The organism is Modestobacter sp. VKM Ac-2978 (assembly GCF_026968025.1).
Classification (GTDB): Bacteria; Actinomycetota; Actinomycetes; order Mycobacteriales; family Geodermatophilaceae; genus Modestobacter.
In genome coordinates this window covers 570209-627523 of sequence record NZ_JAPVBP010000001.1, presented here as the reverse complement: position 1 = coordinate 627523, position 57315 = coordinate 570209, and the positions used below count along the sequence as shown (strand labels likewise).

At 74.5% G+C, this 57315-nt stretch carries 52 protein-coding genes (2 of these 52 only partly in view); 25 read left to right on the top strand and 27 right to left on the bottom strand.

Annotation, left to right across the window (positions count from 1 at the left end):
• Window positions 1-280, bottom strand: the beginning of a protein-coding gene (locus O2W53_RS02930; protein WP_269161540.1) for an ABC transporter permease. It extends 719 nt beyond the left edge of the window; the window shows 280 of its 999 coding nt (coding positions 1-280); its start codon is at window positions 278-280; its stop codon lies off the left edge, out of view.
• Window positions 273-1532, bottom strand: a complete 1260-nt coding sequence (locus O2W53_RS02925) for a quaternary amine ABC transporter ATP-binding protein (protein WP_269161539.1) — start codon at window positions 1530-1532, stop codon at window positions 273-275. The genes O2W53_RS02930 and O2W53_RS02925 overlap by 8 nt, the downstream gene beginning before the upstream one ends.
• A gap of 690 nt (window positions 1533-2222) precedes the next feature.
• Here O2W53_RS02925 and O2W53_RS02920 point away from each other — a divergent pair.
• The 3 genes from O2W53_RS02920 to O2W53_RS02910 all read left to right on the top strand — a co-directional run bounded on the left by O2W53_RS02920 (window position 2223) and on the right by O2W53_RS02910 (window position 4921).
• Entirely contained in the window at window positions 2223-2543 is a 321-nt protein-coding gene (locus O2W53_RS02920; RefSeq protein WP_269161538.1) for a GNAT family N-acetyltransferase, read from the top strand.
• Window positions 2544-2600: 57 nt separating this feature from the next.
• Complete coding sequence (locus O2W53_RS02915; protein ID WP_269161537.1) at window positions 2601-3968, top strand: cryptochrome/photolyase family protein; 1368 nt, start codon at window positions 2601-2603, stop codon at window positions 3966-3968.
• Window positions 3969-4111: 143 nt separating this feature from the next.
• Window positions 4112-4921, top strand: a complete 810-nt coding sequence (locus tag O2W53_RS02910) for an Fpg/Nei family DNA glycosylase (protein WP_269161536.1) — start codon at window positions 4112-4114, stop codon at window positions 4919-4921.
• A 41-nt stretch (window positions 4922-4962) separates the two neighbouring features.
• On the opposite strand, the gene O2W53_RS02905 is transcribed toward O2W53_RS02910, so the two are convergent.
• On the bottom strand, window positions 4963-5700 hold the full coding sequence (locus O2W53_RS02905) for an SDR family oxidoreductase (RefSeq protein ID WP_269161535.1): 738 nt from the start codon (window positions 5698-5700) through the stop codon (window positions 4963-4965).
• 76 nt (window positions 5701-5776) lie between these two features.
• Here O2W53_RS02905 and O2W53_RS02900 point away from each other — a divergent pair, with 76 nt between their 5' ends.
• Complete coding sequence (locus O2W53_RS02900; protein WP_269161534.1) at window positions 5777-6754, top strand: AraC family transcriptional regulator; 978 nt, start codon at window positions 5777-5779, stop codon at window positions 6752-6754.
• 47 nt (window positions 6755-6801) lie between these two features.
• Here O2W53_RS02900 and O2W53_RS02895 read toward each other — a convergent pair whose 3' ends face one another.
• Window positions 6802-7110, bottom strand: coding sequence for a putative quinol monooxygenase (locus O2W53_RS02895; protein ID WP_269161533.1), 309 nt, complete (start codon window positions 7108-7110; stop codon window positions 6802-6804).
• 81 nt (window positions 7111-7191) lie between these two features.
• Here O2W53_RS02895 and O2W53_RS02890 point away from each other — a divergent pair, with 81 nt between their 5' ends.
• A complete protein-coding gene (locus O2W53_RS02890; RefSeq protein ID WP_269161532.1) occupies window positions 7192-8589 on the top strand; it encodes an FAD-dependent oxidoreductase in 1398 nt (465 codons plus the stop codon).
• Window positions 8590-8623: 34 nt separating this feature from the next.
• Window positions 8624-9754: an aminotransferase-like domain-containing protein gene (locus O2W53_RS02885; protein WP_269161531.1), complete on the top strand. Its 1131-nt coding sequence runs from the start codon at window positions 8624-8626 to the stop codon at window positions 9752-9754.
• Between the two features lie 52 nt (window positions 9755-9806).
• On the opposite strand, the gene ppc is transcribed toward O2W53_RS02885, so the two are convergent.
• Window positions 9807-12626 carry a phosphoenolpyruvate carboxylase gene (gene ppc / locus O2W53_RS02880; RefSeq protein WP_269161530.1) on the bottom strand — a complete coding sequence of 940 codons (2820 nt, stop codon included), beginning with the start codon at window positions 12624-12626 and terminating at the stop codon, window positions 9807-9809.
• Window positions 12627-12681: 55 nt separating this feature from the next.
• Here ppc and O2W53_RS02875 point away from each other — a divergent pair, with 55 nt between their 5' ends.
• Window positions 12682-13599, top strand: a complete 918-nt coding sequence (locus O2W53_RS02875) for an SMP-30/gluconolactonase/LRE family protein (RefSeq protein ID WP_269161529.1) — start codon at window positions 12682-12684, stop codon at window positions 13597-13599.
• 66 nt (window positions 13600-13665) lie between these two features.
• Here the strand turns inward: O2W53_RS02875 and O2W53_RS02870 are convergent, their stop codons facing one another.
• Together O2W53_RS02870 and O2W53_RS02865 are read right to left on the bottom strand one after the other, a co-directional pair.
• Window positions 13666-14868: an ABC transporter permease gene (locus O2W53_RS02870; protein WP_269161528.1), complete on the bottom strand. Its 1203-nt coding sequence runs from the start codon at window positions 14866-14868 to the stop codon at window positions 13666-13668.
• Complete coding sequence (locus O2W53_RS02865; protein ID WP_269161527.1) at window positions 14865-15773, bottom strand: ABC transporter ATP-binding protein; 909 nt, start codon at window positions 15771-15773, stop codon at window positions 14865-14867. The genes O2W53_RS02870 and O2W53_RS02865 overlap by 4 nt, the downstream gene beginning before the upstream one ends.
• 50 nt (window positions 15774-15823) lie before the next feature.
• Between O2W53_RS02865 and O2W53_RS02860 the strand changes: the two genes are divergently transcribed.
• Window positions 15824-16603 (top strand): UdgX family uracil-DNA binding protein, encoded by a 780-nt coding sequence (locus O2W53_RS02860; RefSeq protein ID WP_269161526.1) that lies wholly within the window; start codon window positions 15824-15826, stop codon window positions 16601-16603.
• A 40-nt stretch (window positions 16604-16643) separates the two neighbouring features.
• Here the strand turns inward: O2W53_RS02860 and O2W53_RS02855 are convergent, their stop codons facing one another.
• From O2W53_RS02855 to pdxH, 3 genes are read right to left on the bottom strand one after another with little or no spacing between them, the layout of a single operon-like run.
• Window positions 16644-17825: a glucose-1-phosphate adenylyltransferase family protein gene (locus tag O2W53_RS02855; RefSeq protein ID WP_269161525.1), complete on the bottom strand. Its 1182-nt coding sequence runs from the start codon at window positions 17823-17825 to the stop codon at window positions 16644-16646.
• A gap of 29 nt (window positions 17826-17854) precedes the next feature.
• Entirely contained in the window at window positions 17855-19267 is a 1413-nt protein-coding gene (locus O2W53_RS02850; RefSeq protein WP_269161524.1) for an MFS transporter, read from the bottom strand.
• Window positions 19264-19911 (bottom strand): pyridoxamine 5'-phosphate oxidase, encoded by a 648-nt coding sequence (pdxH, locus tag O2W53_RS02845; RefSeq protein ID WP_269161523.1) that lies wholly within the window; start codon window positions 19909-19911, stop codon window positions 19264-19266. The genes O2W53_RS02850 and pdxH overlap by 4 nt, the downstream gene beginning before the upstream one ends.
• Before the next feature lie 143 nt (window positions 19912-20054).
• Here pdxH and O2W53_RS02840 point away from each other — a divergent pair, with 143 nt between their 5' ends.
• Together O2W53_RS02840 and serC are read left to right on the top strand one after the other, a co-directional pair.
• A complete protein-coding gene (locus O2W53_RS02840) occupies window positions 20055-21197 on the top strand; it encodes a citrate synthase 2 (protein ID WP_269161522.1) in 1143 nt (380 codons plus the stop codon).
• A 29-nt stretch (window positions 21198-21226) separates the two neighbouring features.
• Complete coding sequence (gene serC / locus O2W53_RS02835) at window positions 21227-22342, top strand: phosphoserine transaminase (protein ID WP_269161521.1); 1116 nt, start codon at window positions 21227-21229, stop codon at window positions 22340-22342.
• Between the two features lie 40 nt (window positions 22343-22382).
• On the opposite strand, the gene O2W53_RS02830 is transcribed toward serC, so the two are convergent.
• The 3 genes from O2W53_RS02830 to O2W53_RS02820 form a co-directional block, all read right to left on the bottom strand.
• Window positions 22383-23843, bottom strand: coding sequence for a circularly permuted type 2 ATP-grasp protein (locus O2W53_RS02830; RefSeq protein WP_269161520.1), 1461 nt, complete (start codon window positions 23841-23843; stop codon window positions 22383-22385).
• Between the two features lie 7 nt (window positions 23844-23850).
• Complete coding sequence (locus O2W53_RS02825; RefSeq protein ID WP_269161519.1) at window positions 23851-25707, bottom strand: S9 family peptidase; 1857 nt, start codon at window positions 25705-25707, stop codon at window positions 23851-23853.
• Between the two features lie 138 nt (window positions 25708-25845).
• Window positions 25846-27630 carry an N-acetylglutaminylglutamine amidotransferase gene (locus O2W53_RS02820; protein WP_269161518.1) on the bottom strand — a complete coding sequence of 595 codons (1785 nt, stop codon included), beginning with the start codon at window positions 27628-27630 and terminating at the stop codon, window positions 25846-25848.
• A gap of 286 nt (window positions 27631-27916) precedes the next feature.
• On the opposite strand from O2W53_RS02820, the gene sepH reads away from it, so the two are divergent.
• From sepH to O2W53_RS02800, 4 genes are all read left to right on the top strand, one after another.
• Complete coding sequence (gene sepH, locus O2W53_RS02815; protein WP_269161517.1) at window positions 27917-28918, top strand: septation protein SepH; 1002 nt, start codon at window positions 27917-27919, stop codon at window positions 28916-28918.
• A 113-nt stretch (window positions 28919-29031) separates the two neighbouring features.
• Window positions 29032-30855 carry an ABC transporter ATP-binding protein gene (locus O2W53_RS02810; RefSeq protein ID WP_269161516.1) on the top strand — a complete coding sequence of 608 codons (1824 nt, stop codon included), beginning with the start codon at window positions 29032-29034 and terminating at the stop codon, window positions 30853-30855.
• Window positions 30852-32720, top strand: a complete 1869-nt coding sequence (locus tag O2W53_RS02805) for an ABC transporter ATP-binding protein (protein WP_269161515.1) — start codon at window positions 30852-30854, stop codon at window positions 32718-32720. Before O2W53_RS02810 ends, O2W53_RS02805 begins: the two co-directional genes overlap by 4 nt.
• 230 nt (window positions 32721-32950) lie before the next feature.
• Window positions 32951-33424, top strand: coding sequence for a general stress protein (locus O2W53_RS02800; RefSeq protein WP_269161514.1), 474 nt, complete (start codon window positions 32951-32953; stop codon window positions 33422-33424).
• A 22-nt stretch (window positions 33425-33446) separates the two neighbouring features.
• Here O2W53_RS02800 and O2W53_RS02795 read toward each other — a convergent pair whose 3' ends face one another.
• A complete protein-coding gene (locus O2W53_RS02795) occupies window positions 33447-33644 on the bottom strand; it encodes a hypothetical protein (protein WP_269161513.1) in 198 nt (65 codons plus the stop codon).
• 53 nt (window positions 33645-33697) lie between these two features.
• Complete coding sequence (locus O2W53_RS02790) at window positions 33698-34507, bottom strand: TrmH family RNA methyltransferase (protein ID WP_269161512.1); 810 nt, start codon at window positions 34505-34507, stop codon at window positions 33698-33700.
• Between the two features lie 62 nt (window positions 34508-34569).
• Here O2W53_RS02790 and O2W53_RS02785 point away from each other — a divergent pair, with 62 nt between their 5' ends.
• From O2W53_RS02785 to O2W53_RS02750, 8 genes are all read left to right on the top strand, one after another.
• The gene (locus O2W53_RS02785) at window positions 34570-35544 is read left to right on the top strand and encodes an NAD(P)/FAD-dependent oxidoreductase (protein WP_269161511.1); all 975 of its coding nucleotides are present in this window, start codon (window positions 34570-34572) and stop codon (window positions 35542-35544) included.
• Window positions 35545-35705: 161 nt separating this feature from the next.
• The gene (locus O2W53_RS02780) at window positions 35706-37784 is read left to right on the top strand and encodes a putative bifunctional diguanylate cyclase/phosphodiesterase (protein ID WP_269161510.1); all 2079 of its coding nucleotides are present in this window, start codon (window positions 35706-35708) and stop codon (window positions 37782-37784) included.
• A gap of 87 nt (window positions 37785-37871) precedes the next feature.
• Entirely contained in the window at window positions 37872-38582 is a 711-nt protein-coding gene (locus O2W53_RS02775; protein WP_269161509.1) for an ABC transporter ATP-binding protein, read from the top strand.
• Window positions 38579-39346: an ABC transporter permease gene (locus O2W53_RS02770; RefSeq protein ID WP_269161508.1), complete on the top strand. Its 768-nt coding sequence runs from the start codon at window positions 38579-38581 to the stop codon at window positions 39344-39346. Before O2W53_RS02775 ends, O2W53_RS02770 begins: the two co-directional genes overlap by 4 nt.
• Before the next feature lie 74 nt (window positions 39347-39420).
• Window positions 39421-39990 (top strand): TetR/AcrR family transcriptional regulator, encoded by a 570-nt coding sequence (locus tag O2W53_RS02765; protein ID WP_269161507.1) that lies wholly within the window; start codon window positions 39421-39423, stop codon window positions 39988-39990.
• 12 nt (window positions 39991-40002) lie between these two features.
• The gene (locus tag O2W53_RS02760; protein WP_269161506.1) at window positions 40003-40746 is read left to right on the top strand and encodes an ABC transporter ATP-binding protein; all 744 of its coding nucleotides are present in this window, start codon (window positions 40003-40005) and stop codon (window positions 40744-40746) included.
• Entirely contained in the window at window positions 40743-41429 is a 687-nt protein-coding gene (locus O2W53_RS02755; protein ID WP_269161505.1) for an ABC transporter ATP-binding protein, read from the top strand. The genes O2W53_RS02760 and O2W53_RS02755 overlap by 4 nt, the downstream gene beginning before the upstream one ends.
• Entirely contained in the window at window positions 41426-44113 is a 2688-nt protein-coding gene (locus tag O2W53_RS02750; protein WP_269161504.1) for an FtsX-like permease family protein, read from the top strand. Before O2W53_RS02755 ends, O2W53_RS02750 begins: the two co-directional genes overlap by 4 nt.
• Before the next feature lies 1 nt (window position 44114).
• Here the strand turns inward: O2W53_RS02750 and O2W53_RS02745 are convergent, their stop codons facing one another.
• The 6 genes from O2W53_RS02745 to O2W53_RS02720 all read right to left on the bottom strand — a co-directional run bounded on the left by O2W53_RS02745 (window position 44115) and on the right by O2W53_RS02720 (window position 49639).
• Window positions 44115-44939 carry a thioesterase family protein gene (locus O2W53_RS02745; RefSeq protein ID WP_269161503.1) on the bottom strand — a complete coding sequence of 275 codons (825 nt, stop codon included), beginning with the start codon at window positions 44937-44939 and terminating at the stop codon, window positions 44115-44117.
• 43 nt (window positions 44940-44982) lie between these two features.
• Window positions 44983-45525 (bottom strand): RNA 2',3'-cyclic phosphodiesterase, encoded by a 543-nt coding sequence (gene thpR / locus O2W53_RS02740; RefSeq protein WP_269161699.1) that lies wholly within the window; start codon window positions 45523-45525, stop codon window positions 44983-44985.
• A gap of 35 nt (window positions 45526-45560) precedes the next feature.
• Window positions 45561-46109 (bottom strand): hypothetical protein, encoded by a 549-nt coding sequence (locus O2W53_RS02735; protein ID WP_269161502.1) that lies wholly within the window; start codon window positions 46107-46109, stop codon window positions 45561-45563.
• 102 nt (window positions 46110-46211) lie between these two features.
• Window positions 46212-47591, bottom strand: a complete 1380-nt coding sequence (locus tag O2W53_RS02730) for an MFS transporter (RefSeq protein WP_269161501.1) — start codon at window positions 47589-47591, stop codon at window positions 46212-46214.
• Window positions 47588-48022 (bottom strand): MarR family winged helix-turn-helix transcriptional regulator, encoded by a 435-nt coding sequence (locus O2W53_RS02725; RefSeq protein WP_269161500.1) that lies wholly within the window; start codon window positions 48020-48022, stop codon window positions 47588-47590. The genes O2W53_RS02730 and O2W53_RS02725 overlap by 4 nt, the downstream gene beginning before the upstream one ends.
• Before the next feature lie 57 nt (window positions 48023-48079).
• A complete protein-coding gene (locus O2W53_RS02720) occupies window positions 48080-49639 on the bottom strand; it encodes an NCS2 family permease (protein ID WP_269161499.1) in 1560 nt (519 codons plus the stop codon).
• Between the two features lie 165 nt (window positions 49640-49804).
• On the opposite strand from O2W53_RS02720, the gene O2W53_RS02715 reads away from it, so the two are divergent.
• Window positions 49805-50014 (top strand): DUF2530 domain-containing protein, encoded by a 210-nt coding sequence (locus O2W53_RS02715; protein ID WP_269161498.1) that lies wholly within the window; start codon window positions 49805-49807, stop codon window positions 50012-50014.
• Between the two features lie 79 nt (window positions 50015-50093).
• Here the strand turns inward: O2W53_RS02715 and O2W53_RS02710 are convergent, their stop codons facing one another.
• Window positions 50094-50915, bottom strand: coding sequence for a DUF3027 domain-containing protein (locus O2W53_RS02710; RefSeq protein WP_269161497.1), 822 nt, complete (start codon window positions 50913-50915; stop codon window positions 50094-50096).
• 256 nt (window positions 50916-51171) lie between these two features.
• Here O2W53_RS02710 and O2W53_RS02705 point away from each other — a divergent pair, with 256 nt between their 5' ends.
• Window positions 51172-51678, top strand: a complete 507-nt coding sequence (locus tag O2W53_RS02705) for a DUF2771 family protein (RefSeq protein WP_269161496.1) — start codon at window positions 51172-51174, stop codon at window positions 51676-51678.
• A 61-nt stretch (window positions 51679-51739) separates the two neighbouring features.
• Here O2W53_RS02705 and O2W53_RS23865 read toward each other — a convergent pair whose 3' ends face one another.
• The 5 genes from O2W53_RS23865 to O2W53_RS02680 form a co-directional block, all read right to left on the bottom strand.
• Window positions 51740-52123, bottom strand: coding sequence for a cold-shock protein (locus tag O2W53_RS23865; protein ID WP_442929266.1), 384 nt, complete (start codon window positions 52121-52123; stop codon window positions 51740-51742).
• Between the two features lie 142 nt (window positions 52124-52265).
• Window positions 52266-53921: an AMP-binding protein gene (locus O2W53_RS02695; RefSeq protein ID WP_269161495.1), complete on the bottom strand. Its 1656-nt coding sequence runs from the start codon at window positions 53919-53921 to the stop codon at window positions 52266-52268.
• Complete coding sequence (locus tag O2W53_RS02690; protein ID WP_036334673.1) at window positions 53918-54139, bottom strand: hypothetical protein; 222 nt, start codon at window positions 54137-54139, stop codon at window positions 53918-53920. The genes O2W53_RS02695 and O2W53_RS02690 overlap by 4 nt, the downstream gene beginning before the upstream one ends.
• Before the next feature lie 116 nt (window positions 54140-54255).
• Window positions 54256-54774 carry a hypothetical protein gene (locus O2W53_RS02685; protein WP_269161494.1) on the bottom strand — a complete coding sequence of 173 codons (519 nt, stop codon included), beginning with the start codon at window positions 54772-54774 and terminating at the stop codon, window positions 54256-54258.
• A gap of 39 nt (window positions 54775-54813) precedes the next feature.
• Entirely contained in the window at window positions 54814-55647 is an 834-nt protein-coding gene (locus O2W53_RS02680) for a hypothetical protein (RefSeq protein ID WP_269161493.1), read from the bottom strand.
• Window positions 55648-55741: 94 nt separating this feature from the next.
• Here O2W53_RS02680 and O2W53_RS02675 point away from each other — a divergent pair, with 94 nt between their 5' ends.
• Window positions 55742-57315, top strand: the 5' portion of a protein-coding gene (locus O2W53_RS02675) for a helicase C-terminal domain-containing protein (RefSeq protein WP_269161492.1). 685 nt of this gene lie beyond the right edge of the window; 1574 of the gene's 2259 nt are visible here — the first part of the coding sequence; the start codon lies at window positions 55742-55744; its stop codon lies beyond the right edge, outside the window.

Here is a 57315-nt window from a genome sequence, read left to right as displayed (position 1 = left end):
TGCTGATCAGCAGCAGCAGCCCCAGCAAGGAGACGACGGCGAAGCGCACCGACCGCACCACGCCGCCGAGCACGGCCAGCAGCACGGCGAACAGGACCGGCGGGGGGAACAGCAGCGCGTCGCGCAGCCCCTCCACCCCGGCCTCGGTGCCAGCGCTGATCACGTCGAAGACCGGGGAGAAGTTGTCGGTGACCCAGTCGAAGCCGGTGTCGATCCAGTCGCCCACCGGGATCTGCGGCAGGGCGCCGTCCTCGGCGGCCCGGAGCACGGTCTCAGCCACGGACGGCCTCCTTCGTCGTCACGGCGGTCGCGCCCACCGGGTCGGCCGGTGCCGGCGAGATGGACGGGGCGGGGCGCGGCACGCCCCCCAGTGCGGCCAGGACCGCGCCTCGGGGCACCACCCCGAGCAGCCGGCCGGCGTCGTCCACGACGGTCACCGGCACCTCGTCCTGGGCGGCGGGGGCGAGCAGCTCGCTCAGCGTCGTCGTCGCCCGGACGTCGACCGGGGGCAGCAGGGCGAGGCCGGCCAGCGACGGCGCCCCCGCCGCGACGGCGGCCCGGACGGCGTCCTCGGTGGCCACGCCGGCCACCCGGCCGTCGCCGTCCCCGACGAGCACGGAACCGGAGCGGTGGTCCTGCATCGCCTGCAACACCTGTGCGGGCGCAGCCGTCGGGGAGACCAGGGTGGGTGCCTCGACCATCACGTGCCGGGCGGTGAACACCCGCCCACGGTCGACGTCGGCGAGGAACTGGCGGACGTAGTCGTCGGCCGGGGTCTCGAGGATCTGGTCGGGCGTGCCGATCTGCACGACGCGGCCGTCGCGCATGATCGCGATCCGGTCACCGAGGCGCATGGCCTCGTTGAGGTCGTGGGTGATGAAGATGATCGTCTTGCCCAGCGAGGCTTGCAGCTCCAGCAGCTGGTCCTGCATCTCGCGGCGGATCAGCGGGTCCAGCGCGCTGAACGCCTCGTCCATCAGCAGCAGGTCGGTGTCGGCGGCGAGGGCGCGGGCCAGGCCGACGCGTTGCTTCATGCCGCCGGAAAGCTGCCCGGGCCTCTGGTCGGCCCACTGGTCCAGGCCGACGAGCGCGAGGGCCTCCTGCGCCTTGGCCCGGCGGGTGGCGCGGTCGACGCCGCGCACCTCGAGGGCGTAGGCGGCGTTGTCCAGCACGCTGCGGTGCGGGAAGAGCGCGAAGTGCTGGAACACCATGCTCATCTGCTCCTGCCGGAGCCGGCGCAGCGCCTTGTCGTCCAGCGCGGTCAGCTCGGCCTCACCCACGTGCACGGTGCCGGCAGTGACCTCCAGCAGCCCGTTGAGCATCCGCAGCAGCGTCGACTTGCCCGAGCCGGACAGCCCCATGACCACGAAGATCTCGCCCGGCTCGACGGTGAAGCTGACGTCGATGACGGCCGGGGTGGCGCCTCGGTCCCGCACCTCTGCGACAGAGGCGCCGTCCCGGAGCCGGTCGACCGCCTCGGCGGTGCGCCGGCCGAAGACCTTGAACAACCCCTCGGCGTGTACTGCGGGCACGGGCAACCTCTCGTCGGCGGACACGGCCCCGGGCCGGGCGGCACGACGAGCGCGGGCACGCCGCTCCGAGGAGCAGCCTCACCGGCCGTGTCGTCCCACCGGGCGCACCGCCCCTGGGGCGGGCGCCACGGGGCGCGGGTGCGGCTCGCCGTCCACGACGCCAGGGGCGTCGGCGCGCACTCTGCAGTGCGCCGGGCGGCGAGCCGGGGTGGGGGCAGGCGGACCCGCTCCCATCTCAGAACAGGACGCTAACAGTGAATTGGGCGGCGGAATGGCGCATTCAGTCGATCGTGCAATTCCGTTATGGGGTCGTGACGCGCCCGGGGTGTCGAAGAGCACAGAGACAATTCCGCGAACCGACGGAGATCCGCGTCCTGATGGACGTGTCACCGCGCTGGGCTGCGGGTATGTCCGTGTGACCGGGCATGCAGAGCCCGCCCCCAGTGAAGTGCAGGAATGTCATGAGATCGTCATGAGATCTCCATGCAGCAGTCTGATCGGGCCAATTCGGAAGCGGCTGGCCACGGGCAGTCACCAAGACGGCGACCGAGGCGGAGCCGCACCAGGGAACGACCTGGGCCCCCGACTCGTCGGGAGAGATGCGGGCGGCACGGTGTCGCAACCGTTACCTTGTCTCGGCACGCACGAGCCCCGGCAACGGCGCCGAGGCGCGGAAGGTGGAGAGCACAGATGGAGATCACGGTCGTCGACGTCCCCGAGCGGGGCCGCTTCGAGATCCGGGACGGCGAGCGCGTCGTCGGCCTGGCCAGCTACCACGTCGACCAGGGCGTGATGACCCTGCCGCACACCGAGATCGACCCGACGATGGGCGGTCGGGGTCTGGGCACCCAGCTGGTGGCCACCGTCCTCACCGCCGCGCGCGAGCGGGGCCTGCACGTGCTCCCCTACTGCTCGTTCATCCGCAAGTACCTGGTCGACCACCCCGAGCAGCTCGACCTCGTCGCCGAGGCCGACCGACCCACCTTCGGCCTGGCGCCCGCCCACAGCTGAGCCACCCAGCCGCTGATCACCCAGCGGCAGCGGTCGGGGCTTCCTAGGCTCGGTCGGGTGCCCACCGCGCTGCTCTGGTTCCGCCGCGACCTGCGTCTGGACGACCACCCGGCCCTGCTCGCCGCCGTCGACGCCGCCGGGCCCCAGGGCAGCGTCGTCCCCGTCTTCGTCTTCGACGACCGGCTCTACGGCCCCTCGGGCGAGCCGCGCCGGCGGTTCCTGCTCGACTGCCTCGCCGAGCTCGACACCGCCACCGGCGGCGCCCTCGTCACGCGCACCGGCGACCCGGCCGCCGTCCTCCCCCGGCTGGTGGCAGAGCTGGGCGCGGTGAGCGTGCACGTCACCGCCGACGCCGGCCCGTACGGACGGCGCCGGGACCAGGCGGTCGAGCGGGCGCTGGGCGACGTCCCACTGGTGCGCACCGGCTCGCCGTACGCGGTCGCCCCCGGGCGGGTGGTCAAGCGGGACGGCACGCCGTTCCAGGTGTTCACCCCGTTCGCCCGCGCCTGGCGGGAGCACGGCTGGCACTCCCCCGCCGTCCGCCCGGACCAGGTCCCGTGGCAGCGCGACGTCCGCTCCGACGACCGCCCACCGCGACCGGCCCTGGACGACGTCCAGCTGCCCGCCGCCGGCGAGGCCGCGGCCCTGGAGGCCTGGCACCGGTTCCGCGACGAACGGCTGCTCGGCTACGACGAGGGGCGCGACCGCCCGGCGACCAACGGGACGAGCCGGTTGTCGGCCTACCTGAAGTACGGCTGCATCCACCCGCGCACGCTGCTCGCCGACCTGGCCGCCGAGGAGGGCTCGGAGTCGGTGCGGCGCTACACCGACGAGCTCGCCTGGCGCGACTTCTACGCCGACGTCCTGTGGCACCGGCCCGACTCCGCCCGCGAGTACCTCAAGCCCGAACTCCAGGGCATGGGCTACGACTCCGGCCCGGACGCCGAGGAGCTGGTGCGCGCCTGGGAGACCGGCCGCACCGGCTTCCCGATCGTCGACGCCGGGATGCGGCAGCTGCTCGGTGAGGCCTACGTGCACAACCGGGTGCGGATGATCGTCGCCTCCTTCCTGGTCAAGGACCTGCACCAGGAGTGGACCCACGGAGCGCGGTACTTCATGCAGCACCTCGTCGACGGCGACCTGGCCAGCAACAACCACGGCTGGCAGTGGGTGGCCGGAACCGGCACCGACGCCTCGCCGTACTACCGGGTGTTCAACCCGATCACCCAGGGCAAGAAGTTCGACCCGGACGGCAGCTACGTGAAGCGCTGGGTGCCCGAGCTGCGCGACCTCGACCCGAAGCACGTGCACGAGCCGTGGACGGCGCCCGGCGGCGGCCCGGCCGGCTACCCGGAGCCGATCGTCGACCACGCCCACGAACGCCAGGTGTCCCTGGACCGCTACGCCGCCCTCCGCGCCCGCTGAGGAAGGACCCGCCTGCCCCCCACTGCTCGCGAGCTCGCAGCGGGCCCCTGCAGGCGGGCCGGGACAAGCAGTGTCGGCTGGGTCACGGGGCCCGTCGTGGCGGACGACGCCGGCGCGGGTGAAGCTGGACGGCGTGATCGTCGGTGCCTGAGGGCCACACCCTGTTCCGGTTGGCCCGCGAGCAGCAGGCCGCGTTCGCCGGCCGCGAGGTGCACGTGACCAGCCCACAGGGCCGCTTCGCCGGGCAGGCCGAGCTGCTCGACGGCCGGGTGCTCGACGAGGTCACCTCCTACGGCAAGCACCTGTTCGCCTTCTTCGGCCCGGACGTCGTCCACGTCCACCTGGGCCTCTACGGCAAGTTCACCGCCGGCACCGGGCTGCCACCCGCGCCCCGGGGCGCGCTGCGGATGCGCTGGGAGGGCCCGGGCGAGGACGGCGAGGGCGTGTGGACCGACCTGCGCGGCGCCACCGCCTGCGACCTGATCACCGACGGCGAGGTGCAGCTGATCCTCGACCGGCTGGGCCCGGACCCGCTGCGCCGGCGGTCGGACCCGGCCAAGGCGTTCGCCCGCATCTCCCGCAGCCGGACCACCATCGGCCAACTGCTCATGGACCAGGCCGTGCTCGCCGGCGTCGGGAACGTCTACCGGGCGGAGGTCCTGTTCCGGCAGCGGCTGAGCCCATTCCGGCTGGGCCGGGACGTCGACGCCGAGCTCTGGGACCGGTTGTGGGCCGACCTGGTGCCGCTGATGAAGGCCGGGGTCAAGGCCGGGCGGATCGTCACCACCGAGCGCGCCGACCGCGAGCGCCGGCGCGGCCCGGCGCTCCGGGACGACGCGCACTACGTCTACCGGCGCGCCGGGCTGCCCTGCCGGATCTGCGGCACCGAGGTGCGCACCGAGGTCATGGTCGGCCGCAACCTCTTCTGGTGCCCCACCTGCCAGGCGGTGTGAACGGGCGGGTCCGCCGACGTGACGTCGACCGGTCCACTCCGCTAGGCCTGAGCAGTGGGGCGGACGACGATCTCGTTGACGTCCACGTCGTCGGGCTGCTCGATGGCGTAGGCGATGGCCCGGGCGATGGCCGCCGGCGGGATCGCGATCGCGTCGCGCCGGGCGAGCAGCTGCTCGCGGATCTCGAGGTCCCGCATCGCGGCCGCGAAGTCGGTGTCCACGAAACCGGGTGACACGGTCGAGACCCGCAGCGCACCACCGGCCTCCTGCCGCAGCGCCTCGGAGAAGGTTCGGACGGCGTTCTTCGTCGCGGCGTAGACGGCCTGGGCCGGGGTGATCTGGAGCCCGGACGTCGACACCACGGTCACGAACTGCCCGTGGCCCTGCCGACGGAAGACCGGCAGCGCCGCCGCGACACCGAAGAGCATGCCCTTGAGGTTGACGTCGACCATCTCCTCCCAGCCGTCGACGTCGAGGTCGTCCAGCAGCGCGACGTGCGCGACACCCGCATTGGCGACGAGAACGTCCAGCCGGCCCCACCGCTCCTCGGCCGCCGCGACCAGCGCGGTGAGGTCAGCACGCCTGCGCACGTCGGTCGGAACGTGCACGACCTCGCCGCCGGCCCGGGTGATCCGGCCGGCCACCTCGGCGAGGCGGTCGGCCCGCCGCGCGCCGAGCGCGACCCGGGCGCCGCGCTCGGCGAGCAGCAACGCGGTCGCCTCCCCGATCCCGCTGCTGGCGCCGGTGATGGCCACGACCTTGCCGTCGATCCCTGTCATGCCAACGACGCTAGGGCCGCTCGGTCGACGCATCCATGACAGATCAGCCCTTCTTCTTTCCCGATACTCTCGATGGATGGACCCGCTGTCCCGCGTCATCGAGTTGCTCACCGTGCAGAGCGCGGTGTCGTCCCGGCTCGAGGCCGGCGGCACGTGGGCGCTGTCGTTCCCCGGCGTCAGGCACGTGAAGTTCGGCGCCGTGCACCGTGGCGAGGCCTGGTTGCGGGTCGGGCCGGACGGCGTCGAGCAGCACCTCGTCGCCGGCGACTGCTTCGTGCTCACCACCGGCACGGGCTACGCGGTGGCCTCCGCGCCTGGGCTGGAGCCGGTCGACGGGCTCCCCGTTTTCGGCGAGGCGGTCGACGGCCGAGCGCGGGTCGGGACCGGCGAGGACGTCGTGCTGACCGGCGGGCGCTTCGTGTTCGACGACCGCAGCGCCCGGTTGCTCCTCGACGTCCTGCCGCCCCTGGTGGTCGTGGCGGGCGACGGCGAGCACGCGGCACCGCTGCGCGCTGCCCTGGACCTCTTCGCCCACGAGACCGCGGGCCGGCGGCTCGGGGCGTCACTGCTCACCGAGCTGCTCGGCCAGGTGGTCTTCGTCGAGGCCCTGCGCGCCGCGGCGGACGCCGAGGACGGCCGCGTGCACGGCTGGCTGGCCGCCCTCGCCGACGACCGGATCGGCACGGTGCTCCGGCTCATGCACGAGGACCCGGCCCGGCGGTGGACGGTGCCGGAGCTGGCCAGGACGGCGACGATGTCCCGCTCGGCCTTCGCCGTCCGCTTCCGCACGCTGGTCGGCGCTCCCCCACTGGACCACCTGCTGCGGCTCCGCATGCACGCCGCCGGCAGGGACCTGCAGCGCGGGACGGCCACCGTGTCCGCGGTGGGCGCCGCCTGGGGCTATGGCTCCGACGCCGCCTTCTCCAACGCGTTCAAGCGGGTCATGGGCACCTCGCCGAGCGCGTGGCGCGCCCAGGGCACCCCCGGGCCTGCGCTGCTGGACGTGACCGATGCAGCCCGGCACACGGACGCCGTTCGCACGCTCAGGACGTGACGCGCCGGCACCCCTCCGCCGGGGGTGCCGGCCAGCTGCCACGCGGCCTAGAGGGCGCCCTTGGCGTCGTCGCCGGCGGGCACCGCCTGCAGCAGCCGGACGCCGATCGGCTCGGTCAGGTCGTCTTTGACGCTCTCGGTGAGCTGGTTGAACGTCTCGCCCGCCCCGTGGGCCTTGACGTCGTCCTGGGTGGCCCAGCGCTCGATCATCACGAAGCCGTAGCCGTCCTCGTGCAGCGCGTAGAGCTCGCAGCCGGACTCCTCGTGCACCTTCGGGATCGCCGCGGTGAACGCCTCCCGGACGGCGTCGGCCCGGCCGGGCTTGGGCGAGATGGTGGCGACGATCGTGATGGACACGCAGATCTCCTCAGCGGTGACCGGGCACGGCTGCCCGGGTTCACCCTGGCGCCTACCCGCCAACGGGACGACGATGCGGGCGTGGCCGAACCAGCGGTGCCCAACCCATCGGTGCCCGGACGACCGCTGCGCGTCGCGGTGGTGGGGGCAGGCCCGGCCGGCATCTACGCCGCCGACGCGCTCGCCGGGCAGGACGACGTCCCGGTCGCCGTCGACCTGATCGACCGGCTGCCCACCCCGTTCGGCCTGGTGCGGCACGGCATCGCCCCGGACCACCTGAAGATGCGGGCGCTGCGCGAGACGCTGCACCACACCCTGGACCACGAGCGGGTGCGCTTCGTCGGCAACGTGGAGATCGGCACCGACCTGTCGCTGGCGGACCTGCGCGCCCACGTCGACGCCGTCGTCTACACCTACGGCGCGGCCGGTGACCGCGCGCTGGGCATCCCCGGCGAGGAGCTGCCCGGCAGCCTGGCCGCCACCGACGTCGTCGCCTGGTACTGCGGGCACCCCGACGCCGACCGGGCGCGGGTCGAGGAGCTGGTGGCGCGGGCCCGGGACGTCGTGGTGGTCGGCGTGGGCAACGTGGCCCTCGACGTGGCCCGGGTGCTGGCTCGCTCCCCCGCCGAGCTGCACCCCACCGACATGCCGCACCACGTGCTCGACACCCTGGCCGCCGCACCGGTCGAGCGGATCACCGTGCTCGGCCGCCGCGGCCCGGCCCAGGCCAGCTTCACCACCCAGGAACTGCGCGAGCTGGGCCACCTGGCCGCGGCGACGGTGCTCGTCGACCCGGCCGACCTCACCGATGCCGGGGACGCCGCCCTGGCCGCGGAGGACCGGCACGTCGCCCGCAACCTCGCCGCACTCGCCGACTACGCCGGCCACCAGACCGTGGACGGCACGGTCAGCGTGCGGCTGCGCTTCCACGCCCGCCCGGTGCGGCTGCTCGGCACCGACCGGGTCATCGGGGTGGAGGTGGAGCGCACCCGGGTCGACGCGGACGGCCGGGCGGTGGGCACCGGCGAGCTCGACGTCGTCGCGGCCGACCTGGTGGTGCGCTCGGTCGGCTACCGCGGGCACGCGCTGCCTGGCCTGCCGCTGGACGGCGGCACGGTGCCGCACGACGCCGGCCGGGTGGTCCGGGACGGCGAGGTCAGCCGTGGCGAGTACGTGGCCGGGTGGATCAAACGCGGGCCGACCGGCGTCGTCGGCACCAACAAGCACGACGCCCGGGAGACCGTCGCCTCGATGCTGGCCGACGTCGCATCCGGGGTGCTGTGGCCCGGTGGGGACGACGACTGGGTCGACACCCTGCTCGCCCGGGGCGGGCACCCGGTGCTGCTGGCCGACTGGCGGGCGATCGACGCCGCCGAGATCGCCCTGGGCGCGGTGCACGGCCGGGCCCGCACCACGCTGCACGACCGGCAGCAGCTGCTGGACGCCGTCCGGGCCGCCGCGGCGGCGCAGGAGGGCTGAGCCGGGGGTGGCGCGGTACGGCAGACTCGGTCGCGTGACCGGCTCAGCACAGACCTCGCCCGCCACCACGATGATCTCCTTCGCCCGCGGCGCCCCGTCGACCGACATCGTCGACGTCGAGGGCCTCAAGCAGGCCGCCGTCGCCGCGTTCGACTCCGACCCGGCCGGGATGACCGGCTACGGGACGGCGGTCGGCTACGTGCCGCTGCGGAAGTGGATCGCCGAGAAGCACGGCGTCCCGGTCGAGCACGTGCTGGTGACCAACGGCTCGATGCAGGCCGACGCCTTCCTCTTCGACGAGCTGGCCACGCCGGGCGCCGCGGTGGTGACCGAACGGCCCACCTACGACCGCACCCTGCTCGGGCTGCGCAACCGCGGCGCCGACGTGCACCTGGTGACGCTGGAGGAGGACGGCATCTCCGTCGACGAGCTCGCCGCGCTGCTGGACGGTGGGCTGCGGCCGACGCTGGCGCACGTCATCCCCAACTTCCAGAACCCGGCCGGCTACACGCTCTCGCTGGCCAAGCGCGAGCGGCTGTTGGAGCTGGCCCGCGAGCACGACTTCGTGCTGTTCGAGGACGACCCGTACGTCGACATCCGGTTCAGCGGGGAGCCGCTGCCGCGGATGCTGGAGCTGGACGGGGGCGCGGCCAGCGAGCACGTCGTCTACGCCTCGTCGTTCTCCAAGACGGTCTGCCCGGGCATCCGCGTGGGCTACCTGGTCGGGCCGCCGGTGCTGATCAAGAAGATCCAGGTCCGGGCCACGAACACCTACATCGCGCCGAACATGGTCGCCCAGGGCACGGTGTACGCCTACCTGCAGGGCGAGCGGTTCCCGGCCGCGCTGGAGCGGGTGAAGTCGGCGCTGGCCGAGCGGGTCGGGCTGCTGGACGACGCGCTGCGCGAGCACCTGCCGCAGGCGACCTTCCGCCGTCCCGAGGGCGGGTACTTCCTGTGGGTGTCGCTGCCCGAGGGCGAGGGCCACGACGTCGCACGGATCACCGCCGAGGCCGCCGCCCGCGGGGTGGCGATCGTGCCCGGCACCGACTTCCTGCTCGAGGGCGGGCACAACAGCTTCCGGCTCGCCTACTCGGCGGTGCAGCCCGGCGACGTCGACGAGGGCGTGCGCCGGCTGGCCGCCGCCATCGAGGCCGCCCGCTCCTGAGCACTGTGCGCTGACGGCGGGTTCCGGAGATGGAACCCGCCGTCAGCGCACATCAGCCGGAGTTGCGCAGGGCGGTGGCGACGCCGTTGACCGACAGCTGGATGCACCGGCGCACCAGCTCGTCGTCGTCCCCCTCCCGGCGACGGCGCAGCATCTCCACCTGCAGGTGGTGCAGCGGCTCCAGGTAGGGGAACCGGTTGCGGATCGACCGGGCCAGGGACGGGTTGTCGGCCAGCAGCTCCGCGTCGCCGGTGACCGCCAGCAGCATCCGCACCGTCCGCTCGTGCTCGGCGGTGATCTGGCTGAACACCCGGTCGCGCAGCTCCGCGTCGGGCACCAGCTCGGCGTAGCGGGCGGCCAGCTCCAGGTCGGTCTTGGCCAGCACCATGCCCATGTTGGACAGCACGGTGCGGAAGAACGGCCACCGCGCGTGCAGGTCCTGCAGCTGGGCCAGCCGGCCGGGGTCCCCGTCGACCCATGACTCCAGGGCCGTCCCGGTGCCGTACCAGCCGGGCAGCATGATCCGGGCCTGCGACCAGCTGAACACCCACGGGATCGCCCGCAGGTCCGCGATCTTGTCGCCGGCCTTGCGGGACGGCGGCCGGCTGCCGATGTTCAGCTCGGCCAGCTCCCGGATCGGGGTCGCGGCGCGGAACCACTCGACGAAGCCGGGCGTCTCGTGCACCAGCGCCCGGTAGGCGCCCTGCGCCCGGGCCGCCAGGTCGTCGAGCAGCGTGTAGGCGTCCTCCGCGTCGGTGCCCAGCCCCTCGATGTCCAGCAGCGTCGACTCCAGGGTGGCCGCGACCAGCGCCTCCAGGTTCCGGCGGGCCAGGTCGGGTGAGGCGTACTTGGCCGCGATCACCTCGCCCTGCTCGGTGATCCGCAGCGCCCCGGCGACCGAGCCGGGCGGCTGGGCCCGGATCGCCTCGTAGCTGGGGCCGCCGCCCCGGCCGACGGTGCCGCCGCGACCGTGGAACAGCCGCAGCCGGATGCCGTTGGCGCGGGCGACCTCGACCAGCGCCAGCTCGGCCCGGTACAGCGCCCAGTTGGCGGCCAGGTAGCCGCCGTCCTTGTTGCTGTCGCTGTAGCCGAGCATCACCTCCTGGGCGTCGCCGCGGTTGGCCACCAGCGCCCGGTACAGCGGCTGGTCCAGCATCGCGCCCAGGATCGTGCCGGCGGCCTGGAGGTCGCCGATCGTCTCGAACAGCGGGGAGATGCCCACGGAGCAGGTGGGACCGACCCCACCGTCCGGAGTCAGGGCGCCCGGGTCGAGCAGCCCGACCTCCTTGAGCAGGACGGCGACCTCCAGCACGTCGCTGACCGACTCGCACATGCTGATCACGTAGTTCGGGATCGCCCGCGGGCCGAGCAGCGCCACCTGCTCGGCGGCCGCCACCAGCAGGTCCAGCTCACCGCGGGCCAGCTCGGAGAGCGCGGCGCCGGGGCGCACCAGCGGCCGGCGCAGCTGCAGCTCGCCGGTGAGCAGCTCGACCCGGGCCGCCTCGTCGAGTGCGGCGTAGTCGTCGCACACCCCGGCCCAGGCCAGCAGCTCGCCCAGCACCTCTTCGTGCACCGCGGAGTTCTGCCGCATGTCCAGCCCGCACAGGTGGAAGCCGAAGACCTCCACCGCGTCGCGCAGCCGGGCCAGTCGGTCGTCGGCCAGCGCACCCGCCCCGTGGCTGCGCAGCGAGGCGTCGACCGTCGCCAGGTCGGCGATCAGCTCCTCGGGCAGCTCGTAGGGCGGCAGCTCGACGTCCGGCTCCTCCCCCGGCACCGAGCCCAGGACCCGCCGCGCGGTCGCGGCCAGCCGTCGGTACACCCCGCGCAGCGCCCGCCGGTAGGGCTCGTCGCCGCGGAACGGGGAGTCGTCGCCGGAGGCCTCGGCCAGCGCGTAGACCTCGTCGGTGGGCGTCACCAGCCGGTCGGACATCGACAGCTCGTCGGCCAGGCAGATCAGCTCGGCGAGGTGGTGGCGCAGCGCCGTCTCGGCCTGCCGGGTGGTCGCCCGGCGGACGGCGTCGGCGGTGACGAACGGGTTGCCGTCCCGGTCCCCGCCGATCCAGGAACCCGGCTGCAGCATCGGGGTGGCCAGCAGGTCGGCGTCCGGCCAGCGCTCACGCAGGGCCTGGCGGAGCTCGGTGTTGATCGCCGGGACGACCTCGAACAGCGACAGGTCGTAGTACCGCAGCGCCTCGTCGATCTCGTCGGCCAGCCGCAGCCGGGACAGCCGGAGCAGCGCCGTCTGCCAGAGGGTGAGCACCTCGCGGGACAGGTGCGCCGACCAGGCCCGCGCGTCGATCCCGTACGGCCCGGCGTTGTCGCGCTGCCGGATCAGGTCGGTGACCTGCTGCTGCACCTGGGAGATCGTGCGGCGGCGCACCTCGGTCGGGTGCGCGGTGACCACCGGGACGACGAGCGCACCGGCCAGTTCCCGGGCCACCGTGTCGCCGTCCAGGCCGGCCTCGTCCAGCAGGTCCAGCGACGCCGCCAGGCTCCCCTTCTGCGGGGGTGAGCCCTCCCGCCGGTGGTGCCGGCGGCGGCGCTCGTGGTGCACGTCCTCGGCGATGTTGGCCAGCAGCGAGAAGTGGCTGAACGCCCGGACGACGTGGTTGGCCTCGTGCAGGTCGAGCTGGGCCAGCCGGTCGGCGAGCTCGGAGCGGCCCACCTCGGAGCGTCGGATCCGGAAGGCCTCGACCCGGGTGGCCTCGACCAGCTCCAGGACTTCGGCGCCGGCCTGCTCGCCGATCACCTCCCCGAGCACTCGGCCCAGCAGTCGGATGTCGGCCCGCAAGGGCTCGTCGGTGCGGTCGTCCGGGTCGGTGGGACCCCCGGAGGGGCGCAGGTCGGCAACGTCGACGGTGGCTTCGGACACGGGGGCAGTATCCGCAACCGGTGTGACGGCCGGGTGTCCCGGGGAGGATGGGCGGGTGATCCGACTGCAGGCGACACCGACCAGCCCCGTCCCGGCCGAGCACGGAGAGGGCCCCGTCTTCGACGCCGCCACGCAGGAACTGCTCTGGGTGGACATCACCGCGGGGCTGGTCCGGCGCGGCACGATCGCCGGGGACGACGTCGTCCCGGTGGCCTCGCACCGCGGCGGTGACACGGTGGGGTTCGTCGCCCCGGCGGCCGCCGGCGGCTGGCTGCTGGGCGCCGGGGGCGGCATCACCCGGCTGACCGCCGAGGGTGACGCGCAGGTGCTGATCGAGCTCACCGGGGAGGGCGGCTCGGAGTCCGCGGGCGGCACCCGGATGAACGACGGCGCCTGCGACCGGGCCGGCCGGTTCTTCGCCGGGACGATGGCCTTCGACGAGCGACCCGGCGCCGGCAGCCTCTACCGGCTCGACCTCGACGGCACGGTCAGCACCGTGCTCGACGGCCTCACCATCTCCAACGGGCTGGGCTGGTCACCCGACGACCGCACCGTGTACCTCTCCGACTCCGGCGCGAAGACGGTGTGGGCGTCCGAGTACGACCTGGACACCGGCACCTTCGGCGAGCGCCGGGTGCTGCTGGACTTCAGCGACGACCCCGACGGCGTCGCCGACGGCCTCACCGTCGATGACGAGGGCTGCCTCTGGACGGCGCTGTGGGGCGGCGCCCAGGTACGACGGTGGTCCCCCGACGGCGAGCTGCTCGCGGTCGTCGAAGTCGCCGCCCAGAACACCACCAGCTGCGCGTTCGTCGGCGACCTGCTGGTGATCAGCACGTCGGTGCACGGCATGGACGACGCCGCCCGGGCCGCCCAGCCGGACGCCGGCCGGCTGTTCACCGTGCGCCCCGGGGTCAGTGGCCCGCCGGCGAACCCCTACCGCGGCCCCCTCGGCGCACTCCGCCAGCGCTGACCGCCGTCGTCCCCGGGCACTGCCCCAGCGGTGATCAGGTGACCTGATCACCGCTGGGGAGCGGCGTCAGGCCTTCTCGGCGGCCAGGGCCTCGCGCAGCTTGAGCCGGCCGCCGGTGCGCAGCAGCGCCCCGGAGTAGATCCGCCCACCGATCCGGACGATGACGGCGATCGCCAGGACCATCAGCAGGACGGCGAGCCCGACCTCCCACCACGCGGCCTCGCCGGCGGCCTGCCGCACCGGCATCACCATCGGCGACAGCCCCGGCACGTAGGAGGTGACCGTGGCCAGCGTGCTGCCCGGGTCCTGAGCCGCCTGCACGGCCACGATGAACCCGACCACGAGCAGGATGGTCGTCGGCGTCAGCACGCTGCCCAGGTCCTCCTGCCGGCTGACCAGCGAGGCGGCCACCGCGAACACCGCCGCGTAGAACGCGTAGCCGATCACGAACCAGGCGAGCACGTTCAGCACGGTGCCGATCAGCTGCCCCGGCAGGTCGATGACGTCGAAGGCCAGCGCCCCGGCCACCCCGACCACGGCGATCACCGCGGTCTGCAGCAGCCCGAGGGCACCCAGGCCGATGATCTTCCCGGCCAGCAGCTGCCACGGGCGCATCGTGGCCAGCAGCAGCTCGACCACCCGGCTGGACTTCTCCTCGACCACGCCCTGGGCGACGAACTGCCCGAACAGGATGAAGAGGAAGTACAGCAGGCCCACCCCGAGCAGCGCGACGATCGTGGCCTGCGTGCGGTCCTCCTCGTCCGACTCCAGGGCGACGACGTCGACCGCGGGGGCGGGCTCGAGCTGCACCCCGGCCTCGGTGAGCTGGTCGGCCACCGAGAGGGCGGCCAGTGCGCTCTGCACGAGGTCCTCGGTAATCCCGCCCGCGGACTGCACCAGGAGCTCGGGCCGGCTGCCCGTCGGGTCGAGCAGGGCGGCGTCGACGTCCTCCTCCGCGACGGCGGTGCGGGCGGCGGCCTCGTCGGCCAGCTCGACCACCGTCACCTCGGTGCCCAGCGCCTCGCCCTGCTGCTGCAGGACCTGCTCGACGGTCCGGTCGCCGCCGACCAGGCCGATCCGGCTGGTCGACTCCCCGCCGCCGAGGAGCACCTGGAACAGCATCAGGCCGATGATCAGGACGATCAGCACCGCGGAGCTGACCAGGAAGCCCTTGTCCCGGATCCGGGTGGAGATCTCCCGGCCGGCCACGAGCCGGACGAGCTGGGCCGGGCTGTGCGGCTTGATGTCGGTGGATGCAGGCGCGGTCATGCCGCCACCTCCCGGGTGTCGGTGACGGCGTGCCGGAAGAGCTCGACCAGGGTCGGTTCGCGCCAGGCGAAGTGGGCGACCCGGCCCGTGGCCAGGGCGGCGGCCAGCACCTGCTGGTCGTCGGCGCCCGGGGCCAGCTCCAGCACGGTGTCGCCGCGCTGCTCGGAGACCACTCGCACGCCGGGGACGGCGGCGGCCCAGCCGTTCGGCGCGTCCGGGGCGACGACGCGCAGCTGCCGGCCGGTGGCCGCGGAGCGCAGCTCGTCGACCGTGCCGCTGGCGACGATCTTGCCGCGGGCGAGGATGCCGACCGCGTCGCAGAGCCGCTCCACCAGGTCCAGCTGGTGGCTGGAGAAGACGACGGGCACGCCGCGCCGGCACTGCTCGAGCAGCGCCTCGGCCAGCGAGTCGACGCCCACCGGGTCCAGCCCGGAGAAGGGCTCGTCGAGGATCAGCACGTCGGGCTCGCTGACCAGGGCGGCGGCCAGCTGCACGCGCTGCTGGTTGCCCAGCGACAGCTTCTCCACCCGGTCGTTGCGCCGCTCCCCCAGCCCGAGCCGCTCGGCCCAGTGCTCGGCGGCGCGGCCGGCGGCCCGGGCGTCCAGGCCGTGCAGCCGGGCGAAGTAGGCCAGCTGCTCGCCGACCTTCATCTTCGGGTAGAGGCCGCGTTCCTCGGGCATGTAGCCGATCCGGCGGCGGACGACCTCGTCGACCGGCCGCCCCGTCCAGCGCACCTCCCCGGCATCGGCGCGCGCGAGGCCCATGGCGATCCGCATGGTGGTGGTCTTCCCCGCCCCGTTCGATCCGCAGAAGCCGAACATCTGGCCCGGGGCCACGGTGAAGCTCACCCCCTCGAGCACCTGGTTGCTGTCGTAGGCCTTGTACAGGCCGTCGAACTCGAGCACTGCTCCTCCGGTGTCCGTCGTGTGCGTGCAGCCCTTGCCATCCGCAACGAGTGGAGCCTGTCGCATCACTTTCCAACCCGTCAAGTGAACAGCGCGGTGCATCCTCCGTTCGTGCTGCGCCGGCGCCCTCGGTCCGGTGGGATCGGGGCATGACGGAGAACCAGCCAGCGCAGGTGCCCAGCGGCGTGGGCCTGGCCGGGCTGCGGGAGGCGGCGGCCGGCTGCCGGGCGTGCGAGCTCGGCGAGCCGGCCACCCAGACCGTCTTCGGCGAGGGCCCGGAGACCGCCCGGATCGTCTTCGTCGGTGAGCAGCCCGGCGACCAGGAGGACCGCGCCGGCGAGCCGTTCGTCGGCCCCGCCGGGAAGCTGCTGGACCGGGCGCTGACCGACGCGGCCATCGACCGGCGCGACGCCTACGTGACGAACGCGGTGAAGCACTTCCGGTTCACGCCCACGCCGAAGCGGCGGATCCACCAGTCCCCTGGGGCGGAGCACCTGCAGGCCTGCCGCCCGTGGCTGGAGGCGGAGTTCGCCGTCCTCCAGCCGGAAGTGGTGGTCTGCCTGGGCGCGGTGGCGGCCAAGGCGCTGATCTCGCCGTCGTTCCGGATCACCCGCGAGCGGGGGCAGCTGCTGCCGTGGACGCCGCCGGGCGCCCGCGCCGCGGAGGCGTCGCTGCCCGACGCCGACCAGGACGAGGACGCCCCGCACCAGACGTGGGTGCTCGCCACGGCACACCCCTCCGCCGTGCTCCGGACGCCGGACGAGGCCCGGGCCGCCGCCTACGACGCCCTCGTGGCCGACCTCCGGGTCGTCGCCCACGCCCTCGCCTGACACCCGGGAGGGGCCAAGATCGCGCGTTTGGCCCCGCGGGTCAGTCGTCCTCGGGTTCGGGGTGGCGGGCCCCGGCGGAGAGCTCGGTCCCGGCCTCGACCGTCGCCCGGCGGCCGACCAGGGTGATCGCGCCGTCCCCACCGACGGTGGCCCGCTCCCCCACCGTCACCCCGTCGTCCAGGACGGTGCGGGTGACGGTGGCCCCGGCGCGCACCCGGGAGCCGGGCAGCAGCACCGAGTCGATGACGGTCGCCCCCGGCTCGACGATCACCCCCGGCGACAGCACCGAGCCGCGCACCTCCCCGGCCACCCGGGTGCCCCCGGACACCAGGCTGTCCTCGACCACCGCCCCGCTCAGCAGGCGGGCCGCGCTGTGCCGGCCGCCGCGGGTGTGGATCGGCCAGCTCGGCTCGTCCAGGTCGATCGGTGGCTCCTCGCAGCGGAACTCGCGGTGCGCCTCCCAGTAGGACTCGACGGTGCCCACGTCCCGCCAGTAGCCGTTCAGCGGGTACGCCCGGGCCAGCCCGTCCTTCGTCTGCGCCGGCAGCAGGTGGGTGCCCAGGTCCTCCAGGCCGTCCTCGCCGACCTGGTCGCTGATCGCCTCGAGCCGGTCCAGGGTCTCGTCCGGGGAGAAGACGAAGACCTCGTTGGTGGCCGTCGTCGTCGCGGGCTCGTCGGGCTTGTAGGCGTAGTCGGTGACCTTGCCGTCGTCCCCGGCCTGGACGATGCCGTAGCGGCTGGCGTCGTCCGGCTCGACCTCGGTGGTGACCATGGTGACCTCGGCCCCAGAGCCCAGGTGGGCCTCGACGACGTCGCGGTAGTCGAGCTTGTAGACCGCGTCGGAGCTGACCACCACGAGCGCGTCGGCGCCGAAGTCCCGGATGAGCTGGGACTGCCGCCAGAGCCCGTCGGCGGTGCCCATGGTGAAGCCGCCCCGCTCACTGCCCTGGAACGGCGGCAGCATCATCAGCCCGCCGGTGGTGCGGTCCAGGTCCCACGGGCGGCCGTTGGCCAGGTGCTCGTTCACCGACTGCGGCTGGTACTGCTCGGACACCCAGACGTCGGGGAGCTGGGAGTGCTCGCAGTTGGACAGCGGGAAGTCGATGAGCCGGTAGACCCCGGCGAACGGGACGGCGGGCTTGGCCCGGGTCTCCGTCAGCAGTTCGAGGCGGCTGCCCTTGCCACCGGCGAGGACGAGGACGAGGACCCGCGGGAGTGCCATGACCGCCCACGTACCCGGGCGCGGGCGGCTCACCCCTCGGGCGGTGCGGCGTGCTCCTCGGCCAGCTGGCGGCGGGCGTCGCGAGCCACCTCGTCGGCCCGGGACGCCCGGAACAGCCAGAACGACGGCACCGCGACGGCGACCACGGCCATCGCCACCACGATCACCACGCCACCGGAGACCATCGCCGCGGTGACGCCGACGCTGCTGGCCATCAGGCCGGCGCGCAGGTCGCCCAGCCGTGGCCCGCCGGCGACGACCACGATGAACACGCCCTGCATCCGGCCGCGCATCTCGTCCGGCGCCGCCGTCTGCAGCATCGCCGAACGGAGCACCGCGCTGACCATGTCGCCGGCGCCCGCGACGGCGAGGCAGAGCACCGCCAGCCACAGCGTCGAGGCCAGCCCGAAGCCGATGATCGCCACGCCCCACACCGCGATGGCGGCCAGCACGACGGCGCCCTGCCGGTCGACCCGGCTCACCCACCCCGAGGTCAGGCCCATCAGCAGCGAGCCGATCGACACCCCGGCGAACAACCAGCCCAGGCTGTTGGCATCACCCCGGTAGACCGTCTGGGACAGCTCGGGGAAGACCGCCTGCGGCCAGGCGAAGAGCATCGCGATGAGGTCGACGACGAAGGTCATCAGCAGCAGCGGCTGGGTGCGCAGGAAGGCGAAGCCCTCCCCCACCCCGCGCACCGCCGAGCCGAGCCGCACCCGCCCGGAGGCACCCTCCGGTGGCAGCGGGGGCAGCCCACGCAGCAGCAGGACAGCGGCGACGAAGCCGAGGGCGTCGATCGTGTAGACGATCGAGAGGTCGCCCAGGCCGATGAGCAGTCCGGCCAGCAGCGGCCCGACGACCACGCCCGCCTGGCGCACCGTCATCGCCAGCGCGTTGGCCGCCGCGACCTGCTCCCGCCCCACCAGCGCCGGGATCACCGCGCTGCGGGCGGGCTGGTTGACCGCGGCGAACCCGGAGACGGCGGCGGCCAGCACCCAGAGCACGCTGATGTGCCCGTCCCCGGGCAGCAGCGCCTGGACGGCCAGCAGCGCGCTGGTGACCGCCGCACCCGTCGAGCTGATCAGCATCAGCAGGCGGCGGTCCATGGCATCGGCGATCGCGCCGCCGAGCAGGCCGAAGACGACCAGCGGCACCAGCGCGACGACCGAGGTGAGCCCGACCATCAGGGAGGAGCCGGTCAGCTCGTAGACCTGGTACGGGACGGCGACCAGCGTCATCTGCTGGCCGAGCATCGTCACCGCGACACCGCCGAAGACCCGGCGGAAGGCGCGGTTGCGCAGCGGCGTGGTGTCCAGCGCCCAGCCGCGCCGGCGGGTCACCGGCTGCGGCTGCTCGACCGGCAGACCCCCCTCGACCGGATCGACCGGCTCCACGCCACCAAAATGGCCATTTTGGTGGTCGGGGTGGTTCGGGTCCTTCACGGGGCCAGGCGCTGCACGACCCAGCCGCCGCCTTCCTCGTCATCGCGCACGAACAGCAGCCGGTCGTGCAGGCGGTCATGGCCGCCCTGCCAGAACTCCACCCGCTCGGGCAGCACCCGGTAGCCGCCCCAGTTCTCCGGGCGCGGCAGCTGCCCGGGCGGGGTCTGGGCGTCCAGCTCGGCCACCCGGGTGCGCAGCAGCTCCCGGGACTCGACCACCGTCGACTGGATCGAGGCGGCCGCGGCAAGCTGCGAGCCGCGGGGCCGCGGGTCCCAGAGCAGGTCCGACGCGGTCGGCCCGATCCGCTCGACGGCACCGGAGACCCGGACCTGCCGCTGCTGGGCGTGCCAGGGGAAGACCAGCGCCGCCCGGGGGTTGACGGCCAGCTGGGCGGCCTTGGCCGAGGCGTAGTTGGTGCCGAAGACGAACCCGTCGACGTCGTAGCCCTTCATCAGCACGACGCGGGCATCGGGTGCGCCGTCGGCGTCCGCGGTGGCCACCACCATGGCGTTGGGCTCGGGCAGCTCGGCGGCGACGGCGTCGGCGAACCAGCGGTCGAACTGCTCCACCCAGGTGGCCGCGAGGCCCTCCTCCCCGAAGCCGCTGTCGTCGTAGTCCCTGCGCATGCGGATCAGGTCGGCCACCGGCTCATGCTGCCACCGTTGCAGTGCGCACCGCCCGCTGGCCGGGAGCCGGGGTGCACCCCGGGGTCGCCCAGCCCCTAAGTTGAGGCTCGTCGTGCGCTGACCAGCGTCCGTCCCCACCCGCGCGCAGAGGAGCATGCGAGATGGCCGACGACTTCGTACCGGGCCTGGAGGGCGTCATCGCCTTCGAGACCACCATCGCGGAGCCGGACAAGGACGGTGGGGCGCTGCGTTACCGCGGCGTCGACATCGAGGACCTGGTCGGCAAGGTCACCTTCGGCAACGTCTGGGCGCTGCTGGTCGACGGGAAGTTCGGCCCCGGCCTGCCCCCGGCCGAGCCGTTCCCCATCCCGGTGCACACCGGTGACGTCCGGGTCGACGTGCAGGCCGCGCTGGCGATGCTGACCCCGATCTGGGGCTACCGCCCGCTGCTGGACATCTCCGCCGAGGAGGCCCGCGACGAGCTGGCCCGAGCCGCGGTCATGGCGCTGTCCTACGTGGCCCAGTCGGCGCGGGGCATCGGCATCCCGGCCGTGCCGCAGAAGCGGATCGACGAGGCCTCCAGCATCGTCGAGCGGTTCATGGTCCGCTGGCGCGGCGAGCCCGACCCGCGGCACGTCGCCGCCGTCGACGCCTACTGGACCTCGGCCGCCGAGCACGGCATGAACGCCTCGACCTTCACCGCCCGGGTCATCGCCTCCACCGGCGCCGACGTCGCCGCCTCGCTGTCCGGCGCGATCGGGGCGATGTCCGGCCCGCTGCACGGCGGCGCCCCCTCCCGGGTGCTGCACATGCTGGACGGCGTCGAGGCCTCCGGCGACGCGGTGAAGTACGTGAAGGACCTGCTCGACAAGGGCGACCGACTGATGGGCTTCGGGCACCGCGTCTACCGCGCCGAGGACCCCCGTGCCCGGGTGCTGCGCCGGGCCGCCGAGGAGCTGGGCGCGCCCCGCTTCGAGGCCGCCCTGGCCCTGGAGAAGGCCGCCCTCGCCGAGCTGCGCGAGCGCCGTCCGGACCGCCCGATCGAGACCAACGTCGAGTTCTGGGCCGCGATCGTGCTGGACTTCGCCGAGGTGCCCAGCCACATGTTCACCTCGATGTTCAGCTGCGCCCGCACCGCCGGCTGGTGCGCGCACATCCTGGAGCAGAAGAACACCGGGCGGCTGGTGCGCCCGTCGGCGCGCTACGTCGGGCCCGACCCGCGCAAGCCCGAGGACGTCGAGGGCTGGGACACCATCCAGACCAAGTCGATAGGCGAGCCCGCCCCCGCCCCCGCCCCCGCCTGACGAAGCACCATCCGAGAGGCAGACCGCACATGAGCATCACCATCCCCACCGACCTGCTCCCCCGGGACGGCCGCTTCGGGTGCGGCCCCTCCAAGGTCCGCCCGGAGGCGCTGCGCGCCCTGGCGACCGACGGGGCCGGGCTGATGGGCACCTCGCACCGGCAGGCGCCGGTGAAGGGCCTGGTCAAGCGGGTCCGGGAGGGCCTGTCCCAGCTCTTCGACCTGCCCGACGGCTACGAGGTGGTGCTCGGCAACGGCGGGACGACGGCGTTCTGGGACGCCGCGACCATCGGCCTCATCCGCCGGCGCAGCGCGCACGGCAGCTACGGCGAGTTCTCCGCGAAGTTCGCCTCCGGGGTCGCCGAGGCACCGTTCCTCGACGCCCCGGTGATCGCCAAGGCCGCGCCCGGCTCGCTGGCGCTGCCGACGGCCGAGGCCGGGGTCGACGCCTACTGCTGGGCGCACAACGAGACCTCGACGGGGGTCATGGCGCCGGTCACCCGCCCGTCGGGCATCGACGCCGACGCCCTGGTGCTCATCGACGCGACGTCCGGTGCCGGCGGGCTGCCGGTCGACGTCGCGCATACCGACGTCTACTACTTCGCCCCGCAGAAGTCCTTCGCCAGCGACGGCGGCCTGTGGATCGCGCTGATGTCGGCCGCGGCGCTGGAGCGGGTGGCCGAGATCAAGGCCTCCGACCGCTGGGTCCCCGGCTTCCTGGACCTGTCGATCGCCGTCGACAACTCCGGCAAGGACCAGACCTACAACACCCCGGCCGTCGCCACGCTCTTCCTGTTGGCCGACCAGATCGACTGGATGCTGGGCCTGGGTGGGCTGTCCGGTGCGGTGGCGCGGAGCGAGGAGTCGGCGAGCCGGCTCTACGGGTGGGCGGAGAAGACCTCCTACACCTCGCCGTTCGTCGCCGACCCCGAGCACCGCTCGCTCGTCGTGGGCACGGTCGACTTCGACGAGTCGGTCGACGCCGCGCTGGTCGCGAAGACGCTGCGCGCGCACGGCGTCGTCGATGTCGAGCCGTACCGCAAGCTGGGCCGCAACCAGCTGCGGGTCGGCATGTTCCCGGCGGTCGACCCCGACGACGTGAGCGCACTGACCGCCTGCATCGACCACGTCGTCGGCCAGCTGTAACGGACCCGCCCCGAGCCCGCGGGGGCCAGGGGCGGGTCCGTCAGGGCAGCAGCCAGGTGTCCTTGCTGCCGTCCAGCACGCCAGAGCCCTCGGCCAGCTCCACCCGGGTCCACGGTGCGGGCAGTGCCCGGGTGGTGGCGCCGGCGACGGTGGACACCCGCAGCCCGGCGACGCGGGGCGCCAGCGAGCCGTCGACGACGGTGGGCACCGTGGAGACCTCGAGCGGTTCCTGGGCGATGAAGCGGTGCGGGGTGGCCGCCACCTCGGCGTGCAGCTCGGCCAGCTCGGCCGCCGAGCAACGCGGACCGACCACCACCCCGCGACCGCCGTACCCGTCGACCGGCGTCACGACCAGCTCGTGCAGCCGGTCGCGCACCTCGGCGAGCTCGGCGGCGTCGGCGAGCAGCCAGGTGCGCACGGTGTCCAGCACCGGCTCCTCACCGAGGTAGAACCGGATCAGCTCCGGCACGTACCGGTAGGTGGCCTCGCCGTCGGCCACGCCGTTGCCCGGCACGTTGGCCAGCGCCAGCTCCCCGGCCCGCACCGCGGCACCGAGCAGCACGTCCAGTGCCGCCCCGCTCGGCGTCAGGTGCGCGGCCAGCCCGGCCTCGTCCAGCCGGAGGTGGAGGACGTCGACCCGCAGCCGCTGCCCGTCCACCTGCACCGCCACTCCCCCGCCGCGGGTCGGCCAGAGGGTGTCCGGCGTGGCGATCGGGACGTCCATCGCCGCGGCCAGCTGCCGGTGCTCGAACCAGCTGGTGCTGCGCGGCCCCTCCGACAGCAGGGCCAGCTGCGGCGTCCCGGTGCACGCCGACGGTGCGGCCTCGGCCAGCGCCGCCCGCAGCAGGGGCACCGCCTCGCCCGGGTCGGCGAGCCCGGCGGCCTCGGCCGCGGCGTGCAGCTCCGGCAGCGCCGCCCGGCTGCTGGACCGGTCACTGAGGGCGTAGCCGATGCCCGTCGGCGTCCGCAGGTCGTCCGAGACCGCCACCCAGCCCCCCGGACCGTGCCGCAGGTCCAGACCCGCGACGGTGGCCCGCTGCTGACCGGGCACGGCCAGGCCGGCGGCCGACGCGCGGAGCCCCGGGCTGGCGGCGACGACCCACGCCGGCACGATGCCGGCGCGGACCACCTCCGGGTGCCGGTCGGGGTCGGTGCGCCGCCGTCCGGCCGGGCGGTAGACGTCGGCGAGGAAGGCGTTCAGCGCCCGGTGCCGCTGTTCGGCGCCGCGCGCGACGTGCGCCCAGTCGGCGGCCGGGACGACGCGGGGCACCGGGCAGAGCGGGAGCGGCCGCTCGTGCAACCGGCCGTCGACGTAGCTGCCGGCCACCACCCCGCGCGACCGGCGTTCCCGGTCGATCGCGTCCACGACCGCGCCGATCCCGTCGGCACCGAGGTCGTCCAGCGCCTGCAGCACCGGGCGGTAGGCCGACCGCCGCACACCCGTCGCCTCGTCGTCCGCCGAGCCCGGGTAGCGCGCGAAGACGCCGGAGGCGTCGGTCATCGCGGGGTCACAGCCAGCGATCGAACCACTCTGCGACCCGCTCCGACAGGTGCAGCACGTTCTCCCGTCCCACGATCGTGTGACCCTCGCCCCGCAGGAGGAGCAGCTCGGCCGGCGCACCGAGCGCGGTCAGCTCCTGGTGGGCCTGGATCGACTCCAGCACCGGCACGTTGGTGTCCCGGTCGCCGTGGGTGAGCAGCACCGGGGACCGGAGCCGGTCCAGCACGGTCATCGGGGAGATCGCGGCCAGCATGTCCCGGTCGGTCACCGGGTCGCCGTACTCGGTGACCGAGGCCGCCGCCATCCACGGCTCGGTGCCCGCGAAGAAGGTGCGCAGGTCGCTCATCCCGGCCAGCGTGGCACCGGCGGCGAACAGGTCCGGCCAGCGGGTGAGCGCCACCAGCGTCAGGTAGCCGCCGTAGGACCAGCCGTGCGACCCGACCCGACCCGGCAGCGCGATCCCCTCGGCCACCAGGTGCTCGACCGTGGCGACGACGTCGGTGAACGACGCCTCCCGGGCAGCGAGGTCGTCGGCGGCCATGAACGCCCGGCCCTGCCCGCCCGAACCGCGCACGTTCGGCGCGAAGACGGTCAGCCCGACCGCGACCAGCGCCTGCGCCACCGGGTGGTAGTCCGGGCGTTCCTGCCCCTCCGGGCCGCCGTGGAAGCTCACCACCGTGCGGTTGGGGCCGGCCACCCCCGGCGGCGTGTACAGCCAGCCGTCCAGCTCGGTGCCGTCGGCGGCCGGGTAGCGCAGCCGGACCGGCGTGACCAGCAGGCGCGGGTCTGGGTGGCGGGGCGTGCTGGGCAGCGGCAGCGGCTCCCCATCGACGTCCAGCGGGACCGACCACAGCGAGCGGGGGGACGTGGGGCCGGTCAGCTCGGCCAGCAGCGTGCCGCCGTCGGCCGCCAGCGACCAGCCGGGCATGACCGGCTGCGGCAGCGGCACGGTGCGCAGCAGACCGCCCGCGGCCAGGTCCCGCAGCTCCAGCTCGGTGACCCCGTCGGCGTTCCAGACGCACAGCACCGTGCCGTCGGCGCGCACGGCGTAGGAGTCCAGGTCGGCGTCGGGCCGGGCGATGAGCACCTGGGCCGGGCCCGGCTGCCGACCGGCGTCCAGTGGGACCCGGACCAGCGCGGTGCGGTCGCTGCGCGGCAGCCCGGGCCGGGCCGGGAGCGCAGCGCGGAGGAAGACCGCCGAGCCGTCCGGGGCGAACCGGCCGTCCTCGGAGGCACCGCCCCCCGGGGCGTCGAGCGGGATGACCCGCTGCTGGGCGCCGGTGGCGACGTCGACCAGCACGATGTGCCGGTGCCCGCGCGGACCCCGCCGGGCCAGCACCGTCCGCTCGTCGGCGGAGACGGCGGTGACGGCGAGGAAGCCGCCGGTGGCCAGGGTGCGGTGGGCGCCACTGACCACGTCGACCAGGACGACGTCGGCGCCCGGGCCGTCCCCGGGGGCGATCGAGCAGACGTAGTGGCCACCTGCGGTCCACCCGCCGGCGAAGACGGTGGCCCGCGGGTCCTCCCCGGCCACCAGGTGCCGCTCGGTGCCGTCGGGCCGGACCGCCCACAGCTGCGCGCAGATCGAGCCGCCGGGGCTCACCAGGTAGGCCAGCCACCCGCCGTCCGGCGACCACGCGACCGAGACGACCTCCTCCTCGGCACCGGAGAGCACCGCCGGTGGGGTCTGCTGGTCCAGCGCGGCGACCTCCAGCCGGGGGACGCCGGAGCGGTCGCTCACGTAGGCCACCCGGTCCCCCGTCGGCGCCAGGCTCGGGCACCAGGCCCCCGGGGCGCCGGCGATCTCGGCGACGGCGAGGCGCACCTCGGTGGACAGCCCGGTCTTGCGCAGGACGTCGGTCACGGCACACCTCCTCGGTCGGGGATCGGTCGGACGGCGCGACGGGTGCCACACCGCAGCACGCCGTCCGTCGGCCCCGAGTGGAGCAGACGGACGGCGTGGTGCTGTTCCTCGCCGCGCCGTGAGCGCGGCCACGTCAGGTCAGCGGATGCCGTGCCGCTGCAGCCACAGCTCGAGCAGCCCGACCTGCCACAGCTGGTTGGCGCCCAGGGTGGTGCGGTGGCTGTTCGGGTCGGCGAGCAGCCGTTCCACGTAGTCGGTGCGGAACAGGCCGCGTTCCCGGGCCTCCGGTGCGTGCAGCGCGGCGCGCACCGTCTCCAGGTAGTCGCCGTGCAGGTCGGTGATCGCCGGCACCGGGAAGTAGCCCTTCGGCCGGTCGATCACGTCGGCGGGGATGACCTTTCGGGCGGCGTCCTTGAGCACGCCCTTGCCGCCGTGGGCGAGCTTGAGCTCCGGCGGGACGGCGGCGGCCAGCTCCACGAACTCGTGGTCCAGGAACGGCACCCGGGCCTCCAGGCCCCAGGCCATCGTCATGTTGTCCACGCGCTTGACCGGGTCGTCGACCAGCATGATCGTCGAGTCCAGCCGCAGCGCCTTGTCCAGCGTCGTCTCCGCGCCGGGCCGGGCGAAGTGCTCGGCGATCAGCGCCCGGCTGACGTCGTCGGTCACCATCCAGCGGTCGGCGAGCTGGGTGGCCAGCTCGGCGTGCGACCGGTCGACGAAGTGCCGCGCGTAGGCGTCGACGGCCTGCTCGGCCGGGACGCCGTCCAGCGGCGGGTACCAGTCGTAGCCGGCCATCACCTCGTCGGCGCCCTGGCCGCTCTGCACCACCTTGACGTGCTGGCTGACCTGCTGGGAGAGCAGGTAGAAGGCGACCGCGTCGTGGCTGACCTGCGGCTCGCTCATCGCGGCCACCGCGCCGTCGAGGCCGGCGTGCACGTCGGCGCTGGGCACCATCAGCCGGTGGTGGTCGGTCGCGAAGGTCTCCGCGACGACGTCGGAGTAGACGAACTCGTCGCCGGAGCGCTCGCCGACGGCCTCGAAGCCGATCGAGAACGTGGCCAGGCCCTTCTGCCCCTCCTCGGCCAGCAGCCCGACGACGAGGCTGGAGTCGATGCCCCCGGACAGCAGCACGCCCACCGGGACGTCGGCGACCATCCGCCGGCGCACCGCCACGCGCAGCGACTCCAGCACCCGCTCCTGCCACTCGACGGCGGACAGGCCGGCGAACTCGGAGCGCCGCTCGTGCACCGGGCGCCAGTACTCCCAGTCGGACTCCCGGCCGTCGGGCTCGTAGGTGCGCACCGTGGCCGGCGGCAGCTTGCCCACCCCGGCCAGGATCGTGCGCGGCGCCGGGACGACGGCGTGGAAGGACATGTAGTGGTGCAGCGCGACCGGGTCGATGCTGGTGTCCACGCCGCCGGCGCGCACCAGCGCGGGCAGCGAGGAGGCGAAGCGCACCCGGCCCGGGCCACGGCTGAGGTAGAGGGGCTTGATGCCGAAGCGGTCGCGGGCCAGCACCACCCGGCCGGAGTCCCGCTCGACGACGGCGAAGGCGAACATGCCCAGGAACCGCTCGACGCAGGCCGCGCCCCAGCGGTGGTAGGCCTTGAGCACCACCTCGGTGTCGGAGGTGGAGAAGAAGCGGTACCCGGCGCCCTGCAGCTCGGCGCGCAGCTCCTTGTAGTTGTAGATGATCCCGTTGAAGACCATCGTCAGCCCGAGCTCCGCGTCCACCATCGGCTGCGCGCCCGCGTCGGTCAGGTCGATGATCTTCAGCCGCCGGTGCCCGAGCGCCACCGGCCCGGCCTGCCAGCCGCCCGAGCCGTCGGGCCCCCGTCGCTGCAGCTGGTCGCACATGGCGCTGACCGCCGCCATGTCGGCGACGCCGCCGTCGAACCGGACCTCACCCGAGATGCCGCACACGTGCGCCCCTCCCCTGTTCCTGTGGTGCGGCGCCGCGCTGCGCCGGCTCGCTGTCCCGCCGTCCCCTCGACACGTGGCCGAGCGGGTCCGGGGCTGCCGAGGTGTCCATTCTGGTCGTCGCGGCGGGCTGCGGCGACCGGGCCTCCCGGTGAGCGCGAGGAGGTCTCGGGGGCCGTTGTCGAGCCGACGCGCCGTACCGGGCGTGTCGGCGGCGCGGGCCCGAGGGTCCGCCGTTAGCGTTGCGTCGGTCTGCGAACCGCGCCGAACCGTCCTGGAGGTCGCTCCCATGCGCTCACTGCGCCTCGTGGCGCTCTCCGAGGACGGCACGCACCTGGTGCTCGCCGCGGACGGGCCCGACTCGACCGACGGCGAGCGCTTCGAGCTGCCCGTGGACGACCGGCTGCGGCAGCTGCTGCGGGCCGGCGCCCCGGCCCAGCCCCCGGCCGAGGTGGCCCACGACCTGCCCCCGCGGGTCATCCAGGCCCGGATCCGGGCCGGCGAGACCCCCGAGCAGGTGGCGCACGCCTCCGGCACCCGGGTCGAGCGGATCATGCGCTTCGCCCACCCGGTGCTGCAGGAGCGCGGCCGGGTCGCCGAGCAGGCCCGCGGCGCGCGGGTACGGCTGTCCGAGGGGACGCCCAGCGTGCCCCTGGAGCAGTTCATGTCCGAGCGGCTGCGGCTGCTCGGCGCCGACCTGGAGACCGTCGGCTGGGACGCGCACCGCGCCGAGGACGGCACCTGGCAGGTGCGCGCGGACTGGCAGGCCGGGCACAAGTCCGGCAGCACCCGCTGGAGCTACGACATCCCGGCCCGGACGGTGACCCCGGTCGACGCCACGACGATGGACTTCGCCGAGGGCACCCGGCTGGTCCGGGTCGTCCCGGACGTCCCGGCCGGTCTGCCCGCCGCACCGGTCTCCCGCCGGGGCATCTCGGTGGTCCGCGGTGACGAGCACAGCGAGGACGAGGCGCAGCCCGACGCCGAGCCGGCCGACGACGACCACGGCGACGCGGACGACCAGCGGCCGGCCGACCAGGCCCAGGACGACGAGGCGCGGGACGCCGTCCCGGCCGACGGCGACCAGGTCGCCGCGCTCCCCGCCGAGGTGCTCCCCGCCGGCGACGGCCCGGACGACGGGCTCCCCCGCCGGAGCGCCTACGACGCCGTCGACCCCGACAGCCAGGACACCGCGGTGCTGGGCTCGCTGCTCGACAACGAGGACGAGGACCCGCGCGCCCGCATCCCCGCCTGGGAGGACATCGTCTTCGGGGTGCGCCGGAACCGCTGACGAAGGACCTCCCTGCCCCCCTCCGCTCGCGAGCTCGCGGTGGGCCCCTGCAGGAGGGCCGTCGGCGCAATTGGCTCGTCCCGGTCGGTCCCCCGGCATAGCCTGACCCGGCCATGACCGAGACCGCCGCCCCCGCTGACGACACCCGGGGCCGACTGTCGGCGCTCACCCGGCTGCTGCCCTTCGCCCGTCCCTACCGCGGGCTCATCGCGCTCACCTTCACCGGCGCACTGCTCGCCACCCTCGCCCAGCTGGCCGTCCCGCTGCTCACGCCGGCCATCGTCGAGGGGCCGATCGCCCGTGGCGACCGTTCCGCCCTGATCCCGCTGCTCGCCCTGGCGCTGCTCTTCGGCGTCGCCGAGGCAGCCCTCTTCTTCCTGCGCCGCTGGGCGATGAACATCAGCAGCCTGCAGATCGAGCGCGACCTCCGCGACACCCTGTACCAGCGGCTGCAACGGTTGCCGGTCGCCTTCCACGACCACTGGTCCTCCGGTCAGCTGCTGTCCCGGGCCACCTCCGACGTCTCCACCATCCGGCGCTTCGTCGGCTTCGGCGCCGTCTTCCTGATCGTCAACCTGCTCACCTGCGTCGTCGTCGGCGTGCTGCTGGTGGTCACCTATTGGCCGCTGGGCGTCGCGGTGCTGGCCACGACCCTGCCGCTGGTCTTCTTCGGGCTGCGGCTGGAGAAGCGGTACAACGCCGAGTCGCGGCTGGTGCAGGACGAGCAGGGCGAGCTGGCCACCGACGTGGAGGAGGCGGTCCAGGGCATCCGGGTGGTCAAGTCCCTCGGCCGCAGCGGGATGGTCTTCGGCCGCTACGACCGCAAGGCCCTGCGGCTGCGCGACCTGGAACTGGGCAAGGTCCGCACGCTGGCGCTGATCTGGTGCCTGTTCGAGTTCCAGCCGCAGATCACCCTTGCGGTGATCCTGGTGGGCGGGTCGCTGGCGGTCAGCAGCGGCGCCCTGACCGTCGGCGGGCTGATCGGCTTCGTCGCGCTGTTCACCGTGCTGCTGTGGCCGATCCTCTCCCTGGGCTTCCTGCTCGCCCAGGCCCAGGAGACGGCCAGCGCCTGCGACCGGATCGGCGAGCTGCTCGACGCCCCGCTGACCGTCACCGACTCCCCCGGCGCCCGGCCCGCCGCGGTGGGCACGCCCGCCCGGTTGCGCTTCGAGCACGTCGGGTTCCGCTTCCCCGGCGCCGGCGACCCGGTGCTCACCGACGTCGACCTCGAGGTCGAGCCCGGCGAGACGATCGCGCTGGTCGGCGCCACCGGGTCGGGCAAGACGACGATGACCGCGCTGGTCGCCCGGCTCTACGACGTCACCGGCGGGCGGGTCACCCTCGACGGGCACGACGTCCGCGACCTCCCGCTGGCCCAGCTGCGCACCGTGGTCGCCACGGCGTTCGAGGAGGCGACGCTGTTCTCGATGAGCGTCCGGGAGAACGTCACGCTGGGCCGGCCGGACGCCGGGGACGCGGACGTCGCCGAGGCGCTGCGGGTGGCCCAGGCCGACTTCGTGCACGACCTCCCCTGGGGCCTGGACACCCGGATCGGCGAGCAGGGGCTGTCGCTGTCCGGCGGGCAACGGCAGCGGCTGGCGCTGGCCCGGGCGGTGCTCGGCCGGCCGTCGGTGCTGGTGCTCGACGACCCACTGTCCGCCCTCGACGTGCACACCGAGGCCCTCGTCGAGCGCGCGCTGCGGGAGGTGCTCGCCGAGACGACGGCGCTGGTGGTCGCCCACCGGGCCTCCACGGTGCTGCTCGCCGACCGGGTGGCCCTGCTGGAGGAGGGCCGGATCACCGCCGTCGGGCGGCACACCGACCTGCTCGCGCAGGTGCCCGCCTACCGGGCGCTGCTCTCCTCGGAGTCGGAGCTGGCGGGGGCGGTCGACGCCGACCGGAGCCGCACCGACCTGAGCGGGGTGGGCTGCCCATGACCACCCCGGGCACCGGCGCAGCCGTGACCACCACCACCGGCGCACCGGCGGACGCGCACGCCGACTGGCGAGGCGTGGCCGGCGAGGACGCCGACGACCTCGACACCTCGGCCAGCTCGTTCCTCCGTGGCCGCTCCCGGCGGCTGCTCGGCGAGCTGCTGCGTCCGCACCGGCGGGTGGTGTGGCAGCTGCTGGCCGTGCTCGTCGTGCAGAACCTGGCCTGGCTGGCCGGCCCGCTGCTGATCGGGATCGGCATCGACGTCGCCGTCCCGGCGCTGCTGGACGGTGACCCCTGGCCGCTGGTCTGGACGACGGCGGCCATGGTCGCCGCGGCCGTGCTGGACGCCGCACTGCGCTACCGGTTCCTGATCGGCTCCGGGCAGGTCGGCCAGGCGGTCCTGCTCACCCTGCGGCGGCGGGTGTTCACCCACGTCCAGGGGCTGCCGCTGTCCTTCCACGAGCGGTACACGTCGGGCAAGACGATCAGCCGGCTCACCAGCGACGTCGAGGCGCTCGCCGAGCTGCTCGACGAGGGCCTCGACGGGCTGCTCACCGCCCTGTTCAGCGTGGTGGGCATCGGCGTCCTGATGCTGGTGCTCGACCTGCCCCTGGGCCTGGTGGCGCTGCTCGGCCTCCCCGCGCTGTACCTGATCGGCCGCTGGTTCCAGCGCAGCTCGACGGTCGCGTACCGGCGCACCCGGCAGACCATCGCGGCACTGATCGTGCAGTTCACCGAGACCTTCGGCGGCATCCGGGCGGTCCAGGCCTTCCGCCGGGAGCCGCGCAATGACGGCCTGCACGCCGAGCTCAACGAGGCCAACCGGGCGGCCCACCACCGCGCCTTCTGGCTGATCGCGGTCTTCGTGCCGACGGTGACGTTGATCGGCAACCTGGTCACCGTCGCAGTGCTCGGCTACGGCGCGCTGCGGGTGATGGACGGCGACCTGGAGGTCGGCCTGCTGGTGTCGTTCCTGGTCTACCTGCGCCGCTTCTTCGACCCGCTGCAGGACATCGCGATGTTCTACAACAGCTACCAGTCGGCGAGTGCGGCGCTGGAGAAGCTGTCCGGCGTCCTCGAGGAACGCTCCAGCGTGCCGGAGCCCGCCGATCCGCTGCCGCTGCGCTCGCCGACCGCCGGGGAGGTCGTCTTCGACGGCGTCCGCTTCGGCTACGGCGGCGCGACCGTGCTCCCGCAGCTGGACCTGACGATCCCGGCCGGGCAGACCGTCGCGCTCGTGGGGGCGACCGGCGCGGGCAAGTCGACCCTGGCCCGGCTGGCCGCCCGGTTCTACGACCCGGGAGCCGGGCAGGTGCGGCTGGACGGCGTCCCGCTGGACCGGCTCGCCGACGTCGACCTGCGCCGGGCGGTGGTGATGGTGACCCAGGAGAGCTTCCTGTTCTCCGGGTCGATCGCCGACAACATCTCCTTCGGCAAGCCGGACGCCAGCCGGGCCGAGATCGAGGCGGCGGCCCGGGCGATCGGGGCCGACGCCTTCATCCGGGCGCTGCCGGAGGGCTACGACACCGAGGTCGCCAAGCGGGGCGGGCGGCTGTCCGCCGGTCAACGCCAGCTGGTCAGCTTCGCCCGGGCGTTCCTCGCCGACCCCGCGGTGCTGGTGCTCGACGAGGCCACCAGCTCCCTCGACGTGCCCAGCGAGGTGCTGGTGCAGCGGGCACTGGAGACGCTGCTGGCCGACCGGACGGCGCTGATCATCGCCCACCGGCTGTCCACGGTGGAGATCGCCGACCGGGTGCTGGTGATGGAGGCCGGCCGGGTCGTCGAGGACGGCTCCCCCGCCGAGTTGGTCGGCGGGGCCGGCCGGTTCGCCGACCTGCACCGCGCCTGGGCCGACAGCCTCGTCTGAATAAGGGGGAAGGACCCCGTCCTCCTCACCCCTCGCACGCTCGGGGCGAGCCTCTGGACGGGGCCTGACCCACCACGAGCAAGCTCGCGGCGGGAGCCGGGAGGGGGCGCAGGAACAGGGGGTCCGCGGAGGTCGTTCCGGGTAGTACGCCGGTCGTCGTCCTGCGGGATGCGAGGGGTGGCCGGAACGTCCGGCCTCCGCCAGCAGGCCGGCACGGAACGGAGACAGACATGTCAGCTTCGGTGTCCATGCCGCTCGGCGGCGTCCAGGTCGGGTCCTACGACGACTACCAGGAGGCCCAGCGGGCGGTGGACTTCCTCTCCGACGAGAAGTTCCCGGTCGAGAACGTGACGATCATCGGCACCGACCTGCGGATGGTCGAGCGGGTCACCGGCCGGCTCAGCTGGGGCCGGGCGATCGCCGCAGGGGCGGCCAGCGGCGCGTGGTTCGGGCTCTTCGTGGGTCTGCTGCTCGGCATCTTCGCCGCCGACGGCGGCGGCTGGATCGGCTCGGTGCTCACCGGTCTGCTGATCGGGCTGGTCTTCGGCGCGGTCTTCGGGGCGGTCGGCTACTCGACCAGCCGTGGGCAGCGCGACTTCACCAGCACCAGCAAGGTGGTGGCCAGCCGCTACGACGTGATGTGCGCGCCGCAGCACGCCGAGCAGGCCCGCGCCGAGCTCGCCAAGCTCTCGCTGCGCGGCTGACGAAGCGGGCGCACCGTCGGCGTCACATGCCGCCGGTGCGCTGCCCCTGGCCGTCCGCACCGCGGTAGGCGTCGACGTTCCCGTGCACGGAGGCGCCGCGCAGCCCGCCCGCGATGTCGCCGGACAACCGGGCACCGCGGGCCTTCGCCCGGCGGTCCATCAGGGCCATCGCGGCGAGCAGCGCCACCAGCAGGGCCCCGGTCACGATCCAGAACGTCATGGCGGAACGATAGGGACCGGAACGCCGCAGCGCGAGCGCCCCGCCGCCCGAGGTCAGCGCAGCGTGGCGAAGGCGACCGCCGCGGCGGCGGCCACCCCGAGGGAATCCACCCCAGCGCGCATCGGGATCCGGGCGCGTACCCGGGCGGCCGCCTTCGCCGCGTCGGTGAGCCCGGGGCCCTCGGCGCCGAGCAGGACGGCGGTGCGCGGGTGGGCGGCGAGGTCGACGTCGCCCAGGTCCACGGCGTCGGCCGCCGGGGTCAGCGCCACCGTGAGGTAGCCGGCGTCGTGCAGCCGGTCCAGGTCCGCCGGCCAGGTGCCCAGCACCGCGATCGGCAGGGACAGCACGTGCCCCATCGACACCCGCACGCACCGCCGGTACAGCGGGTCCGCGCAGGCGGGGTCCAGCAGCAGGCCGTCGACCCCGAGGGCCATCGCCGACCGGGCGATCGACCCGATGTTCTCGTGGTCGTTGAGCCCCTCGAGCACCGCCAGCCGGCGCGGCGCGGCCGGGTCGGGGCCGGCCAGCAGCTCGTCCAGGTCCGCCGGCGGCAGCCGGTCGGCGGAGGCGAGCACGCCCCGGGTCAGCCGGAACCCGATGACCTCGGAGAGCACCCACCGGTCGGCCTCGTAGGCCGGCACGTCGTCGGGCAGTTGCAGGTCGGCCACCCGCCCGGGGATGCCGAACACGCTGCGCACCGGATAGGGCGAGGCGAGCAGCCGCTGGACCGCCGGCACCCCCTCCACGATCACCGGTCCGGTGCCGCGTTCGGTCCCGGGCTTGCGGTCGCCGGCGATCAGGTCGCGGAAGTCGGCGACCCGCTCGTCGGCCGGGTCGGTGATCAGCACAGGAGGGACGGGCACGCCGACGATCATCCCCGGCCCCCGACGCGCACGATCCGGTGGCCGCCAGCAGGATCGACCGGGTGAGCAACACGAAGACCACGACCGTCGTCGGCGGCGGCATCGCCGGCATCGCCTGCGCCCGGGCCCTGGCCGACCGGGGACTGCCGGTGCAGGTCCTGGACCGGGGCCGCCGGCTCGGCGGCCGGATGGGCGGCCGGACCCTGCACGGCCGCACCGTCGACCTGGGCGCCTCCTACTTCACCGTGGGCGAGGACGACGGGTTCGCCCGGGTCGTCGCCGGGTGGGTGGACCGCGGTCTGGCCCGGCCGTGGACCGACACCTTCGCGGTCGCCGGCCCCGCCGGCATCGAGCGGACGACGTCCGGGCCGCTGCGGTACGGCACCGCCGGCGGCCTCCGCGGCCTGGTCGTCGACCTCGCAACCGGACTGGACGTGCAGCTGGAGCGCACGGTGCAGGCCGTGACCCCCGGGTCCGGCGGGCGCCCGGCCGTCGACGGCGACCCGGCGGCCGCCGTCGTCCTGGCCATGCCCGACCCGCAGGCGGCCCGACTGCTGCCCACCGGCTCGTCCACCGCCGGCGCGCTGGACACCGGCGGCTGGCAGCCGACGCTCGCGGTGGCTCTCGGCTGGCCCGACCGCCGCTGGCCCGCCGACCTGCACGGCGTCTTCGTGCACGACTCCCCGGTGCTGGACTGGCTGGCCGACGACGGCGACCGGCGCGGGGACGGCGCCCCGGTGCTCGTCGCCCACACGACGCCCGAGGCCGCCGCCGCCCACCTGGACGCCCCCGAGGGCGCGGTCCCGGCCGTGGTCGCCGCCGTGCGCGCCGTGCTCGGGATCGACGAGGACCCGGAGTGGACCCACGTCCACCGGTGGAGCTGGGCGAAGCCGACGGCCCCCCGCGACGAGCCGTTCGCCCTGACCGACGGGGTGGGTCTGTGCGGTGACGGCTGGTCGGCGCCGTCCAAGGTCGCCGGCGCATGGCAGTCTGGCGACGCGCTGGGCCGGGCACTGGCCGACCGGCCGCCCGCCTGACCTGAGCACCGGCTCTCCCTGCCGGACCGGACCACCCCGGAAGGGAGCGCCGTGCCCTCGCCGTCGAGCGCTGCGCACGGCAGATCCAGGTGACCCACCCTCCTGGGGGAGACACGCACTGCCGCACTGAAGTGCGCAGGTCAGGGCGCCGATCCGTCCGCATGGAGCAGACGACCGACGACGGGGACACCCCCGTCCGCTGGTCGGCGTTCACCGTCCTCGCCGTGGGCATGGCGCTGCTGGGCCTGGCCGTCGGTGCGGTCTTCCCGTCCTTCGCCGAACTGCTCGGCGTACCCGCCCGGTACACCGGCGCCCCCACGTTCCGGGCCGCCTGCCTGGCCGCCGGTCTCGTGCTGGGCTGCGCCAACTGGCTGCTCGTCCGGCAGGTCATCGGCTCCCGGTTGCGGGTGCTGGCCGGCCGGCTGTCCGACATCGCGGCCACCGTCGGCAACCCGGTCGCCTCGGCGCAGGGCCCGTCGCGGCCGGCCGCCGACCTGGCGCTCCCGGTCGGCTCGCGCGACGACCTGGGCATCACGGCGGCCGCGTTCAACGCCCTGCTGGCCGCCCTGGACCTCGAGCGCCGATTCCGGTCGGCCGTGCACGCGAGCAACGACGTGATGGCCCTGCTGACGCCGACCGGGGAGATCTCCTTCCTCTCCGACTCGGTCGCCGACGTGCTCGGCTGGACCCGCGAGGAGCTGCTGGGCCGGCACGTCGGCGGGCTGCTGCACGCCGAGGACGCCGACCTGTTCACCGACTCGGGTGCACCGATCGCCCCGGACGGTCAGCCCCTGTCCCAGGTGTTCGTGGTCCGGGCCCGGCACCGCGACGGCAGCTGGCGGCACCTGGAGGTCAGCTCCTCCGACCGTCGCGGCGACCCGGTCATCGGGGGGCTGCTGATCACCGCCCGGGACGTGACCGACCGGCTGGAGCTGCAGCAGCGGCTGGCCTTCCAAGCCACCCATGACGCGCTCACCGGGCTGCCCAACCGCGCGGCCCTGCTGGCCCGGGGCGCGGAGCTGCTCACCGGGCCGGCCCGGCTCGCCGTGCTGCTGATGGACCTGGACCGGTTCAAGGAGGTCAACGACACCCTCGGGCACAGCTACGGCGACCGGCTGCTCGCCCAGGTCGGCCCGCGACTGCGGCCACTGGTGCGCGACGTCGACCTGGTCGCCCGGCTCGGTGGCGACGAGTTCGCCGTGCTGCTCCCCGGCGTCACCGCGACGGAGGCCTGCGCCGCGGCCGCCCGCCTGCAGGCCGCCCTCGGGACGCCGTTCCTGGTCGACGGCCTCGCCCTCGACGTCGACGTCAGCATCGGGGTGGCCGTGGCCGGTGCCGAGTCGCTGGAGATCGGGGCGCTGCTGCGCCAGGCCGACATCGCCATGTACACGGCCAAGGAGCGGCAGAGCGGGGTGCAGCTCTACGACCCCAGCGCCGACGACCACGACCGGAGCCGGCTGCTGCTGCTCTCCGAGCTGCGCCTCGGGCTGGCCGAGAGCCAGCTGGTCGTGCACTACCAGCCGCAGCTGTCGCTGGACTCCGGCCGGGTGACCGGCGTGGAGGCGCTGGTCCGCTGGCAGCACCCGGTCCGCGGCCTGCTGGGCCCCGTGGAGTTCCTCCCGGCCGTCGAGCGGACGGCGCTGATCGAGCCGCTCACCGACGCGGTGCTGGACGCCGTCCTGGCACAGCTGCGGGAGTGGTGCGCGGAGGGGATCGCCGTCCCCGTGTCGGTGAACCTGTCGGCGCGCTCGCTGATCCGCGCGGACCTGCCCGACCGGGTGCTGAGCCGGCTGCGCACACACGGCGTCCCCGCGGCGATGCTGCGGCTGGAGGTGACCGAGAGCGCGCTGCTGACCGAGCCGGAGAGGGCCCGGGAGGTGCTGGGGCGGCTGCACGCCGCCGGGGTGGCGATCTCGATCGACGACTTCGGCACCGGCTTCTCCGCGATGAGCCACCTCAAGCACCTCCCCGTCAGCGAGATCAAGGTCGACCGCAGCTACGTGGCCGAGATGACCTCCTCGACCGAGGACGCCGCCGTGGTCCGCTCGGTCATCGACCTGGGCCACGAACTGGGGATGACGGTCGTGGCCGAGGGCGTGGAGGACACGCTCACCGCCGAGGCGCTGGCCTCCCTGCGGTGCGACGTCGTCCAGGGCCACCTGTTCTCCGTGCCACGGACGGCCGTCGACGTCACCGACTGGCTGCGCAGCGCCGCCCGCTCCCCCGCCGACCGCTCCTGACCGGTCCCGCACCAGCGGGCCTTGACGCTCGACGCGAAACTCACCTACCGTTGAGTTCATCAGCCGTTGAGTTCCTCGGAGGCCGTCATGGACGCCGTCACCGTCACCGATCTCGTCGTGCACCGCGGTGCCCGTCAGGTCCTGCACGAGGTGGGGTGCTCGGTCCCGCCCGGGCAGGTCACCGGCCTGCTGGGACCCAGCGGGAGCGGGAAGAGCACGCTGCTGCGCGCCGTCGTCGGCGCCCAGCAGGTCCGGTCGGGCACCGTGACCGTGCTCGGCCGGCCCGCCGGTTCGGCCGCGCTGCGGTCCCGGGTCGGCTACGTCACCCAGGCGCCCAGCGTCTACGCCGACCTCACGGTGCGGGAGAACGCCCGCCACTTCGCCGCCCTGTACGGGCGGGGAGCGGCAGCCGCCGATGCGGCCATCGCCGACGTCGGGCTGGCCGACGCCGCCGGCCAACTGGTCGGTGACCTCTCCGGCGGGCAGCGGGGCCGGGCCTCCCTGGCCTGCGCCCTGGTCGGCGAACCGGAGCTGCTCGTGCTGGACGAGCCCACCGTCGGGCTGGACCCGGTGCTCCGGGTGGAGCTGTGGAGCCGCTTCCACGCCCTCGCCGCGGCCGGGACGACGTTGATCGTCTCCAGCCACGTGATGGACGAGGCCGGTCGCTGTGACCGGCTGCTCCTGCTCCGCGACGGCCGGCTGCTCAGCCACTCCACCCCGGCCGAGCTGCGCGCCCGGACCGGCACCGACGACCTGGAGCAGGCGTTCCTCTCGCTGGTGCAGGAGGTGGCGGCATGACCACCGCGATCTCCCCGCGGCTGACCTCCGCCACCGCGGGCCGGGTGCTCCGCCAGCTGCGGCACGACCACCGCACGGTGGCGATGCTGCTGGTACTGCCCAGCGCCCTGCTCGGGCTGCTCTACCTGCTGTGGGCCGACGTGCCGACCCCGCCCGGGCAGCCGGACACCTTCGACCGGGTCGGGCTGACCATGCTCGGGGTCTTCCCGTTCGTGGTCATGTTCCTGGTGACCAGCATCGCCATGCTGCGGGAGCGCACCTCCGGCACGTTGGAACGGCTGCTCACCACCCCGCTGTCCCGGCTGGACCTGCTGCTCGGCTACGGCCTCGCCTTCGGGTTGGCCGCGGCGGCGCAGGCGGTGGTCACCGTGGCGATCGCGACCACGGTCTACGACCTGGACGTCACCGGTTCGCTGTCCCTGGTCGTGCTCATCGCCGTCGTCGACGCCGCCCTGGGAGTGGCGCTGGGCCTGCTGGCCAGTGCGTTCGCCCGCAGCGAGTTCCAGGCGGTGCAGCTCATGCCGGTGGTCGTGCTGCCCCAGTTCTTCCTCTGCGGGCTGCTGGTGCCGCGGGACCAGCTGGCCGGCTGGTTGCAGGCGGTCAGCGACGTCCTGCCGCTGAGCTACGCGGTGGCGGCCCTGCAGGAGGTGGGCGCCTCGGCGGAGGCGACGGGCACCATGTGGGTCGACGTCGGCGTGGTGGCCGGCGCGACGCTGCTCGCCCTCGGGCTCGCGGCGGCCACCCTGCGGAGGAGGACCAGCTGAGCGACCCGGCGGCACGACCACGGCGCACCCGCCCGACCGGACGACGTCCGGGCAACCCCGACACCCGGGAGGCGGTGCTCGCCGCGGCCCGGGCCACCTTCGCCGAGCGTGGGTTCGACGGCGCATCGATCCGGGTGATCGCCACCGCGGCAGGGGTCGACCCGGCGCTGGTGCACCACTACTTCGGCAGCAAGGACAAGCTCTTCCTCGCCGCCATCGAGGCCCCGGCCGACCCCGAGGAGCTGCTGCCCGAGCTGCTCGCCGGCGGGACGGCGGACCTCGGCGCCAGCGTCGTCCGGCTGCTGCTGCAGGTGTGGGACGGCCCCGGCCGGGCGGCGGGGCTCGCCCTGGTCCGGTCGGCCGTGACCAACGAGTGGACCGCGCGACTGCTCCGGGAGTTCCTGGTCTCCCAGGTGCTGCGCCGGGTCGTCGGCACGCTCGGACTGCCCCGCGCCGAGGGCGAGGCGCGGGGCTCCCTGGTCGCCTCCCAGCTGATCGGGGTGGTGATGGCCCGCTACGTGCTGCGGGTGGAGCCGCTGGCGTCGGCGTCGGCCGACGAGCTGGTCGCCGCGATCGGCCCCACGGTGCAGCGCTACCTGACCGGGGACATCGACCTCCCCGGTGTCGTTGCGCCCAGCACCTAGGCTCTCGCCTCGATGACCAGCGACGAGGCCTTCTCCTTCGCAGCCGACCCGCTGGCCGACCCGGTGTTCACCGCACCCGAGATCCCTCCGGCGGCCGTCTGCCGCAGCGTGCGCAAGACCTACCGGACGGCGAGCGAGTCGGTGACCGCGCTGGACGACGTCACCGTGGCGATCCCCCGCGCCCAGGTGACCGTGGTCGTCGGCCCGTCGGGGTCGGGCAAGTCCTCGCTGCTGCGACTGCTGGCCTGCATCGACTCCCCCGACGCCGGGGAGGTGCTCATCGCCGGCCAGCGGGTCGACCAGCTGGGCGCCCGGGCCCGCCGGGCGCTGCGGCAGCGACAGGTCGCCTACCTCTTCCAGCGCCCCGGCGAGAACCTGCTGCCCTACCTGGACGCGGTCGCCCAGGTCCGGCTGGCCGCATCGCTGCGGGGCGCCCCGGTCACCGCAGCTGCGGCGCTCGCCCTGCTCGACCGGCTGGGACTGCGTGAGCGCGCCGACCACCACCCCGCGCAGCTCTCCGGTGGAGAACAGCAGCGCCTGGCGGTGGCCTGTGGCGTCGTCGGCGACCCGGCGCTGGTCGTCGCCGACGAGCCCACGGCGGAGCTGGACACCGCGGCCGCCGAGCGGGTGCTCGTGGCGATGGAGGACCTCGCCGCGGCCGGGGTCGGCTTCGTCATCTCCTCGCACGACCCCCGGGTGATGGCCATCGCCGACGGCTTCGTGCGGCTGGACCACGGCCGACTGGTGACCCTGTGACCCCGGGCCGGCAGCCGGCCGGCGGGTTCACGGGCACCGGGCTGGTCAAGCGGTTCCGGCGCGGCGCGGAGACCGTCTCGGCGCTGGCCGGGGTCGACCTGCGGGTCGACCCCGGGGAGTTCGTCGCCCTCGTCGGCCCCTCCGGGTCCGGGAAGAGCACGCTCCTCGCGCTGCTCTGTGGCTGGGAGACCGCCGACGAGGGCGAGCTCGCCTACCTGGGGCCGCTCGCCGACCGCCGTCCCGACGGCTTCGGCTGGCGGGACCTGGCGCTGGTGCCCCAGGCCCTCGGGCTGGTCGCCGACCTCAGCCTGGCCGACAACGTGCTGCTGCCGGCCCGGCTGAGCGGCACCCTGGCCGCCGACGAGCCCCGCGCCCGGTCGCTGCTGACCGCCTTCGGCGTCGACCACCTCGCCGACCGCTACCCGCACCAGGCCTCGCTCGGCGAGCAGCAGCGGATCGCCGTCGCCCGGGCGCTGCTGCTGCGCCCGGCGGTGCTGCTGGCTGACGAGCCCACCGCCCACCAGGACCGCGGGCACGCCGACCGGCTGCTCGACGCTGTCACCGACGCGGCCCGCGAGGGGTCGGCGGTGCTCATCGCCACGCACGACGAGATCGCCTGGGGCCGCGCCGACCGGGTGCTGTCCATGCGCGACGGCGTGGTCACCGAAGGCACCCCCTCGTGAGCCGGCCACCGCTGTGGCGGCTGGCGCCGTGGACCCGGGCACCCTGGCTCGGGCTGCGGCAACCGGCCGCCGTCATCGCCGTGCTGGTGACCTCGGCGATCCTCGCCTGCGCGGTCGCCTCCGCCCCGCTGTTCCTCTCCTCCGCCCGCTCCGCGGCCCTGCAGCAGCAGCTCGCCCAGCGCTGCGACGAGGTGGCCCGCCCGCAGACCGGCGTCAACTCGGCTCTCGTCGATCCGCAGGGGCAGCCGCAGGACGGCGGCGACGGCAGCACCCGGCCGGAGCTCGACGAGTCGCTGCTGCAGGCCTGGGCGGACGCCGGGCTGCCGGCCGAACCGGTGCTGGCCACGGCCTGGATCGGCTCGTCCTCCCCGGGCTCCGACGGCGTCCTCGCCCGCGGCCCGGACGGCGCTGCGCTGGCGCAGCCGGTCACCCTGTTCCACCGCCCGACCGCGCTGGACAACGTCGAGGTGGTCGAGGCCGGCGACGGACCAGGGGTCTGGGTGCCGGTGAGCGTCGCCGAGCAGGATGGCCTCTCCGTCGGGGACCGGCTCGCCTTCGGCGCCCAGCAGGCACCGGTCGCCGGGATCTACCAGGACCTGGCCGTCGCCAACCCCGACGACCCCTACTGGTGCGACTACCGGCTGCTGTTCTCCAACGAGGCCTCCGCGAACCGGGCCCCGCCGGCGATGCTCCTGGTCACCGACGAGAGCACTTTCTACCGGCTCGCCACTGCCGCGGCCGGCGGGGCCGTCCGGCTGCAGCAGGTGCCGGTGGACGCCTCCTCGCTGTCGGTCAGCGACGTACGCGATCAGCGGGAGACCCAGGAACGGATCGTCGCAGCCAGTGGCATGGCGTCGGAGTTCGAGCCGGGTGTCCGCGCGGTCGCCGTGCCCAACGACCGGCTGCCCGACGTGCTGGACCGCGCCGCGCTGATCGAGTCCGGGCTGCGCGGCCCGGTCGTCCCGGTCGCAGTGGCCGGCGCCCTGCTCGCCCTGGTCCTGGTCGCCTCCGCCGGGAGCTTCTGGGCCGACCGGCGGGCCACCGAGGTGCGGCTGCTCGCCGCACGTGGGGTCGGGCCGGTGCCGCTGGCTGGCAAGGCCGCGTTGGAGCTCGGGCTGCCGGCGCTGGCCGGGGCGGCCCTGGGCTGGGCGGCGTCCGGGGTGCTCATCACCGGGCTCGGCCCCGCGGACGACCTCGACCCCTCGGCCACCACTGCAGCCGCCTGGGCCGGGGTCGCCGCCTTCGTGGTCGGCCTAAGCGCGGCCTCGGCCGTGGCCGGGTTGCGGGCCCGCGGCACCGCCGAGCGACCGCTCGGTGCGGCCCCGAGGTGGCCGGCCCGGGTGCCGTGGGAGCTGGCCCTGCTGCTCGGCGCCGCCTGGTGCTGGCTGCTGCTGCAGTCCCGCGACGCGGTGGTGAGCGTCGCCTACGTGGCCCAGGTGAACGGACTGCTGGTCGCGTTCCCGCTGCTGGCGATCGCCGGCACCGCCGTCCTGCTCGGCCGACTGGTCACCGCGCTGCTGCCCCGGCTGCGCCGCTGGGCCGGACGCCGCTCCCCCGCCCTCTTCCTCGCCGTCAACCGGCTCACCGCCGCCCGGCTGGCCACCGCCACCCTGCTGGTCGCGGTCACCCTCCCGGTCGCCGTGCTGGGCTACACCGCGACGCTGACCGCCAGCTCGCAGACCACCCTGGACGCCAAGGTCGGGGTACAGATCGGCGCGGCTGCGGCGGCCGTCACGGTCACCCGGTTCGAGGTGACCCCGGCGCTGGAGGCGGCCGGCACCTACGTCGTCCGCTACGACGGCAGTGCCGTGGCCGGCGACGACGGGCGGACGGACGTCCAGGTGCTGGCCGTCGACCCCGATGACTTCGCCGACACGGCCTTCTGGGACGACTCCTTCGCCGACCGCCCGCTCGCCGAGCTGCTGGCGGCGCTGACCGGCCCGGACGTGGACGGGCGGCTGCCGGTGGTCGCCGCCGGGCTGCCGGCCGGGGACCCCGACCTCCGGCTCGGCAGCACGGCGGTGCCGGCCGAGGTGACCGCCACGGCCCGGGTGCTGCCCGGACGCCGCAGCGACGACCCCGTCGTCCTCGTCGATGCCGATCGGCTGCCGGAGATCACCCGGAACGCCGGGGCCGCGCCCGCCGCCGAGCTGTGGACGAACGGTGACCTCGGCGCCGGGATCGACGCCCTGACCGACGCCGGCGCGCAGAACATCCGCGTCCTCACCCCCGGCGGGGTGCAGGAGAGCGCCAACTTCCTGGGCATCACCTGGACCTTCGGCTACCTCTCCGCCCTCGCCGTCTTCGTCGGGGTGATCGCCGTCGGCGGGCTGCTGCTGTACCTGGAGGCCCGCTCCCGCAGCCGCGTCTCCGGCTACGTGATGGCCCGCCGGCTGGGGCTCTCCCGGGGCGCGCACCTGCGCTCGCTGCTCGTCGAGCTGGTCGGTGTCGCCGTGGCCGGGCTCGTGCTGGGCGCGCTGCTGGCGGCGGGGGCGGTGGCGCTGGTGTACCGGCGGCTGGACGTCGACCTGCTGCGGCCGCCCACGCCACTGCTGGACGTGCCCTGGGCGGCGATCGCCGGCACCGCGGTGGCCACCGTCGCCGTCGCCGGACTCGCGGCGCTGTACGCCCAGCGGGCCGCCGACCGCGCCGACCCGGCGAGCGTGCTCCGCGAGGACGCCTGAGTCAGCTGCGCGGCGCCCGGGCGAGCTGGCGGCTCTGCGCCACGAGCCGGCCGGTGGAGTCCCAGATCCGGTAGTCCTCGTCCAGCCAGCCGCCGGCGATCTCGTTCGCCCGCGCCTCGACCAGGCACCAGCCCGGCGCCGGCAGCGCACGGACCAGCACCTGCAGCTGCACCGTGGGCGCCCAGCCGAACAGCCCGATCGCCCACGACGTCGGCGGCAGCGCGTCGGCGAAGGTGACCAGCGCCAGCGGATCGGGCTCGCGGCCGTCGGCGAACCGCAGCCAGGCCCGCATCATCGGCTCCTCCCCCGGCTGCCCCAGCGCCCAGCCGGCGGTCAGCGGGTCCAGCCGGACGTCGACCCGCTGGGTGAGCCCCGGCACCGACACCGACGACGGCGCCAGGTGGGCGTTCTCGGCGATGGAGAAGCAGTCCTGCACGGGGGTCGCGGTCGGCATCGGCGAGGAGAAGGCCGCGTCATCGGCCGTGAGCGTCGCCGTCGTCGCCTGGACGGTCACCGCCGGCCCGGCGGCGTCGGCCAGCACGACGGCCGAGTGGGCGAGCGTCCGGCCGGCCGGCCCCGGGGTGACGGTGAGCGTCGCCGGACCGGCCGCGGCGGCGTGCAGGTAGCTGGCCGACAGTGCGACGGGGTGGGCGTGCGGCGACTCCAGGACGGCGGCCCGGCCGGCGACGGACAGCAGGTACCCGCCGTTCAGGATGCCGCCGCCGACGTCCCACCCCGGGTCGAGGTCGGCGACCAGGCCACCGCCCTCGGTGCGGGCGACGGCGGTCGCGGTGTCGAACGCGGAACGGGGATCGGTCTGCGGCACGGCGGACAGCGTGCCAGGCCGACCACGATCGCAGGTGCAGGGCTCAGCCGACCGGCCAGGCTGCCGTCCGCTCGTAGCGCGGCTCGGAGCCGAGGTGACTGCGCCACAGCACCACCTCGCGCACCGGCCAGACCGGGCCGCGGTAGCCGGCGAGCCGGTCGGGCAGGTCGCCGTCCGCCGGCTGGCCGGGCCGCCACCGTCCCACGGTCAGGTGCGCCCGGAACGGCCGGTCCTCGACCCGGAGGCCGACGGCCCGGGCGGCCGCGGCCAGCCGCCCGGCGAGCGCGGTCAGCTCCGGCACGTCACCGCCCAGCCCGACCCAGCAGACCGTGGGACGGCGCCGCGACCCGAACCGCCCACCACCGGCCAGCTGCAGGGACATCGGCGGCGTGCGGGCGACCGCAGGGGCCACCGCCGCGCGCAAGGGGGTCAGCAGCGGCGCCGGCACCTCGTCGAGGAACGCCAGGGTCAGGTGCCAGCGGGACGTCGGCGTCCACCGGGGCGCACCGGGGGCCGGACGCAGTGGCTGGAGCGCCCGGTCGAGGTCGCTGACGGCCGGTGCGGGCGGGTCGACGGCGAGGAACAGCCGGCCGGCCGAGGGGAGCCGGGGTGCCGACTCGGTCAGCCGGTCACCACCAGCCCGGCGGCCTCCAGCGCCCCGAGCAGCCGGATCCGCTCGAACTCGCGGGCCTCCTCGGGGACCTCCGTCAGCTGCTGGGGCACCTCGAGCAGCACAGCGGCCTCCACGAGCAGGTCGTCGTAGGCGGCCAGCAGGCCGCGGCGGCGCTCCATCGGCATCCCGCCGGGCACCATGGCGAGCTCGCGGGCGAGCCGGCGGAGGTCGGCCGCGACCCGCTCCAGCGGCCGATGCGGGCGCTCGGTCGGCCCGCTCGCCAGCGTGTTCCGCGGCACCCGACGCCCGGCGGGATGGGAGCCGGTGGCCCGGCGGCGGGGCGGTGCCGCAGCGGGGAGGCGGGCGGCCGGGCGGGCGGCGGACTCGGGGAGGGCCCGGGTGCGGCGGCGGGCCGCCCGGTCGGCCTGGAGCTGGCCGGTGGCCCAGCGGAGCAGCAGGACCAGGACGGCCACGCCCACGACCAAGAGGGCGACGGTGCCACCCAGCTGCAGCAACGACGCCCCGGCTTGCGCGGAGACAGACCCTCCCGAGGGCACGTACCGAAAGTACGTCGGACACCGCCCTGTGACAATGCGAACGCTGTGCGCTACCGCGCCGGTCACGCGATGCAATCGTTCGATCACTCACATGCGCGCGTCTCAGCGCACCTGGTCGCGCGTCCCCTGCTCCCCGGGCGGCTCGCCGTCGGCCGCCGCGGCCAGCCCGGCGGCGCGGGTCGGCGACGTGGCAGCCGCGACGTGCAGCTGCATGCTGGGTGGGCGGACGTGCAGCTCCAGGCGCACCTGCCGGCCCCGGGAGAGCACCGCCCCCGCCGCGACCGCCGTCACCACGACGACCAGGCCGCCGCCGATGAACCCCCAGGGCGCACCGAAACGCTCGGAGACCCAGCCGATCAGCGGCGCACCGACCGGCGTCCCACCCATGAAGCAGATGAAGTACAGCGCCAGCACCCGGCCGCGCATGTGCGGGTCCACGCCCAGCTGCACGAAGCTGTTGCAGGCCACGCTGAACACCAGCGCCGCCGCGCCGGTCGGGATGAGGACGGCGGCGAACGCGTAGTAGTTGCCCATCAGCCCGCTCACCACGAGCAGCAACCCGAACGCGACGGCGGAGACGATGAGGAACCGCTGCAGCGGCCGGGTGCTGCGCCGGGTCGACAGCAGCGCACCGGACAGCGAGCCGACGGCGTAGGCGGTGGAGAGCAGCCCGAACGCCCCGGCGCCCAGGTCGAACACCTCTCGGGCCATCAGCGCGATGGTGATCTGGGTGTTGAAGCCGAAGGTGCCCACGCAGAACGCGAGCAGCATCGCGAGCTGCAGGTCCGGGTGCTGCCGGGTGTAGACCAGCGTCTCCCGGAGCTGGCCGCGCGAGCGGGCGACCGGCGTGCTGCGGCTGAGCTCCCCGACCCGCATGGCGGCCAGCGCGGCGATGGTGGACGCGTAGGTGGCGGCGTTCACCAGGAACGCCGGGGCGGTGTCCCCGCCCGAGACCGCGATCAGCGCCCCGGCCACCGCGGGGCCCACGAGCCGGGCGCTGTTGAACACCGTGGAGTTCAGGCTCACCGCGTTGGCCAGCAGGTCCGAGCCGACCATCTCCGAGACGAACGACTGGCGCACCGGGACGTCGAGCGAGGACACCACGCCCAGGCCCAGGGCCAGCAGGTAGACGTGCCACAGCGCGATCGCGTCGGCGGCGACCATCAGGCCCAGCGTCAGGGCGAGCGCGCCCATGACGGCCTGGGTGATCATCAGCACCCGGCGCTTGTCGTACCGGTCGGCCAGCACCCCGCCGTAGAAGCTGAAGAACAGCGTCGGCCCGAACTGCAGGGCGGTGGTGATGCCCAGTGCGACGCCGCTGTCCCCCGACAGCTGCAGCACCAGCCAGTCCTGGCCGATGCGCTGCATCCAGGTACCGGTCTGGCTGACCAGGTTGGCCGAGACGTAGAGCCGGAAGTTGTGGACGCGCAGCGCCCGGAACATGCCGGCGCGCTCCGTGCGGTCAGGAGGCGTCGAGGTCACCCACTGGCGAGCTTCTCCATGATCACCGCGGCCTCGCGCAGCACGGTGCGGTCCTCGGCGGACAGCTCCTGGAGCCGGCCGGCCAACCACGCCTCGCGGGCCCGGACCTCCTCGGTCAGGAGCTCCTCGGCCTCCGCGGTCAGGTCGATGACCACCTGCCGGCCGTCGGTGGGGTGCGGGGTGCGGGTGACCAGCCCACGGGACTCCAGCGCGACGACCACCCGGGTCATCGACGGCGGCTGCACCCGCTCGTGCGCGGCCAGCTCACCCGGGCTCATCGCACCGTGCCGCTTGAGGGTCGACAGCGCCGCCAGGTGGGTGAGGGTCACCGAGGTGTCCACCCGCTGGTTGCGCAGCCGCCGGGAGAACCGCATGACGGCCAGCCGCAGGTCGTGGGCGAGCGCCGCGGTGTCCAGCGTCGTCCGTGCCACGTCTGCCACCTTAACCGGAGTAGAAAGCCTGCCTAACGAGATGCGACCAGCAATCGCTCACAAGAGCTGCTGGATCGGCTCGAGTGCGAAGTAGACGACGAAGACGGCGGCCACCACCCACATGAGCGGGTGCACGTCGCGACCGCGGCCGACCGCCAACCGCAGCAGCACGAAGCTGACCACCCCGGCACCGATCCCGTTGGTGATCGAGTAGGTGAACGGCATGAGGGCGATCGTCAGGAAGGCGGGGATGACCAGCGACATGTCGTCCCAGGACAGGTCGCGGATCTGGCTGATCAGCATGGCGCCCACGATCACCAGCACCGGTGCGGCGGCCTCGGAGGGCACCACCTGCACCAGCGGCGTGAAGAAGGCGGCCACCAGGAACACCAGGCCGGTGACGACGCTGGCCAGGCCGGTGCGGGCGCCGTCCCCGACGCCGGCGGCGCTCTCGATGTAGGTGGTGTTCGACGAGATGCTGGAGGCACCACCGGCCGCCGCGGCCAGCGAGTCGACCAGCAGGACCGGCTGGGAGCGGGGCAGGTTGCGGTCCTCGTCGAGCAGGTCACCCTCGGCGCCCACCGCCGTCACGGTGCCGACGGTGTCGAAGAAGTCGGCGATCATGATCGAGAAGACGATGAGCAGAGCGGCCAGGACGCCGATCCGGTCGAAGCCCCCGAACAGCGAGAAGTTGCCGATCAGCGACAGGTCGGGCAGGCCGAACCAGTCGTCGGGCCACGAGGGCACCTGCAGCGCCCAGCCCCGCGGGTCCAGCTCGTTGCCGTCGGGGCCCACCCGCGGCCCGATGCCGGCGATCGCCTCGACCACGATCGCGAACAGCGTCGTGATCACGATGCCGAGGAGCAGGCCGCCCCGGACCTTCCGGACGACGAGCACGCTGGTGAGCAGCAGGCCGACGACGAAGGTGAGCATCGGCCACCCCGCCAGCTGGCCTCCGACGCCGAAGCTGATCAGCGGCGAACCGGGCCGGATGACCCCGGCGTCCGACAGCCCGATGATGGTCAGGAAGAAGCCGATGCCGACCGCGATGGCGATCTTCAGCTGGGCCGGGATCGCCTCGAACACCGCCCGGCGGAAGCCGGTGAGCACCAGCACGGCGATCAGCAGGCCCTCCAGCACGACCAGCCCCATCACCTCGGGCCAGGTGAGCTGGGTGGCGGCGTAGACGGCGACGATCGCGTTGATGCCCAGGCCGGTGGCCAGCGCGAACGGGTAGCGCCCCACGATGCCCATCGCGATGGTCAGCACGCCGGCCACGAACGCCGTGACGGCGGCGACCGAGGCGAACGGCAAGGTGTTCCCGTTGACGTCCGCGCCGGACAGGATGATCGGGTTCAGCACGACGATGTAGGCCATCGCGAAGAACGTCGTGAAGCCACCACGCACCTCACGGGCGACCGTGGACCGCCGCTCGGTGATCGAGAAGTAGCGGTCCAGCCCGTTCTTGGGGCGCACCCTCGGTCCGGCGCTGCGCCGGGGGCCGGTCACGACCTCTGCGGGGGTCCCGGCGTCGGCCGGTGCGGGCGCGGAGCCGACTGCGGTCGCACCGGTGCCACTGACGACCTTGCGGGCACGCTTGCGGGACTTGTCGGGCATGGGTGGACCCCCGGGGACGGCGACCGGCGCGGCTCCGGCGGGGTCGACGTCCCCGGCGGGCCGCCCGGTGCGGGTGGCATCGAGCGGCGACAGCGTGCCACACCGCCCGGGCGCGTCGGACGGACCACCGTTCCGACCTGCAGTTCAGCGGCCTAGGGTCGGGGGGTGCCCGCTCCGTCCCGGCCCTCTCCGCCGCCCCTGCAGGTCGACACGGTGCGAGTGGTCCTGACGGGTACCGCGCTGTGGGCGATCGCCCTCGTGGTGCTGCTCTTCCTCGGCGACCGGGTCGACCCGGTCTGGACCTGGACCTGCGTGGCCGGCGTCGTGCTGCCCGGCCTCGGACTGGCGCTCATGCGCTGGCAGGGCCAGCGCTGAGACGACCTGCCCCGTTGCACGCCCAGTGCACGTGCTGCAGGACGTGCAGAGCGGGCGAAGAGCGTGCGATGCGCCGCGCTCAGATGACGTCGAAGTCCGCGGTGTCGTAGCGCGCCGTGGGGGTGAACTCGGCCGGCTCGCCGTCGGTGCGCTCCAGGCTGGCCTGGCTGTGCGCACCGCAGCCGTAGTCGGCGGTGACGACGTGCCCGTCGGCCGGGGCGTACGCGTTGCTGCAGGCGCCGAGCGACAGCCGGAGCGAACCGGCCAGCGGCAGGTAGAAACCGCAGGTCGAGCAGGGGCCGGGGGCGTGCCGGGCCATCGACGAGCGCGGCCCGAAGTCCCCGTCGCGCCAGCGCTCCGCGGCCTCGATCCGCCCCTCGGGTGAGAGCACCCGCTCCCGGCCGATGCCCAGCTCCTCGGCCACGACGCGGCCGGCCGGGTCCTCGGCGGAGTCGTCGTCGGCCAGGTACGCGGGCACCAGCCGGGCGTCGTCCTCGGTGGAGGGCAGGACGTCGCCCACCGACAGGTCGCCGGGGCGCAGCCGCTCGTGCCACGGCACCCACGCCGGGGCGAGCAGCGCCGAGTCACCCGGGAGCAGCACGACCTCGTCGAGGGTGACCTCATCGGCGCCGGGCACCGCGGCCAGCGTCACGGCCCAGTGCCACCCGGCGTAACCGAGCAGGGTGGCGGCGAAGGAGTGCGTGCCGACGACGCCGAGCGCGGGGTCGGCCTGCTCACCGAGCGCCTCCGGGGTCACCCCCAGGTGCTCGCCGACCGCCGCCGGGTCACCGGCCACCTCGATCGCGGCGGCCCGGGCCTGCTCGACCGCAGCGGCCAGCACCTCGTCGGGAGAGGAGCCAGGGGACGCGGCGGCAGGAGTTGAGTCGGACACGTCCCCCATTGTCGCCGATGACGGCAAGGGCGTCCCGGCCAGGGAGGCGTCTTCCCCCCGCCGCGCGCACAGGCGGCTGCGGCACCATGGGCGTGTGCTCGACTCCCCCACCCCACGCACGCGGGGAGCTGGGGATCGCGCCGGCCACCACCGGCCGACGGGGCTCCACCGTGGCTGCGGCGCTGCCGGTGCTCGCCGTCGGCCGCACCCTCGGGAGCCTGCGCAGCCGCCGGGTCATCCGCACCACCGATCGGGAGGCAACAGCGTGAACGGGGCAGCACGGGCATCGGGGACGACACTGCTGAGCGGGGTGCTGTTGCTCACCGGGTGCGGGGACTCCGGCAGCTCCGGCGGAACTGCCGGGGACGACGGCGGGACCGCCCCCTCGGTCACCGTGCAGGCCGGGGGTGACCCGATCACCGTCGACCCGACCCAGTACTGCCTGGACGGGGAGGGGCAGCGCTACCGGACCGAGCCGACGTACCTGGAGGTCGCGCCGGACACCGAGATCGTGCTGGAGGTGCCCGACGTGGTGGCCGAGGCCGGCTGGAGCGTCCAGGTGTTCGACGAGCGGCTCGAGGAGCGGATCGGCGACATCGACGTGCCGGCCGGCACCGCCGTCCTCGACGACATCAACACCTCCGACGTCGTCCCCCCGACCTACTACCTGGTGGTCGTGGAGGACTCCGACACCGACGCCTGCGAGGGGCTCTCCGGCGCCTGGCCGGTGGGCTTCATCCGCGCCGACACGACCACCAGCCCCGCCGGCTGACGGCCCCGCTGCAGGAGCCCGCCGCGGGCCTGCGGGTGGCGGGGGGCAGTGGGGTCCGCCGTCAGGCGTCGAGGTCGTCGGCGACCGCGCGCAGCACCGCGGCGACCTTGCGGGCCATCGGCTTGTCGGGGTAGCGCCCGTGCCGCAGACCCTCCGAGACGCCGTCCAGCAGCGTGATCAGGTCCTCGATGATCGGCACCAGGTCGTCGGGCTTCTTCCGGGTGCCGGCGACCGCGGACGGCAACGGGTCGAGCACCTGCACCTGCAGCGCCTGGTCACCCCGGCGGCCCTGGACGATGCCGAACTCCACGCGCTGGCCGGGCTTGAGCTCGGTGGTGCCGGCGGGCAGCGCGTCCTTGTGCACGAACACGTCCGGGCCGTCCGAGTGGGCGAGGAAGCCGAAGCCCTTCTCCGCGTTGAACCACTTCACCTTGCCGCTGGGCACGTCGATCCCTCAGTCAGTCGTTCCTGGTCCCGGCCGTCGCGGCCGGTGGCGTCGGCAGCCGCGGTGGGCTGCGCGCCCGCCAGGTTAACCACGGCCGGCCACCCCGCGGCCACCGCTTTCCGGGCCGGGAGCGGGCGGCCGGCTAGGCGAACCGGTGCGCGGCTGCTGCCTGCAGGCCCAGCTCGTCGATCGACGTCTCGCGCATCTCGACCTTGCGCACCTTGCCGGTCACCGTCATCGGGAAGGCGTCGACGACCTTCACGTACCGCGGCACCTTGTAGTGGGCCAGCTTGCCGGCACAGAAGGCGCGCAGCCCCTCCGCGGTGAGCGGTTCGGCCTCCGCCCGCAGGCGCACCCAGGCCATCAGCTCCTCGCCGAAGCGCTCGTCCGGGACGCCGATCACCTGGGCCTCCACGACGTCGGGATGGGTGAAGAGGAACTCCTCGATCTCGCGCGGGTACACGTTCTCCCCGCCGCGGATGACCATGTCCTTGATCCGCCCGACGATGTTGAGGTAGCCGGCGTCGTCCATCACGGCCAGGTCGCCGGTGTGCATCCAGCGGGCGGCGTCGAGCACCTCGGCGGTCTTCTCCGGCTCGTCCCAGTAGCCCAGCATCACCGAGTAGCCGCGGGTGCAGAACTCACCGGTCTGCCCGCGCGGGACGGTCAGCCCGGTGTTCGGGTCCACCACCTTGACCTCCAGGTGCGGGTGCACCCGCCCGACGGTCGACGTCCGCCGCTCCAGGTCGTCCTCGGCGGCGGTCTGGGTGGACACCGGGGAGGTCTCGGTCATGCCGTAACAGATGGTCACCTCCGCCATCCCCATCTCCTCGACCACCCGCTTCATCACCTCGACCGGGCACGGCGAGCCCGCCATGATCCCGGTGCGCAGGCTGGACAGGTCGTAGGAGGCGAAGTCCGGCAGCGCCAGCTCGGCGATGAACATCGTCGGGACGCCGTAGAGCGAGGTGCACCGCTCGTCCTGCACCGCCCGCAACGTCGCCGCGGGGTCGAAGCCGGGCGCCGGGATGACCATCGTCGCGCCGTGCGAGGTGCAGCCCAGGTTGCCCATCCCCATGCCGAAGCAGTGGTAGTAGGGCACCGGGATGCAGACCCGGTCGGCCTCGGTGTAGCCGCAGCCCTCGCCCACGGAGAACCCGTTGTTGAGCAGGTTGTGGTGGGTGAGCGTGGCGCCCTTGGGGAAGCCCGTCGTCCCGGAGGTGTACTGGATGTTGATCGGGTCGTCGGGCGAGAGCTGCGCCGCCCGCTCGGCCAGCCGGGCCCGGTCACCCGCCCGGCCGGTGTCCAGCAGCTGCGTCCACTCCTCGTCACCGAGGAAGACGACCTCGCGCAGGTCGGGGCAGTCCCCGCGCACCTCGTCGACCATGGCGCGGTAGTCGCTGCCCTTGAACTCCGGCGCGGCCACCAGCACCGAGATGCCCGCCTGGCGCAGCACGTAGGACAGCTCGTGCGTGCGGTAGGCGGGGTTGATGTTGACCAGGACGGCGCCGAGCTTCGCCGTCCCGTACTGCACGAAGACCCACTCGGCGCAGTTCGGCGCCCAGATGCCCACCCGGTCGCCCTTGGCGACGCCGAGGGCGTCCAGGCCGAGTGCGCAGGCGTCGACCTCGGTGACCAGCTCGGGGTAGGTCCAGCGGCGGCCCGTGGCGCACTCGACGAGCGCCTCGTGGTCGCCCACCCGCGCTGCCGTCCGATCGAGGTCGTCCCCGATCGTGTCGCCCAGCAGGGGCACCGTCGAGGTGCCGCTGCTGTAGGACGGCAGCGCGGGAGCCGTCACCGGCCCTCGCCCGCCATCAGGCCGGCCCGGTTGGGCTTGTCGACCGGGTGGGCGTAGCGCAGCCGCTCCGGCGGGAGCGGGAAGGCGTGGTCCTCACCGAACGGGGAGAGACCGCCGGCCATCTCGCTGACCAGCTCGGTCACCGGCGGACCGTCGCCGCTCGACTGCCCCCAGGTCGGCTCGACCAGGTGGGCGTGCTTCGCCTTGCGCTTGGACATGACGCCTCCAGTTGCTCTGCCGGGCCAGGGAGTGCTGCCCGGGTGTCTCCGTCGTCATCTTCCCGCGTCGCACCCGGCTCACGCACGCCACGGGGTCACCGTGTCGCTGGGAGGGGTCAGCGCCGGCCGGCCCGCCGGGCGCCGTAGACCGTGCCGGCGCCGTCGGCGGTGAGCAGCCACTCCCGCGGGGAGACCTCGGCGTAGCGCACCTCGGCGCCGTCCAGCCGCTGCACCGCACGGGTGCGCCAGACCGCCGTGGACATCAGCTGCAGCTGCAGCGCCTCGTCGGTGAGCTCGTCGTACCCGGCCGGCTCGACCTGCAGCAGCGCCGGGCCGGCGATCCGCAACCGCCCGTGCTGCCACGGCTCCCGGGCCAGGGCTGCGGTCCACCGGCGGGCGCGCAGCCAGGCGCCCAGTCCGACGACGGCCACGACCAGCCCGCCGACGGCGAGCAGCACGACCATCAGCCCGGCGAACGGCGGCCGCGCCCCGCCGTCGGCGGTGATCCGGATGACGGCGGCGCCCATCAGCCACCCCAGGGCGACGGCGACCACACCACCGGCCAGCCAGCGCAGCGCACCCGCCCGGAGCGCGGCCAGGTCGGTGCGGGTCTGCGGGTCGTCGAGCGCGGGCACCCCGGGATGGTGACAGAGCCCGCCACCGCACCTGTCGACTCAGCCGTCCAGCCACGTGAGGAGAGGCCGGGCGCACGCCATGCGCCTGCGGACGTCCCGCTCACCCCATCTCTCCGAGGCCGGTCCCCCGGGTGCCAACTCGCGGAGGAAGAGGTCGTCGGTGATCAGCCGGAACAGCAGCGCACGGAGCACGAGCTGGTCCCACTCAGCCCGGTCGGCGACCTCGTCGACCAGGTCCGGGTCGGCCCCGTACCCGACCACCGCGTCCACCACGAGCAGGGCGCTGGCGTAGCCGGCGGGACGGCGGTAAGGGGTGAGGTCGATGACCGCCGGCGGCAGTGCCGGGTGCCAGAGCAGGTTCCCGGCGAGGTCCCCGTGCACCAGCTGCTCGGCGGCCGCAACCGGCCGCTTCCGTGCCTGCAGCCGGTCCAGCACCTCCGTCCCCGGGCCCCACCAGGCCGCCGGGATCTCGTCCCAGGCCATCCGGTCGGCCCGCTTCCACACCGTGTCGGGGAGCTCGGGCAGCGGCCGGTCGACGGCCCGGAGCGCCGCGGAGAAGCGGCCGGCCACGGCCAGGGCCTCCCGCCACGGCCCGCCGTGGAGACGGTGCTCACCGGCGACCCGTTCCCAGGCGGTCCAGCCATCGACGACGTGAGCCGTCCCAGCTGCCAGGGGACGGGCGACCCGGAACCCGTCCGGTGTCAGGTCGGTCGTCAACCTGGCCGTCCACTCGTCGAGGACGGCATCGGTGGACGGCTTGAGCACAGCGTCACCGGCGGTGAAGGTGCCACCCTGGCCGCCAGTGAGGAGCACCGGCTCCCCACTCAACCCGAAGGCGGACAGCACAGCCCGGGACGGCGGTCGGGGCTCCACGGGCGCGACGCTAGCCACTGCCCGCCCCACCGGGCGAGTGAGTTGCACCGGCCGCGGGAGCAGCACCGGCACCGGCCGACGTAGCGTGGAGCGGATGCCCACGGACCAGCCCGCCACGCTCGCCGCCTGGCTGCGCACCCGCACCGACGAGCAGCTGGGCACCCTCCTGGTGGCCCGGCCCGACGTCGCGCGCCCGGCTCCTTCCGACGTGGTCGGGCTGGCGACCCGGCTCGCGGTGCCCGTCTCGGTCGACCGCGCGCTGGACGAGCTGGACGCCGCGACCCTGCAGGTGCTCGACGCGGTGCTGCTCTCCCCCACCGACGGCGTCCCGCGCACGGAGCTGCCCGGGCTCCTGCCCGACGTGCCGGCCGAGGTGGTCGACGCCGCCGTCGAGACGCTGACCGGCCGGGCGCTGCTCTGGGGCGACGCCGACCTGCACGCCCCCGAGCCGGTGCGCCGGGCGGTCCGCTACCCCGCCGGGCTCGGCCGCCGGGCCACCGACCTGCGGGTCCCCCTCCCCCGCGACCTGCCCGGCACGCTCGCCGACCTGGCCGCCGACGAGCGCACGGTGCTCGAGCGGCTGGCCGGCGACCGCCCGGTCGGCCACCTCCCGGACAGCAGCGACGGGGCGTTGAGCCCGGCCCGCCGGCTGCTGCAGGCCGGGCTGCTGGCCCGGATCGACGCGGTCAACGTCGAGCTGCCCCGCGAGATCGGCCTGGCGTTGCGCGGCGACCGCCCGCTCGGCCCCCCGAGGCTGCGTCCGGAGCCGGAGGTCAGCGAGCGGGACCCGGCGATCGCCGACCGGCAGGCCGCCGGTGCCGCACTCGAGGTGCTCAGCCGGGTGAACGACGTGCTCACCGCACTGGAGGAGGAACCGGCCGGGCTGCTGCGCAGCGGCGGGCTCGGCGTGCGGGACCAGAAGCGGCTGGCCAAGGAGCTGCGCATCGGCGAGGCCGACCTCGCCTTCCTGGTCGAGGTCGCGCACGCCGCCGGCCTGCTGGACGTCGGCGGCGCGCAGCGCGACGAGTGGCTGCCGACCCGCGGGTACGACGCGTGGCGCGAGCAGGACCTCGCCGACCGCTGGGCGTTGCTGGCCGCCGGCTGGCTGGCCAGCGTCCGGCTGATCTCGTTGGTGGGCCAGCGCGACGTGGCCGGCAAGGCGGTCAACGTGCTGTCCCCCGACGTCGTCCGGCAGACCGCGCCCACGCTGCGGCGGTCGGCGCTGGGCGTGCTGGCCGAGTTCCCTCGCGGGCACGGCCTGACCGCCCCGGAGCTGGTGGCGCTGCTGCGCTGGCGCACCCCGCGGCGGGCCGACCGGCTCGCCCCGGTCCCCGACCTGCTGGCCGAGGCCGAACGCCTGGGGGTGCTGGTCGGCGGCGTGCTGAGCAGCGGCGGGCGCGCCCTGCTCACCGGCGGGGAGGACGACGCTGCGGACGCCATGCGCGGGCTGCTGCCGGCCCCGGTCGACCACGTGCTCGCCCAGCCCGACCTGTCGCTGATCGCCCCCGGTCCGCTGGTGGCCGACCTGGCCGCCACGCTCGCGGTCGTCGCCGACGTCGAGTCCTCGGGTGGGGCCACGGTGTACCGGGTGTCCGACGCGAGCATCCGGCGGGCGCTCGACTTCGGCTGGTCGGCCGGTGAGCTGCAGGACCTCTTCACCCGCGCCTC

Excerpts from the sequence above, each read along its gene's own strand:
- O2W53_RS02920 (WP_269161538.1), top strand. The coding sequence starts at position 2,223 with ATGGAGATCACGGTCGTCGACGTCCCCGAGCGGGGCCGCTTCGAGATC.
- O2W53_RS02905 (WP_269161535.1), bottom strand. The coding sequence starts at position 5,700 with ATGACAGGGATCGACGGCAAGGTCGTGGCCATCACCGGCGCCAGCAGC.
- O2W53_RS02900 (WP_269161534.1), top strand. The coding sequence starts at position 5,777 with ATGGACCCGCTGTCCCGCGTCATCGAGTTGCTCACCGTGCAGAGCGCG.
- O2W53_RS02870 (WP_269161528.1), bottom strand. The coding sequence starts at position 14,868 with ATGACCGCGCCTGCATCCACCGACATCAAGCCGCACAGCCCGGCCCAG.
- O2W53_RS02855 (WP_269161525.1), bottom strand. The coding sequence starts at position 17,825 with ATGGCACTCCCGCGGGTCCTCGTCCTCGTCCTCGCCGGTGGCAAGGGC.
- O2W53_RS02840 (WP_269161522.1), top strand. The coding sequence starts at position 20,055 with ATGGCCGACGACTTCGTACCGGGCCTGGAGGGCGTCATCGCCTTCGAG.
- serC (WP_269161521.1), top strand. The coding sequence starts at position 21,227 with ATGAGCATCACCATCCCCACCGACCTGCTCCCCCGGGACGGCCGCTTC.
- O2W53_RS02830 (WP_269161520.1), bottom strand. The coding sequence starts at position 23,843 with ATGACCGACGCCTCCGGCGTCTTCGCGCGCTACCCGGGCTCGGCGGAC.
- sepH (WP_269161517.1), top strand. The coding sequence starts at position 27,917 with ATGCGCTCACTGCGCCTCGTGGCGCTCTCCGAGGACGGCACGCACCTG.
- O2W53_RS02810 (WP_269161516.1), top strand. The coding sequence starts at position 29,032 with ATGACCGAGACCGCCGCCCCCGCTGACGACACCCGGGGCCGACTGTCG.
- O2W53_RS02805 (WP_269161515.1), top strand. The coding sequence starts at position 30,852 with ATGACCACCCCGGGCACCGGCGCAGCCGTGACCACCACCACCGGCGCA.
- O2W53_RS02800 (WP_269161514.1), top strand. The coding sequence starts at position 32,951 with ATGTCAGCTTCGGTGTCCATGCCGCTCGGCGGCGTCCAGGTCGGGTCC.
- O2W53_RS02795 (WP_269161513.1), bottom strand. The coding sequence starts at position 33,644 with ATGACGTTCTGGATCGTGACCGGGGCCCTGCTGGTGGCGCTGCTCGCC.
- O2W53_RS02780 (WP_269161510.1), top strand. The coding sequence starts at position 35,706 with ATGGAGCAGACGACCGACGACGGGGACACCCCCGTCCGCTGGTCGGCG.
- O2W53_RS02775 (WP_269161509.1), top strand. The coding sequence starts at position 37,872 with ATGGACGCCGTCACCGTCACCGATCTCGTCGTGCACCGCGGTGCCCGT.
- O2W53_RS02770 (WP_269161508.1), top strand. The coding sequence starts at position 38,579 with ATGACCACCGCGATCTCCCCGCGGCTGACCTCCGCCACCGCGGGCCGG.
- O2W53_RS02760 (WP_269161506.1), top strand. The coding sequence starts at position 40,003 with ATGACCAGCGACGAGGCCTTCTCCTTCGCAGCCGACCCGCTGGCCGAC.
- O2W53_RS02720 (WP_269161499.1), bottom strand. The coding sequence starts at position 49,639 with ATGCCCGACAAGTCCCGCAAGCGTGCCCGCAAGGTCGTCAGTGGCACC.
- O2W53_RS02710 (WP_269161497.1), bottom strand. The coding sequence starts at position 50,915 with ATGGGGGACGTGTCCGACTCAACTCCTGCCGCCGCGTCCCCTGGCTCC.
- O2W53_RS02690 (WP_036334673.1), bottom strand. The coding sequence starts at position 54,139 with ATGTCCAAGCGCAAGGCGAAGCACGCCCACCTGGTCGAGCCGACCTGG.